The organism is Nitrosospira sp. TNL300, assembly GCF_055385915.1.
In genome coordinates this window covers 1,783,460-1,840,199 of the sequence record NZ_AP041005.1, presented here as the reverse complement: position 1 = coordinate 1,840,199, position 56,740 = coordinate 1,783,460, and the positions used below count along the sequence as shown (strand labels likewise).

Here is a 56,740-nt window from a genome sequence, read left to right as displayed (position 1 = left end):
GGCGCAGTGCTTGCGAAAATGCTCGAATCCGCGTTGTACCTTTTCCAAGGAACCAGATGGTGGAACCATATTCGGAAACGGTTCGTTCATCTTGAGTTCGATAGTCTTGATCTGGTAAGGCATATCGGATGCGCCTGCTTCAAGCAGTTCCTTCGAATCGATATTATTCCAAACGAGATAGAGCGGACCGAGGGGCACGACCTCGTTATTCTGCAATCTATTGGTCAATGTGAACGGCGCTGCACCTTCGTTGGCGAAGGCGAAATAGGCGTCATGGTCGAGGAATTTTTTCACCGGAATGCTCGGCTGATATCCATCGATCGACGTGAACACCACCTCCTGCGCTTTTTCCCAATCCTTGCCGAACACCTTGTCGAATACCGCTCTTGCCGAGAGTACACGATAAACCCGATTCCGCCGCTCATGCGGCTCGAATACCTTGAGCGAGCGCTCGCGGGCGACAGTGCGAAGATCATCCAAGGAGATAGTCTTGACAGCTTTGCCCTCTTTTTTGAACTCCACCTTGGTGGAATTTTCCGAAAATGAGGTAGCGGGAAATGCAAGGGCGAGAAAGCCTGCGAACAGGAAGAGATATACCCCAATCCTTGGGGTATACATGAGCAAGAAGGCGACAGGTGTCATATTGGATTGATTCAACCTGTAGGATTGGAAAGTAATTGTACCCTCTTCTTGTAACAATTGAATTCATATCACCTTTGAAGCCTCTCGGTTTGCGTAAAGTCACCAGGACACCTTTATTGTTCTTCTCAAGGAATCATATTGATGGCCGGAATAGAATTATTGACAACTTAGAGAATTGATTGAACCGGTGACGGGAGTTCCTCAGCGTCTACGGTGACAAATCCCGGATGATATAGTCCCTGGAAAGACTGAAAGTAAGTCGTCTAATACTGTTCTGATATTTATACTTTTTGCGGATATTAGAGCAATTTTGGTGCAAACATAAACAGATCCTTTCGCCTCGCAAGCGAGGGGAGGCATTAGCGAGAAAGCAAGTGTAAACACTTGATACGAAAATGCTCTAATATGAGCAAGGCAAAAATCGCCATAACTTTGGAGGAAGAGACTCTGGAGAAAGTTGATCGCTTGATCAAGCTGCACGTTTTTCCAAACCGTAGTCGTGCAATCCAAGAAGCAATGGAAGAAAAAATAGAGCGCCTGGAGAAAAACCGGTTGGAGATAGAATGCGCGAAGTTGGACCAGTTTTTTGAGCGTGCACTGGCTGAGGAAGGCCTATCCGAGGATCTGGCAGCATGGCCAGAATATTAAGAGGGAGATATGCTGGGCCGATTTGAATCCTGTACAAGGCCGAGAACAGGCAGGACAAAGACTTGTGCTCATTCTCAGCCATGATATCTTCAATGAACGCTCGGGTACCGTTATCGCCGTGGCATTAACTACCCAGGCTCAGCGGGCCAACTATTTCCGTTTTCGTTCCAGCTCCAGCCTTGTGATGTAACGCTGGATCAGGGACAGCACATTTTCCCCTGTATCGACAAACTCGCAACTGACGCGCTGGGATTGGAGATCGTGTACGAGCCCGGTGTCAGCTGGTTCTACCCGGATTATCCGCATGGATACCTTAACCGTACCGATATCCGGTAATACAATGCGGCAATTTTCATAAACGCTTCCTTCCCCAAAATTGCCTCTACCATTCGAATCGATGGCAGCCATGCCACCGCAGCTAAGGTCCTGCAGGATAACTTCCACCGTGGAAGGCGACTTTTCCTCGAGTATGGGAACTGCACATTTCACGGGAGCAATCGTCGGTGTGGCAACGCGATAATATTCCCGCTTTTGCATACGCAACAGACTTTTGGGGATCTGTGCAAGGAAGGCGTTTCGCCCCTCAAACTCTGTTTTCCCGATTTGTTGGCAGGAAAATTGAACCTTCACCTGGTTGGGAAATGCAACAACATTCCATTTTCCAGCTTGCAATGCCTGCTGATTGATCTCCTCATCCGGACCATAATCGAGCACCATTTCCCCGTGCTGGCTGTCAAGATTCAAAAGGGCAGTCGGGAAAAAGCTACCGGCATCACCAAAATAACAAGTGCTTTGCGAATTATTCCTTATCATCACTCGCAGCGTGGAGAGAATACCGCTTTTCGACGAAATGCGATATTTCTTGTTGTTATCAGGAAGGTCAGGTTTGCTGTCTGCCATGATGTCTGTCCAGGTTCTGCTCATTCATATTGGATTTCGCGATGTTGCTCCAATCATCAGACTGGAGCGCAACGCGCGAATGATCGTTCCTCGCCAAGATGCTGTCACTGTAGGTCCTGTCACTGTAGCATCGACTCCGCACCCCGGAATTTTCCCTACCATGTACGGATAGCGCGATGAAGGATCAAAGGCATGCGCGCGACAGGCCCAAGGGGTGACGACTATCTCGTTATAACGGCCGCAAAACGGAGTACCGTAGCAAAACAGCTTTTTGTTAGCAAAAAATTCCAGGTATTGGAGTATTGAAAGCACGTGGACTTGCATTCGCTCAGGATAAGCGGAAGAAAGGGAGGAGACTCAGAATCGAACCCAAAGCCAGGAGGATTTTATAAAACAAGGATCACATTTTGCTTGACATTTCTAAATAATCCACATTTTTCACCTGAATCACATACGCAATTCCAGTACTAAATGTCAAAAAATCCCGGGTCTTGATTTTTATTCAAGTATTTGATAATAAATATGTTTAAAAAAAGTTCAAAAAATAGCCGGCTAAGAAAAGATGTTACGGAAAGATGACTTACTCATCATTTGCATAGCTTATCAACAAACTTATCCACAGCAATTGTGGACAATCAAAAAGTCGGTGACCAATAGTCGATTTTTCGGGAATCTTCCTGCAAAGGATGTATCTTCGGCTCCCGGATAGTGAAATCATCGAGAATCATCCAGCCTGCTTGCATAGTCACGGCTCCTGAGCGCTGAGCTATCGCATCTCCCGCTATTCATCTCCCTCCATTCCTTTTACATATGGAGAGGTTTCGATAAGTTATCTATTCCCGAATGCCAAAATCCTATCCCTCGGTAAAATTCATCATTATTGCCGTATGTGCCCTGTATTTCTCGCCTGTAGAAGCAAAAACGTTTGGAGGAAAGGTCGTCGGCATAGCCGATGGCAATACTTTGACAGTTGTCACCAGATCAAAACGGCAACAAAGATTCGCTTAGCCGGGATCGATGCTCCGGAGAAGCAACAACCGTTTGGAGAGCGCTCCAAACAATTCCTTTCCGATCTATGCTTCGGCAAACAGGCGGCGGTGACATCCGGCGTAGTAGATCGCTACAAGCGTGTCGTGGCAAACGTCAAATGCGATGGCGTGAATGTCAATGCGGAGCAGGTCAGCCGGGGAATGGCCTGGACATACCGTAGATACGTCGACAGGAACTATCATCTCTATCTTCTGGAATTCAGTGCCAGGCTGGCGAAATGCGGCCTCTGGGCTGATCCCAACCCTGTTGCACCCTGGCAATGGCGAAATCACAGGAAGCGAGGTGTGTGGGTGTTTTGAATATGAAAGACCAGTTTTCTACTCGGTGCTTGAGTACTTACCCGCGCATATCCAATCCTCATTTCACTTCCCATTATTCTCCTGAGACTCATCTTTATCCCGACTTATCGGAGGGTATGTTTTCAAGACGCAGTTTTGTGAGGTTAAAAACTAGGGAAACTGCCGATTTTTTCGGTTCAATTCTTTTCTTCTGAAAAGACCGTTTTTGCGAGCATGATTCGAATTTTTATTTACGGTTTTTTATCAAATACAAAAGATTGGTTGATACCTCGATACCACATAGCTTATCAAAATCAGCACCGCACATTTTAAAACGAAATTGACCAGGTACATCATGCTCATCTCGGAACCAATATTCGTGCTTTTTATTATTATGGACCCACTTCCCATCCGGACTTTCAATCGATGCTACTGGCATCAATCTTTCATAATTATCAGGATTATCAAATCCATAGTTAATCATACGAACTCGGCCATGATCAGATTTCACTTTCTTGATGAATTTAAGGATATCTTCGTCGCTTACTTCAGCCGGCGTCACTAATTCCCTAAAGGGACCAATTTTTTCGGCGGCGATTGCTTCAGCAAATCTCCCATAAAACATTTGATGGCACCCTACTTGATAGCAGAAAGAGTTTTGTAGCTGCACCATCCAGCCCTGTTTACTCGGCAAGAGAAAGGAAATAATAAGAGAGAGTAGAAAAAATCCAAGAACTGCCCCCAATAACGCCACCAGCAACTTAAGCATAAACTGTTCCTATAATTATTTAATTTCCCATTTTACAGTTTTAAATTCTGCATCATATTTCGACCAAAACCCACTTCCTGTTCCATTTTTTCACCGTTTAAAAGAACCAAGTCGCAGCAGGGCCCCGGCCGGGCTCCTCCTGCTTAAGTCCTAAATACCCACACTGATTCTCTGGTGTACGTCGGTACAGTGGTAAATACTGCTGAGTTAGATAAAATCGCGTGGCCGTTGCTTCTGGGTCTGTACGATTTTCATATTACTTCAAAAATTTCGCTCGTATGCGAATTACTCGAGCATGGCCTACCTTCAAATCGAGAGCGAGCCATGACAATACATTAACTAGGCTCAGGACTCATTAATTGAGATAGAAGATGACGGTAGGGGCGATACAGATGGCGGAGAAGAAGGTGTGGGCGCAACGGTCATAACGCATGGCGATGCGTCGCCAGTCCTTGAGCCTGGCGAACATATTTTCTACCTTGTGGCGTTGCTTGTAGAGTTCCCTGTCGTATTCGATCTGGGTTTTACGGTTCTTCTTCGGGGGAATGCAGGGCGTAATACCCTTTTCTCTGAGGGCTGCCCTGAACCAGTCAGCATCATAGCCGCGATCCCCCAGCAACTCTTTTGCCTTGGGTAGAACAGGCAACAACAGGGCCGCACCCTTGTAATCGCTCATCTGCCCTTCGGAGAGCAGCAGGGCAACAGGCTTGCCCCTTCTGTCGCACACGGCATGGAGTTTTGAATTCAAGCCGCCCTTGGTGCGACCGATACGGCGGGGAACATCCCCTTTTTTAAAAGGCTGGCTGCCGTACGGTGCGCCTTCAGATGTGTGGCGTCAATCATTAGCCGATCCGGCGTTTCCTCTTTGCCAGCCAGTTCCGCAAAAATGCGGTTGAATATACCCATCCTGCTCCAGCGCATGAAGCGATTGTAGAGCGTCTTGTGCGGGCCGTAGCTTTTGGGAGCGTCCTTCCATTGCAGGCCGTTCTTTATCACGTAAATAATCCCGCTGATCACCCGCAAATCATCCACACGCGCCACCCCATGGGACAAGGGAAAATAAGGCTTTATGCGGTTGAATTGTTTCTCTGACAGCATAAAAAGATCACTCATGGCAACTCCTCCTGACATAAGTGAATCACATCCGCTCACTTCCGTGAATCCCAAAATCAATAGGTCCTGAGCCTAGAGTTGGCGTTGCCCAATGGAGGGCGTGAAATTGATGTTATCTTAGTAATTGAAGACAGGATTCTGGCAGTAGACCTTAAGGATTGGCGCGGCCGAATCGAAAGCGCGGGAGGGTCATGGCGTCTACATGGCAAAACCATGGAAGGAGGTTCACCGGTTGAGAAAATACTGCGCAATCGCCGCGACTTACACATCCTGCTCGATAGGTATCTGAAGCAACAGGGCGCATTCCAAAGGCATTTTGCCGAATTCGACCTTCCACGACGAGGTGGGGGGTTCGAGAAGCAGCAGTATCTGTATTCGGTGGACAGCGTGAGCCCAGAGGAGAAATTCCTGGCGGTGATACCTGTCACTATCAACGCACAGGGCGGGCGCTCGGCAACGGCAGAGTTCGAGTTGACGGAGTGGCGCTCTGGCCATGAACTGGAAGACCGGGAACGAATTGCCGATGCGGTGGCTGCTTACATGAAAAAGCTCAAGAAGCCACGACAAACGCATGACGCATGGGCGTATGAACAGTTGATTAAGCTGGCACCGGAATTCTTGGCTGATTTCATCCGTCGAGATGGATTGGCGGTTGAACGGTTCCACAAGTCAGCGATTGCACGTGCTGGAGAGCTGCGAACCGATCGTCCGACCATCCCGCTCCTGGGCTCTCTGTTCACCTCGCCCAATACCGAGAAGCTTCTTAACGCGATCAAATACGCAATAAAGCGCCATGAGCCGAACCGCCGCAAGTGGATCACCTCTGCTGGCTGGTGCCGTCGCTGCATTGGGGCTCCACGCGGGTACTCCCAAAGACGCTCGACGCGATACGCAAGACAATTTTGAAGGAAGGCAGAGCCCAGACCAAACCGCAGGAGTTCCGCTTCATAGCCGTTCGCCCAGACCACGAAAAGATTTCTCGGCACAGACTTTTGGAAGCTGCTTTTGACGAGAAAATGTATCTTGATGAAAGATCTGTACAAAGCTCTAACCTAGAGATCCTATGGATTCCTGGAATAGTGGTAGCAGCCTTAGTGCATGCCCCAATCAAGGTAGCACACGCGTTTCCCACTCCGCTTGGCATTCTCAGCTTCGATCCGATTGTAGTGGAGCGAAGCGAAATTTTCTTTACGTCGATGCACAATTAATGCCGGCCTGAAGGAGCGGGCTGTTCACACCCGTTCGTACGTAGCAATTGAGATCCTTGACGCCGAGTTCATGAGCCGCCCCGAGATTTGAGTTTTTCGAGCAAACTTGACCTTAAAAGAGGGCTGTTGCCTGAAGAATAAACAGTTTTCAGTAGAACAGATCGTGGCGGTATTGAAGCAAGCGGAGCTGGGAATGCCGGTGGCCGATCTGATCCGACAGGTGGGATTTCAGAACGGACGTTTTACCGTTGGAAGAAGTATTATTAGCTATATTGGACGTATTTGGATTTTGCTGGACATCTTTTGGTGGGCGGTACTGGGATCGAACCAGTGGCTTCCACCGTGTGAAGGTGGCACTCTACCGCTGAGTTAACCGCCCGTTACTTGACGTTATCCTGAGTTGATAACGGTTGAGGGTGGCGCAATTAGAGCATAAATCGAGGATTTCGGTCAATTCAGCAATTCGGCGCGAGTGTTTCAGGCTCCTATTCTGGCGGGAACGACAACAGTAAGCTTTTCGGCAATCTGGGTTGAGTAGCTTGGGGAAGGCATTTGCTTCGGCCGAAAATACTTCTGGGTTCCCGCTTTCGTGGGAACGATGAGACTCCAAGTCAAATGGTCGGCGAACGTGACGCCGGAATGTAATGCCGAGATGCTATAGCGCGGCAATAGTCCAAATCTCGCGTAAAATAGCGTCTTTTCGCAACTGCGACAGCTTTTCTGTCAGCATTCTTACCCATGATCCGCACCCGTTTTGCTCCCAGTCCCACAGGTTATCTTCACATTGGCGGTGCTCGCACAGCGCTGTTTTCCTGGGCTTATGCCCGCAAGCATGGTGGTAAATTCGTCCTTCGGATCGAGGATACTGATCTGGAACGCTCCACAGCCCAGTCCACCCAGGCGATTCTGGACGGCATGGCGTGGCTGGGGCTGGATTATGACGAGGGGCCGTTTTACCAGATGCAGCGCCTGGCGCGCTACCATGAAGTGGCGGAGCAGTTGCTGCGCACGGGCCGTGCCTATTACTGCTATTGCAGCAGGGAAGAACTGGATGCAATGCGCGAGCAGCAGCGCGCAGCGGGGTTGAAGCCCCGCTATGATGGTCGCTGGCGCGATTCCAGAGAAACGCCTCCCGCCGGCGTGAAGCCCGTGGTGCGGCTGAAAAACCCGCTGGATGGGGAGCTAACATTTAAGGATCTCATAAAGGGTGAGATCACCGTTTCCAACAGCGAGCTGGATGATCTCGTGCTGCTGCGCGGGGATGGGGTGCCGACTTATAACTTCGGCGTGGTGATCGACGATCTCGATATGAACATCACGCATGTGATTCGGGGTGACGATCATGTGAACAATACGCCGCGCCAGATCAATATACTGAAAGCGCTGGGTGCGCCTCTGCCGCAATACGCGCATGTTCCGATGATTCTCGGTGCGGATGGCGAGCGTTTATCGAAGCGGCATGGGGCGGTTTCGGTGATGCAGTACCGGGAGGACGGTTATCTGCCGGAGGCATTGGTGAATTATCTGGCCCGGCTGGGTTGGTCGCATGGTGATGAGGAAATATTCAGCCGGGAGCAATTGGTTGAGTGGTTCGATTTATCCAATATCAATCGTTCACCGGGTAAGTTCAATCCCGAGAAGTTGCAATGGCTCAACCAGCAATACCTGAAAACCGCGGATAACGAGCGGCTGGCGGAATTGGCAAAACCTTTTCTTGCGGTGGATGGCTGTGACGTTACTGGCGGAGGTGTTCCCGATTTGCGCAAGGTCGTGAATCTGCTCAAGGAGCGCGTCAATACCGTTGCGGAACTGGCGGATGCGGCTGTTTACTTCTTTCGCCCGCTGGAGCCTGCGGAGGAACTGAGGGCGCAGTATTTCACCGCTGAGGCTAAAGTTCCGATTCTCGATTTGCAGACAAAACTTGCAACGGTCGAATGGGAAGGCCATGCCATTAACGACGTAATCAAGGCCAGCGCTACGGCACACGGCATGAAGATGCCGAAGGTGGCAATGCCGTTGCGTGTCATGGTTACAGGAGAGGCCCAGACCCCGGCGATCAATGTGGTGCTGGAATTGCTGGGCAGGGAGGAAACGCTGCGGAGGATGGACAAGCAGCTTGAGTATTTCCCCAACTGATATATTGAGATTCAGGCGAGCGGGAGGGGGAGCGGCTAGAACAAGCAAGGTGAAAGGATCAATTGTTCGCGCAGTGGCCTGTCAGGGGATGATGAGGATGATATACTTCAACCTGTACATTGACGGGAAAAATAGCGGTCAGTATAATTCGCCTTCTTTTGCCGGGGGTATAGCTCAGCTGGGAGAGCGCTTGCATGGCATGCAAGAGGTCAGCGGTTCGATCCCGCTTACCTCCACCAGTTTATGGCAATATCACAAACTGACGGCAAACGGCTTTTAAGCATTTCAAAGTCCTCTGGTCCCCATCGTCTAGAGGCCTAGGACATCACCCTTTCACGGTGAGTACGGGGGTTCGAATCCCCCTGGGGACGCCACTAATTCCCCCAAATTCAGCTTGATTTTGTAATGAATACAATAAGCTAGGATTTGGTGATCGAGTGTAATGCGGTCAACTATGCCGCGCAGCAAATCCTTGAGGGAATCGCGGTCAAGGTCTGGCAGATTTTCTGCCACCATTGAGAGCATGGATTGCACATCCAACTCTTTTATTTCCCGCAGCGCCTTCGATTGCTTGCGAGTCATTTCCAGTTTGGAAAGCTGATCTTCGAGCGAGGCTCGTTGATTCGCGAATTCCTCTATCTTTTGAAGCAGCCTTCCGATTGCGGTTGTCTCTGACAGAAGATCAGATAGCCGGTTTATTTTTGCATCCAGCTTTTTGATTTCAGCCCGCAGGTCTGCCCCCTCTGCGTCGTCATCTGTCAACCCATGGGCAGTACTCTTTGTCAAAAGCATCCAAGGCTGATTGATCTAGGCTCAGGACTCATTAATTGAGATAGAAGATGACGGTAGCGGCGATACAGATGGCGGAGAAGAAGGTGTGGGCGCAACGGTCATAACGCATGGCGATGCGTCGCCAGTCCTTGAGCCTGGCGAACATATTTTCTACCTTGTGGCGTTGCTTGTAGAGTTCCCTGTCGTATTCGATCTGGGTTTTACGGTTCTTCTTCGGGGGAATGCAGGGCGTAATACCCTTTTCTCTGAGGGCTGCCCTGAACCAGTCAGCATCATAGCCGCGATCCCCCAGCAACTCTTTTGCCTTGGGTAGAACAGGCAACAACAGGGCCGCACCCTTGTAATCGCTCATCTGCCCTTCGGAGAGCAGCAGGACAACAGGCTTGCCCATGCTGTCGCACACGGCATGGAGTTTTGAATTCAAGCCGCCCTTGGTGCGACCGATACGGCGGGGAACATCCCCTTTTTTAAAAGGCTGGCTGCCGTACGGTGCGCCTTCAGATGTGTGGCGTCAATCATTAGCCGATCGGGCGTTTCCTCTTTGCCAGCCAGTTCCGCAAAAATGCGGTTGAATATACCCATCCTGCTCCAGCGCATGAAGCGATTGTAGAGCGTCTTGTGCGGGCCGTAGCTTTTGGGAGCGTCCTTCCATTGCAGGCCGTTCTTTATCACGTAAATAATCCCGCTGAGCACCCGCAAATCATCCACACGCGCCACCCCATGGGACAAGGGAAAATAAGGCTTTATGCGGTTGAATTGTTTCTCTGACAGCATAAAAAGATCACTCATGGCAACTCCTCCTGACATAAGTGAATCACATCCGCTCACTTCCGTGAATCCCAAAATTAATAGGTCCTGAGCCTAGATGTTCCACATTTTATAAAGCCCCATATTTCCCTCTTGTTTGTTAGTTGATTGACAGCGGCGCAAGGCTACCCACCATCTTTCAAACGCAGGGGAATGAAGGTATTGTACTGACGTACACCTGAGGTTGAGTGTGGGTACTCCAATAGGCATAAAAAGCCCGGCATAAGCCGGGCGGGGATACTGCATTCGCTTCCCTGTTTAGAAGAAGGAAACGAGTGGATAGATTAACGATATGAGGATAGGTTTACCGTTAAATACTTAACGTATGGAAATAAAAAGGCCTCATAAGAGGGCAACTTCCTGAATGGGCAGGGGAACATCAGTCGCTGTCATTCAAATTACAGCGATTTAAACTGTTGCTCCCCTGCAATATTGAGATGGTAAAAAAGAGCAATAGTTCAAGGCTGGACAGACGCTTGGAGGAGCGTTGGAGACGAGTAAAAAAAGTTCAATCTTCAGGGGACCTCACGCTCACTGACTCTCAAGAACTTGGAGGACTTCTTGTCGAGAAGCCTGATCTAGGCTTCTTATCAAATCAATCAAAGCCCGTTGTGATTCTTCTAGCTCGTCATTCCATAGCTTCAAGGCGTCATTAATCAGTTGATTATTTTTCACTTGGCATTCGCACTTCATTTCAAGATTGGGAAGTAAAAAACCGGGTCCCCATAAACGAGGAGTGACTTCGGAGCCCGGGGCGGTAGATTGGAGGTAACTACAACCGCATGACTATCTTAGCTCTGCGACAGAGCATCAATCAGTCGATAAGAACAGGTTTTTTCTGCTTATTGAGGAGAGAGCGGGGTGCAACAAAAAACCCGCCGAAGCGGGTTTGAAAAGGGAGTGTAAGGATGCAGGGAGCTGTCTACCCTGCCGTTTCATATAGCAGACAACAAAAACCTGTACAAGGAAGACTGCAGGAGCAACTGCAGGCCTAGAATCTGCCAGGAGGCGGCATTCCATAGGGCATTCCATACGGCATTCCATGGTTGTAATTACCCTGTTGCCGCATGTTGCCGAATTGCTGTTGCTGATACATGCGATCCATCTGCAACATGAGATCCATCTGCAACTGTCTGTTTTGCTCCTGCATCGTGTGATCCTGGTGCATCAATTGCTGCTGCTGCTGCTGCATTTCCAACTGTTGCTGCATCATGTCTTGCGAGTTCTGCTGAATGCTTGGGTTAAATCCGTAGTATTGCGCCCCAGCTGTTAACGGAAGCATTAGCGCAAATCCCGCTGTTACGATACGTTTCATAGCTGATCTCCCTCTTGTTGCGTTTTTGGTTAAATCATGCAAAAACGCGCAATATCTTTTGCGGTAACGTCAATGGAATAACCTCATCTTCTCTGTTTCTCTCACGTACGACATCGTTATAAGCCACGTCTCGCAAAAGCTCTATTTCTGGTGCAACTTCGACCCTTGTTTCTTCAAGGCTTTCAGCTAATTCGGCATCGCTAAGCTTATCGGCTCTCGCCATTAAAAACTGGAATCGCTTTACATCAACTTCATTCTGGCTTGCTTTATCGCCAAGCCTGACTGACAGCAACATCGCAGCAAAAACGGTAGCTATGAACGTCCCTCAGACCAGGACAGCTTTCGGAAAGACACTGGAAATGCCTGACGTCATCCCCGAAAACCGGACGGTTTAAAACTACAGGCGGACCGCTTCGTTGGTTTGATCTGACCTCTTTTTGACGAACTCGCTCGGGGTCAGGTGGCCGAGTGAGCCATGGGGACGGTGGTGATTGTAATCGTCCTGCCAAGCCTTCAGTTTCTCACGGGCATCGTGCAATGTAACGAATTCGTGGACATTGAGGAACTCATCGCGCAATCGGCCGTTGAAGGATTCGATCAGCCCATTATCCGTGGGTTTGCCCGGCCGCGTGTAATCGAGTTTGATCCCCCGGCGATATGCCCACTCGTCCAGGGCCTTGGACGTGAACTCCGTGCCGTTGTCCACGGTGATTGCTTTGGGCCATCCACGCTGTGCTGCAAGCCGGTCCAGGGCTTGACCCACGCATCGCCCGGACAGCCTGAAGTTGGCCTCCAGGCACACACTCTCGCGACTCCACTGATCAATGACGGTGAGGATGCGAAATGCCCGGCCATCGAGCATCTGGTCGTGGACGAAATCCATGCTCCAATGCTGATTCGGGCCGGTGGGTGCCTGAGGCCTGCCGCGCAGCAGCGCAATGCGCTTGCGGCGCTTGACCTTCATGCGCAGTTGCAGGCCTTGCTGGCGATAGAGCCGATATACACGCTTCTTCCCCACTTGCCAGCCTTCGCGCTTGAGCATCACCAGCACCCGCAGGTAGCCGAACCTGGGACGGCTCATGGCGATATCGCGAATGCGCTGGCATAGCGCACTTTGATCACGCGCCCTGCTCCTGGCATACCAAACCGAACGCGCTAGCTGCGCCAGGCGGCATGATCTCTGCACACTGATTTTGAAGCGCTCCTGCATCCAGGCTGCCAGCTCGCGCCGCTTGGCAGCCTTCAGAGCTTTTTTCGCACCACCTCCTGCAGAATCTGCTTGTCCAGCGTCAGGTCCGCCACGATACGTCGCAGCCGAACATTCTCATCCTCGATCTGCTTGAGCCTGCGCAGCTCGCTCACACCCAAATCCGCGTACTTCTTCTTCCACGTGTAGAACGTGGCCTCAGACACACCGATCTGCCGGCACACATCGACCACCGCTGTGCCGCTATCGGCCAGTCGCAGCGCATAAATGATTTGCTCCTCTGTGAATCTCGACTTCTTCATCGCTTCTCCTTTGCCTCTCATGAGGCCTTGGAAGCAATCCTACCTCCAGTTTTAACCTGTACCGATTTTCAGGGGAAACGTCATGCCGGCCAAAGCAGTGCCGCCTCCAACTATTATGCAGAAAGAGCCGAAAGTTTGAACTCTCCGGTACAACCTTGCAGTGCGCTCAGCTAATCGTATCGCGTACCTGATTTCCCCTATCAGCTCGTCTCGGGTCTTTTCCATTTATCCCCTTACTTCTTGGGAGGCGGTGATGGTGGCGCAGGCGGCGATATCCGTCTTGGCGGCACGTGCAATTTCCATTCATCAGAATTCATAATAGTTATTTTGAGTGTTTGTTTTGGCTATGGTTCGCCTGGTGCAGCATTCCATTAATTTTGCCGTCGCCCCCGTCACCGGGATACCCGTTTGCATCAAGCAGCTCAGGAACCATGATTTTCAGTTTCGCAACGAGCGCATCGATCGTTTCGGCTTCCGTAGCTAAGCCGCGCACATCATCACTGGTTGCCACCCAGACCTTCGCTTCATCGTCCCAAAAGGCGTTAACTGTAAGTTGGCACAACGGCTTACCTACGCATATCATAGACTTCGTCCCCCACAATCATCTTAACATCATAAAATGATTTCCCTTTAGAAGTGATTTTCCTGGTAAGAATTACGGCTGTCGGTCTATAGACATATTGATACCCATATTCCGCATAAGTAAGGGATGGAGTTGACTCACTTTCGTGGACAGCTATGGACTTGGTTTTCAAGCGATGGTGGTTTGCTCTGACGTCATCCCCGAAAACCGGACGGTTTAAAACTACAGGCGGACCGCTTCGTTGGTTTGATCTGACCTCTTTTTGACGAACTCGCTCGGGGTCAGGTGGCCGAGTGAGCCATGGGGACGGTGGTGATTGTAATCGTCCTGCCAAGCCTTCAGTTTCTCACGGGCATCGTGCAATGTAACGAATTCGTGGACATTGAGGAACTCATCGCGCAATCGGCCGTTGAAGGATTCGATCAGCCCATTATCCGTGGGTTTGCCCGGCCGCGTGTAATCGAGTTTGATCCCCCGGCGATATGCCCACTCGTCCAGGGCCTTGGACGTGAACTCCGTGCCGTTGTCCACGGTGATTGCTTTGGGCCATCCACGCTGTGCTGCAAGCCGGTCCAGGGCTTGACCCACGCATCGCCCGGACAGCCTGAAGTTGGCCTCCAGGCACACACTCTCGCGACTCCACTGATCAATGACGGTGAGGATGCGAAATGCCCGGCCATCGAGCATCTGGTCGTGGACGAAATCCATGCTCCAATGCTGATTCGGGCCGGTGGGTGCCTGAGGCCTGCCGCGCAGCAGCGCAATGCGCTTGCGGCGCTTGACCTTCATGCGCAGTTGCAGGCCTTGCTGGCGATAGAGCCGATATACACGCTTCTTCCCCACTTGCCAGCCTTCGCGCTTGAGCATCACCAGCACCCGCAGGTAGCCGAACCTGGGACGGCTCATGGCGATATCGCGAATGCGCTGGCATAGCGCACTTTGATCACGCGCCCTGCTCCTGGCATACCAAACCGAACGCGCTAGCTGCGCCAGGCGGCATGATCTCTGCACACTGATTTTGAAGCGCTCCTGCATCCAGGCTGCCAGCTCGCGCCGCTTGGCAGCCTTCAGAGCTTTTTTCGCACCACCTCCTGCAGAATCTGCTTGTCCAGCGTCAGGTCCGCCACGATACGTCGCAGCCGAACATTCTCATCCTCGATCTGCTTGAGCCTGCGCAGCTCGCTCACACCCAAATCCGCGTACTTCTTCTTCCACGTGTAGAACGTGGCCTCAGACACACCGATCTGCCGGCACACATCGACCACCGCTGTGCCGCTATCGGCCAGTCGCAGCGCATAAATGATTTGCTCCTCTGTGAATCTCGACTTCTTCATCGCTTCTCCTTTGCCTCTCATGAGGCCTTGGAAGCAATCCTACCTCCAGTTTTAACCTGTACCGATTTTCAGGGGAAACGTCAGCTCAGGCTGTTACGCTGGATATTCGCTTCAGACGAGGAATCTGCACGTATCGCCGCTTTGAAACAGTGGGATTTCACCGAATCCCCCTGGGGAGGCCGCTAATTCTCAAGGTGAAATGCCGGATTGTGTGATAAATACAACAGTCCGGGATTTGCCAGTTGAATCCGAATCAGCCTTGTTTCGGCTCTTTCTGACATACGGGCTTCTTTCCTGAAGTCGTGGCAAGAAATCCGGAAACCGGAAAATAATAAATCAAGTGGCTGATTAATAGCATGTTTTATTTCATTTTCATGGTAATGAGGTGACAAGGGAGATTTCGGATAATCGTGATTGCGTTGAAACAAGGGTGAAAATTTTTTCCCCGAGCCAGGAGTTGATGAGAAAGTGGCTCTTGACATTCGGCGTCATCCCATACAAAGTATTGGTTCCAGAAATGCCATTTAATTAAAACCAACTAAACTTTGAAAGGAAACTAATGATGAAAATAAACAAGGCAATGTTTGCAGGTCTGGCTTTTGGCATGCTGTTGACGGGAGCGGTGCATGCAGCAGAACAAAAATTCACGGTCGTTATCAATGCCTATGACACGACGATTCCTGAGCTCAACGTTGAAGGTGTTACGGTCAAGAACATCCGGGCTTTCAATGTTCTCAACGAGCCTGAGGCACTGGTTGTCAAGAAAAACACGACAGTGAAGATTACGATCGAGAACAAGTCCCCCATCAGCGAAGGATTTTCTATTGACGCATTTAAAGTCTCGGAAGTAATCAAGGCAGGGGAAACCAAGACCATCAGCTTCAAAGCGGACAAGTCCGGCGCCTTCACCATCTGGTGTCAGCTTCATCCCAAGAACATCCACCTGCCCGGTTCTCTGAACGTCATCGATTAATTCGATTGATCTGACGCCGCTGATGGAGCAGCATTGGCGGTGAAAGATAGCCAGTTGCAGTTAAATTAAAAACCCGCCATTTGGCGGGTTTTTAATTTATGCCTTTAGCACAAAGTGAAGTGTTTTTAACGGTGGGTGCAAGTCGTAAGACACATAGGGAAACGGAAATGAAGGCCGAGTATTTTCAGCGTATTACGTTTTTCCAAATGTCTTTCATTACTTGGCTACACACATTCCTTTGCAGTCAAGCCCATCCCTGGTAGGATCGCAGTTATCCGATGGGTCGTCGATGCAAATCATGCCGCCTACGCATTTGATTCTGCTGGGGCCAGCGCAAGGTTGCTTGACTTTTGTTTCTTTTCCCCCGCCCGCTGCGCACTTGCCCGGACAGTTCAAACCGTCTTTGGTGGGATCGCATTTGTCAGACGGATCATCTACACAGGACATACCCCCGGGGCATTTAATTACGCTAGGCCCGCCACAAGGCAGTTCTTTTTTATCCATATGGTGGGATTTCGAATCGGATTTATGGCCTTCATGCATCCCATCCTGTGCCTGAACATTTCCTCCCAAACCTATGGCCAAGCCCAGAGTCAACGCAAGCAATGTTGTGAATCTGGCAGCCACGCTAAAAACAGAATAAGTTTTCATGTCAACTCCCCTTGAAATGAAGAAAAAAAGCAAATGACCGAGAACTCCCTCTTGCTGACACTATTGTTTATTAGTGATGATCAGGTTTTTATAAAAGAAATGAAGCGCAAGAAATCACAACAATTTTAGGAATGGAAAGCCCTCCGTTCTGTACGGTGACGCACCTATTACAGAGGTTGAATTTGCACAGGTGTGAGTGCCGCGTCATAATCCTGGCTATGGCTCGTTAATTTGGCAGAAAAGCATGGATGACATTTCCTGGAGTGATGAAGAACTGAAGGCTTCCGTTGAAGCTTACGTTGAGATGCAGTGCAATGAGCGTATGGGACAGTTCATTGTAAAGAAGCAGTATTACAAAAAGTTGGTGGAAATGTTTGGCCGCAGCGAACAGGCTTTTGAATCTCGCATGGAGAACATTTCCTATGTCCTTTCGCTGATGGGACGCGGATGGATGACCGAGCTGAAGCCGGCAAAAAATATCGAGCCTCTTGTTGCTGCACGGATCGAACAATTACTGGAGCAGACGAGTGGGCAAAAGGTGGCTCCAGTAGCCGCCTTTGAAATTGCAGTGCGCCAGGCAACAGAACAGAAAGACCTTCCCAAGCCCAGCGGTAATGCCCACCCTAAACGTAGACGCATATCTGTGGCGCAATTGCAGCGTGATCCCAGCGTGAAGGCATGGGTATTGCAGCAGGCAGCAGGAACATGCGAATCATGCGAAAAACCCGCTCCATTTCAGAGGCTGGATGGATTACCTTATCTCGAATTGCATTATGTTCAGGGCCTGGCTGATGGCGGAGCCGATGCTGTTTCCAATGCAGTGGCGCTATGCCCCAATTGTCATCGCGAGATACATCACGGCGCCAATGCTCATGCGGTGGAAGCGTGGCTGTATGACACCGTCCAGAGACTGGAGCGGGATTAAATAAAGATAAAGGTCGGGTCGAAATCATGAATTCGGGGGATAGCTGATGCTCTGGCAGGCTATGACCGCAGCGCGCGATCTCGGACGCCTGCACGAGATTGCCTCGATCCTCATACGGCATGGTTTCGGGGATGTGGTGCGCCGGCTCGGGTTTGCCCATGTGCTGGAGCGTGCTGGACGCGCGTTGCACTGGAGCGAGGCCACCGAACTGGCGCAGCTTGAGCCTCAAGCGAGTGTGCGGCGCGCGATGGAGGAGATGGGGCCCACCTTCGTCAAGCTCGGGCAGATTCTGGCAACACGCGTCGATCTTTTCGATCCCGAATGGATCGCTGAATTCAGCAAGCTGCAGGACAGTACACCCGCTTCCCCCTATCCTGAAGTTCATCAGCAGCTCACTGAAGATCTGGGCGCTCCCCCGGAGGAAATATTTGCCGCCTTCGAGCCGCAGCCGTTTGCCGCCGGGTCTATTGCTCAGGTGCATCTTGCGCGCCTGGAAGATGGCACCGAAGTTGTGGTCAAGGTGCGGCGACCCGGCATTCGAGTGGGGGTTGAAGCCGATTTGCGCTGGCTCTCAAGGCTTGCCGAACTCATCGAAACCAGCAACTCGGAACTGCGCCACTTCCACTGGCAGGAAGTGGTTGTGCAATTTACCCAATCGCTCCGGCGTGAGCTCGATTTTGGCGCCGAGTGCCGCCATGCGGAACGTGTGGCGTCGAACTTCGCCGGCTACTCCGACGAGGCCTCACCCGTTTTGCCCCTGGCACATCCTCCTGCCGGCGAGGATGAATCTTCTTCGTTACTTCCACTCATTGTCATTCCCAAGGTCTATTGGCAATGGACTGGTGAACGCGTGTGTGTGCAGGAGTATATTCGAGGCATCCCCGGTCGCGATGTTGCGGCGGTCGATCGGGCTGGCCTCGACCGCAAGGTTCTCGCCCGCCGTGGGGTGGGGGCGGTGATAAAAATGATCCTGGTGGATGGATTGTTCCACGCGGACCCGCATCCCGGCAACCTGTTTTATCTTCCGGGCAACCGAATTGCCTTCATCGATTTTGGCATGATCGGCCTGCTGGGGGAAGCACGGCGCGGAGAACTGATCCATCTTTTACTCGGGTTGGTTCAGTATGATTCCGCCGCGGTGGCCGATGTGTTGCTCGACTGGACCGGGGAGGGTGATGTCAACGAAGAAGCGCTTAAGACTGAAATCCAGCTGTTTGTCGATCAATATCTGGGTGTCCCTCTAAAGCAGCTCAAGCTTGGCTCCATGCTTGCAGACCTTGTTGCCATCCTGCGCGGACATCGGCTGCATCTGCCACCTGATCTTGCGCTCTTTTTCAAGGCATTCATTACGCTTGAGGGCACGGGAAGAGAGCTCGATCCGGAGTTGGATATTGCAGGCGAGGCACTGCCCCTGTTGCGGGATGCAATGGCAATCCGTTACGCGCCAGCCGCAATGGCAAAGCGCGGATGGCGCACAGCTATCGAGCTGGCAAGTCTGCTAAGCAATCTGCCTCGCGATCTCTCGCGATTGTTGCGTTCTGCCCGTCGGGGCAAAGTGGATATTCATATCGAGGTAGCGCATCTCAAGCACGTGGGTGATCAACTGGACGGCGCGGTCAACCGGCTGGTCGTGGGTATCGTGGTTGCCGCTGTCATCGTGGGTTCCTCAGTGGTGATGGCAGTCTCCACTGGGCCCACTCTATGGGGCGTCCCTTTCTTCAGTCTGCTGGGTTTTGCCTGTGCAACGATTGGCGCAATATGGCTGCTTTCGGCGATTTCCCGCGCCAATAAGGCCGATCGCGAGAGGAAGCCACGAGGCGATTGATCGCAGGATTGCGCTTGTTTGCTTGTGCTTGTATTCATCCGCTGTCTATTTTATTCTTCCTTCCAGTTGCAGAAGCAGGATAGAACAATGAGAAAAATCAATCTCTTACAAACCCTCGCTTTGACAGCAGCCATCGTACTGGTGGCGGGTTGCTCGACTACGCAGCGCAATACTCAGTCATCAAGAACAGCTGTCGAACAGCTCCTCCTGAGTGAAGCAGTAAAAAGAAGCTTTCCCAGTGATCCAGGTGAATTTCTGCCCATTCCCCGCGGAGCGAGCGTGGCGATCAACACGGTAGGGATGACGGCCGATCAGGCTTTTCTGCAGCAGGTTTTAGCCGGATGGCTGGGACAGCAAGGCTATCTGGTGCAGAAAGACGGCAAGGATGCCACCCACCGGCTCGACGTGGTCGTGGAGGCACTGGGAACAGAATTGTCCGGCGCATTCATGGGAATGCCCCCGGTCCAGAGTCAGTTCATTCCATTTTCGCTGCCGGAATTGGCACTCTTTAAATCCCAGTATCAGACCGGATATGCGAAATTTCACCTGAATGTCTTTGGTTTGCCAGCGGGGAATTTTCTTGGATCGACCTCTTTCGTGGCGGATGCCTACTACAATGACTACACGGTTCTCTTCGCGTTGTCGCATACCTTCACAGATCTTCCATCCGTTCCGGAACTGGGTTCCTTCAACCGCAAACCCGCCGGTCCCCGGGTGGAGAACAAGGCAGAGTAAGCAGGAGCATTGCGCGCAGTTCTTGTACAATATCGTGCAGCGCATTGCGAAAGTCGATGTCCAGCAGGTGGCGAATTTTCAACGCCACGATAAGCTCATGCCCGTTTCGCGTTCGGCTCCAATTTTCCATCCGCAGGCTTTTTTCGATGGCTTCCGCGCGTCTGGCGTCGGATAGATAGAAAAAATCGCAGCAGCACTTCCGTTCCGAGCCCGGAGCGGGAGGTGTCCGGCAGGAAGCGCAGGCGTTGAATAGCGCCGGTGGGGGTGTCGGGAGAGATTCGAAGCCAAGCCGTTCGGTATTGGCGGCAGAATGTTCATTGGCCGGCTTTACTCCGGTGATCAACGCCGCAAAGCTTTTTGTGGCGGTGTCGTTTCCGCTTTTATCCGGAACCTGACCGAGTGTCGCAGCGCAAATTCTGATTTGCAAAAGGAGGGTCTGCAATCCGTAGCCTCTCCATTCCTTCTTTACGTAACACATCCCCAGTTCTTTTTCGGCCGAATCCCGTAGGTCGAACACGCCAGCGCCTGCCATGAAACTACCCACGGCATTCTCTATGACAAAAAACAGACCGTTCTCGACTGCGGTCTTGAATTCATCATAAGGGCGCCACAGAAGGTTTGCGGATTCTTCCAGTGGCAGTTCTGCGACAGCTTGTCGATATTCCGCCAATATGTGCTCAACATCCCCAAGGCCTGCTGCCCGGATGGTTGCATGAGTAATGCCTGACATCTCGCTCTCCTGTCGCGCTTGTCGAATTCCGATGGAAAAAAAGGAAAAAAGGAGGAGTTACGGTAGGCACCAGCACACCGGAACACACCTCTTGGAATAGCGGCTGTTAGATGGGATCTATTCCCCAGAATTCAACCCGATAGCCAAATCCAGGGACATCAGCCAATTTTTGAACAAGCCATTGCATAGCTGGGGATAATGGTTTGACACAAAAAAGAAAAGAATATATAAATAATTGCATGGTACACGGTGAGTGCTTTGGATTTTTGGCAATGGGGTACGGAAAGTAATGGTTACGGTAGAGCAGTATCGGCAGCTTTGCGCGGAATGGAGGGGGGATGCGGCCGAATTTTCCTGGCTGGTTCAGCATGGCGATATTGCGGGAGTCTCGCAACGTGCCATTGCAGTCGAGTTCGAATTTGCTCCATCCACGGTTTCGCGATGGGCAGCAGGTGAGGCGCTTCCTCACAGGCGTGTCCAGAAGTTGGTAGTGGGTGCGCTGGAAAAAAAGGCGCGGCGGCTCGAACAGGCTTGCGCCAGCGCGTTTCTTCCAGTTAAAAAAGAAGTAGACGCCGCGCAATCCCGGCCGCGGGCTTAGGATTCTTCGGACGATAAAGGGCGATAAAGGGCGTCCCGACACTCCATTTGCAAAGCGATGAACGCTTACGAAGTCAATTTTGACGGATTGGTAGGCCCCACGCACAATTATGGTGGACTGGCGGTAGGAAATATCGCCTCTGCGGAGAGTGCCCTGACAGTTTCCAACCCCCGCGAAGCCGCATTGCAGGGACTGGAAAAAATGAAACGGCTTTCTGATCTCGGCATCAGGCAGGGCGTTCTGCCGCCGCAGGACCGTCCAGCTGTCTCAGTGCTCCGAAAGCTGGGATTTGTCGGGGAGGACGCAGCCGTCATCCGGTGCGCGGCAACGGTTGCCCCTGGACTTCTGCGCGCGTGCTCGTCGGCCTCCAGCATGTGGGTGGCCAATGCCGCCACTGTTTCACCGAGCGCCGATACCGAGGATGGCAAGATACACCTTACGGCTGCCAATCTGCCCTCGCAACTCCATCGAAGCATCGAGGCGTCTGTTACCAGTGCTGTTTTGAAGCGGGTGTTCAGCGATGAGCGCTATTTCGTGCACCACGATCCCTTGCCGTCCAATCTTTATTTTGGCGATGAGGGCGCCGCCAATCATATGCGCTTCTGCCCGAATCACGGTGAAGCCGGAGTGGAGGTTTTTGTCTTTGGCCGCTCTGCCAGCAGCGATATTCCCAAGCCTCTGCGATTTCCTGCACGCCAGTCGCTGGAGGCCAGCGAAGCGATTGCGAGGCTGCATCGAATCAAGCGTGGAAAGGAACTGGTCGTGCAGCAAAATCCTGCGGCCATCGATGCAGGGGCGTTTCATAACGACGTGCTGGCGGTGACAAACTGCAATGTCCTGTTTTATCACCATGCGGCATACCCGGAGTGGGAGGAGACCGAAGCTAAAATTACAAAGGCATGCGGCTGGCCGATTCACTTCATCAGGGCTGGGGAAGAAGATATTACGCTTGCGGAGGCGGTCAGGACTTATCTCTTTAACAGCCAACTCCTTACTCTTCGTGGTAACGAGATGATGATTCTCGCGCCTGCGGAATGTCAGGAATCTAACTCCGCCAGAACCTTTCTCGAACGAGTTGTGCAGGATGCGGCTAATCCCATTGCGCATGTCGAGTACGTAAATTTGCGCCAAAGCATGAAAAACGGGGGAGGACCTGCCTGCCTGCGACTTCGTGTCGTGCTAACCGAACCGGAACTCGATGCTGTGCAAAAAAACAGCCGTGTGGTTCTTGACGAGTGCCTCTACAATGAACTCAAGGCATGGATCGAAAAGCATTACCGCGAGCGCCTTTCGCCAACTGATCTAGGGGATCCCGCTCTCCTGCAGGAAAGCCGCGCTGCACTGGATGAACTGACGACTATACTAGCATTAGGTCCGTTGTACGATTTCCAGAGGTCTTAAACTTTGTCAGCATTTTTAGCAGCAATCGACAGTGGAGTCCGGAAGCGCTGACGAATCTGAACAAACAACCTCTGCCAACCATTCCCGGAGGAATTCATGGCTATCACGCTCAATCACACCATCGTACCGGCGCGCGACAAGGAGGAATCCGCGCAGTTCTATTCGAGAATATTCGGTTTCCGGTATGTCGGCCCGTTTTCCCGCTTCATCGTGGTAAAAGTGAACGACACACTTTCTCTGGATTTCGATAGCCGGGAAAAATTCGATTCGAACCATTATGCATTCAAGGTAACGGAGCGGGAGTTCGATGAAATCTTCGCCAGGTTGAAAGCAGAGAATATCAAGTATGGCAGCGGTCCCTTCGATCCCGAAAACATGAGCATCAATCACAACGATGGCGGGCGCGGCGTCTATTTCCGCGATCCCGGAGGCCACCTGCTGGAAATGCTGACGGCTGATTACAAGATGCATTGATGGCAATTGGGAGTGATACCGATTCAGGGCATAGGAAGTGTGAGGGTTTTTCAGTGCTTTTTCCGGCGAAAAATTGACTTTGGGCATAAAAAGTGCACAAATAGTGCATTTCTATATCTCTCCAACATTTATAGAGCAGTTTTCGACCAGGAGACTCCTATGAACGTTAACATTTCTTCGGATATACCGGATACAAGTCATCCGTTTATTGAGCAGAGGTGGTCGCCAGAGGAACTGGCGAGCTTACGCGCCGAACTGGACGACCTGATCTACCGCGTTCCTGATTTATCTGACGCTGATTTAGAGGAGGCCAAAGAAAAGCTTTTTGAAAAGATTACCAAAGGTGGGACCCGAAAAGAGACAGGTGGTTTCGGCCTACTCGATCCAGCTACTGAATCTGGAAAAGAGAGTGTATCGCCGCCCCAGATCGATGTAACCACATCCGATCTTTCCGTAGTGCTTCATAGTGCAGACTTTGAGGGCTTCCTGCGCTATCTCCGTTTACCTCAGGGTGGTCCCTCGACACTATCTCCAAAAAGGTTTAGTGAAGCATTGAGCATGGATATTCAAACCCTGGCAGGGCAGGCTCACGTACATCGCAATACGATTAGTCGAGCGCCTGAATCCGAAAGTGTCCAGGGTTTTTTACGGGAGGTGCTACGCGTACTTCGCGCCGCCACTGATATATCCGGCAACATCGATCACGCTATCTTTTGGTATCGCAACGATCCCTTGCGCGTTTTCCGTTATAAAACTGCCGAGCAATTAGTAGCGGAGGGACGCACGGAGGACGTGCTCCGGTATGTCGAGTCGCTTGAAGCCGGGGCAGTGGGGTGATTCGTGTACAACTGTCAGACCTTACCGCTTACAGAGTGCTTGATCCGAGATGGTCATCGTCATCACTCAGCGGGGCAGGAGCTGCAAAGCACGGGGGACGAGTAAATCGGCCAGGCATAGAAACGCTCTATCTGGCGCTCGATCACAATATTGCTATCCTTGAATATAAGCAGTTATCCACATTGCTTCGACCAGGCACACTTGTGAGCTATCAAGTGAGCGTTGCTCACGTCATCGATTTTAGAGAAGGCTATATTCCCTCCTCTTGGGAGCCTATGTGGCAGGACTTCTATTGCGACTGGCGCGAATTATGGTTTAACCAGCATATCGAACCGCCGAGTTGGGCTATAGGTGACGCAGTTATAGCAAGTGACGCCAAGGGTATCCTGTTTAAATCGCAGTATGCTGGAGGAGATACAAATTTGGCGCTTTATCCCGACGCGTTTAAAAATCTGGATTCGATGGCGGTCTATGATCCGGATCGATTATTGGAAAAGAAGGATCCCTTGTGGGGTTCCTGGTAGCTATGAAGTTTCAGCAAGCTTCACCGCACAAGGATTGGATTCTATTCATGGAATTAGAGGAAAAGGCATATAGAGACGTACCACTTTTGTACGCACTCTTTGAGATTTAAGGAATCGTGTAATTGTTATGCCAAGACAAAAACAAATCCATGCAGGTGGAGAGGTCCATGCAAAAATTCGCCCGGTTCACGATTACCCTTCTGACCATCGGATTGGTCGGATGCAGCAGCGTACCGGAAAAGGGTACAAAAGTTACTCATGCACCTGGAGTTACTCATGCACCCGGAGCCAAGGTAAACCTGGAAAATACCTCGCTAGTCAGGAAAATGCTGTATGACCAATACAATCAGTGGAAACATACCCGATATCGGATTGGCGGCATGAGCAGGAGTGGCGTCGATTGCTCCGGTTTTATTCAATTGACATTCAAGACCAAGCTGGGTGTGATATTGCCACGCTCGACCGAGTTCCAGGCGCAACTGGGAGAGAGTGTCAGTAAAAGCGAACTGAGGGCGGGAGATCTTGTTTTTTTCAAGACCCGCTGGAGTGGCCGGCATGTAGGTGTCTATATTGAAGATGGCAGATTTCTCCATGCTTCGAGCACCTACGGCGTGACCATTTCAAAATTGAACGAGAGCTACTGGAAATCTGCTTACTGGAAAGCGAAGCGGCTGGATATGTAAGGAACTCTTCCTGTTGTTTCCGCTGCTATATTACTGCTTCATTATTGCCCCTGGAGAATCCAGCCGCGAGATACAGGCAGGTGAGGGTCCGCCTTATCTTTAATATTGTTTCGGCCAGAAAATACTATGAATCTCGTCATTCCGGGCCTGACCCGGAATCCAGCAAACCGGAATCCAGTCCAAACCAATAATGGCGTACTTTGAACGTCACTGGATACCGGCTTCTGGTATGACGTTTGTACTCTCTGCTCGCCGAATTAATAACAAATCGTCAAAGATTCTATCCGATGGTATTATTCAAGCAGGCAGTCTGATACGTGCCTGAGTTCTATCTGTACTTGAGCATTTTCTTAATAGTTCTCTCCCTGGGCATGAGGGTGTTGCCTATGCCCGATCCATCCGCATCTCACCTTGAGAGCTTTCCGGCCAAGTCCTTACAGGGTGTGCGGCCAGAGGTTTCTGGCTGGTCGCGCTCTTGTATCTTTCTTCGGAAAATTCCGATCGGCACGGGTGGCGCTTGTTCGCAGTAAATCATATCGATAATTCATGTCGTTGATCTGGATAGTTATCCTGCCCTTCATCGGTAGCCTCTGTGCCGCATTTCTGCCATCCCACGCACGCAACGTCGCCGCCTGGCTTGCGGGTACCGTTGCGGTGGCCTGTGTCATTCTCACTGTTCAGTTGTATCCACAGGTCATCGAAGGAGAGGTGATACGGGAAGCGGTGCACTGGATTCCTCAATTGGGTCTCGACTTCACGTTTCGCCTGGATGGCTTTGCCTGGCTGTTCGCAATGCTGGTTACAGTGATGGGAGCCTTGGTTGTATTGTATGCGCGCTATTACATGGCAGCGCAAGACCCGGTTCCCCGTTTTTTCTCGTTCTTTCTCGCTTTCATGGGCGCGATGCTGGGTGTCGTGCTGTCCGGCAACCTGATTCAACTGGTGGTGTTCTGGGAACTGACCAGTCTGACGTCTTTCATGTTGATAGCATACTGGTATCACCGGCCGGATGCCCGCCATGGCGCGCGCATGGCATTGACCGTAACGGCGGTCGGTGGTCTTTGCCTGCTTGCCGGAGTCCTGATGCTCGGATGGGTGGCGGGGAGCTACGATCTGGATCGTGTGCTTGCCTCGGGCGATCTGATCCGCGCACATTCCTGGTATGTGCCCATGCTGATCCTGATCGGATTGGGAGCGTTGACTAAAAGCGCACAATTTCCATTTCATTTCTGGTTGCCCCACGCCATGACGGCGCCTACACCCGTATCTGTCTATCTCCATTCGGCAACGATGGTCAAAGCTGGGGTTTTCCTGCTTGTCCGGCTCTGGCCTGTGCTTGCAGGTACCGACGAATGGTTCTGGATGATCGGCACGGCAGGTCTTCTTTCGCTCGTGCTGGGTGCATACGCAGCGGTGTTTCAACGGGATATGAAGGGTGTGCTGGCCTATTCCACCATCAGTCATCTTGGTCTAATTACGCTGCTGCTTGGGTTGAACAGTCCCCTCGCGTTGATAGCCGCAATTTTTCATATCATGAACCACGCTACATTCAAGGCATCGCTTTTCATGGCGGCAGGCATGGTCGACCACGAAACCGGCACGCGCGATTTATCGCGCTTGAGCGGTTTGTGGCGTGCCATGCCCATCACCGCTACGCTGGCCGCGGTGGGTGCTGCGTCGATGGCAGGCGTGCCGTTGTTCAATGGTTTTCTTTCAAAAGAGATGTTTTTTGCCGAGACTGTGTTTGTCAGTGGGCACCCGATCACACGTATTGGCCTGCCGACAATGGCTGTGATTTGGGGAATACTCAGCGTTGCCTATTCGCTGCGTTTTATTCTGCAAGTGTTTTTCGGGCCTCCGGCGGAAGACCTGCCGAAAAAGCCCCATGAGCCGCCACGCTGGATGCTGTTTCCCAGCGCGCTGCTTGTCACGGCCTGCCTGGTAGTTGGAATGTTTCCCGCCAAGACCGTTGGGTCGTACCTGAACATGGCCGCACGGTCCGTACTTGGAGAAAACACGCCGTTCCATAGTCTCGCAGTATGGCATGGCTTCAATCTCCCTCTCATGATGAGTCTGGCTGCGATGGTAGGCGGAATCCTCCTGTATCGGGCGCTGGGAGAATATCAGCAGGGTACGACAGTAGTACCGCTGATCGAGCGTTTCGACGGCAAGCGTATTTTCGAATTCATGCTCGAAAAGCTCGACAGGCTGGCGATGCGCCTTTTGCGATGGTTATCCACCGAGCATCTGCAGGTCCAGATGCTGCTGCTTATCATCGCCGTGTTTGCCAGCGCGCTGATCCCGCTCTCCAGCGGTGGCTTGCCCGAGGGCGATAAAACGCCGCTTCCGGTTGAACCGGCTTTTGCTGTGCTGTGGCTGATCGGGGCGGGCTGTGCAATCGCGGCCGCTGCACAGGCAAAGTATCATCGGCTTGCTGCATTGAGCCTGTCAGGCGTGGCGGGGTTGGCAACCTGCATGACCTTCGTCTGGTTTTCCGCGCCTGATCTGGCGCTGACGCAGCTTATCGTAGAGGTCGTCACACTTGTCCTGCTTCTGCTGGGTCTGCGCTGGCTGCCGCCGCGCGATAAATCGCTGGACCATGAAACGGTGCCGCTTCCAGTGCGTATGCGCGCCGAAGGTCGCCGGTCGCGGGATCTGGTGATCGCGATTTGTGCGGGTATCGGTATCACCGGATTGAGCTACGCAATTCTGACCCGGTCTGCCGGGGAAGGCATCTCGCCTTTTTTTATCGAGAATTCACTGCCTCTGGCAGGTGGATCGAACGTCATCAATGTGATCCTGGTTGATTTCCGGGGTTTCGATACGATGGGTGAGATTACCGTGCTGGGCATCGTGGCATTGACTGTGTTCGCGCTGTTGCGGAGGTTCCGCCCGGCTGCTGAGGCCATGACGGTGCCCGTAAAACAGCAGGAGCAGGATGCACAGAGCGGAGCATTGCCGCCAGATCCGCATGCCTTATTGCCTGCTGGGCCAATGATGGTGCCGGCGGTGTTCGTGCAGTTGCTGCTGCCGGTTTCGGGCATGGTGGCGATTTATTTTTTATTGCGCGGGCACAACGAACCGGGCGGTGGCTTCGTGGCGGGGCTGATCGTTACGACAGCGGTCATTCTGCAATACCTCGTGGGAGGCACTGCCTGGGCGGAATCCCGTACCCGTATTTTCCCCCAATATTGGCTTGCAGCGGGGTTATTGTGTGCTGCCGGCGCAGGTATGTCAGCGTGGCTGGCGGCGCGTCCATTTCTTTCCGCATTGGCGTGGCATGGCACTTTGCCAATAATCGGCGAGATGCACCTTTCAACGGTGTTGCTGTTCGATCTGGGAGTCTTTTTTCTGGTGATTGGCGCAGCGGTGTTGATCCTGGTGGCGCTTGCCCACCAGTCACGGCGCGCGCACCGCAAGCAGGAGGTTGCAGAGGTCGGGACGCCGGTGGAGGTGCCGGATTCGCCGGCAGGGCAAGGCGCCATCGCTCATGCATCCGCCTCGCTATCTGCCCCCGTCGTTCCAATGGCTCCAACTGACTATCCGCCTATGGAAGCCGAAAGGCAAAAGCTTCCCCATGTTTTGCCCCCGAAGGAAAGGGAGGATTGATGGAGGCAATCTATGCGCTTGCTATTGGTGTTCTGACGGCTTCGGGTGTCTGGTTGGTGCTGCGCCCCCGCACCTTCCAGGTCATCATGGGACTTTCTCTGCTGTCGTACGCGGTCAATCTGTTCATCTTCGGAATGGGGCGGCTGATGATAGGAGGCGCGCCAATCATCGAAACCGTGGCACAGGCAGATCCTTCCTTGTATGACGACCCCGTGCCACAGGCGCTTGTGCTCACCGCAATCGTCATTGGTTTTGCCATGACTGCGCTCTTTCTGGTTGTGTTGCTGGCTTCACGTGGTTTGACGGGCAATGATCACGTTGATGGGGATCCGGAAGCATGAATGGCTGGGTGAATCATCTTCCGATATTTCCGATAGTGATCCCATTGGTTGCGGGAGCAGTCATGCTGCTGTTCGTCGAAGCACGGCGTGCTCCACGCACCATTATCGCCCTTGTCGCCACTCTGGCGAATTTACTCGTGGCACTCGCGCTCGCCTATATCGCAAGCGATGCTGTTCCGAGCATCTGGCCGGATGGAATCGCGGTATATCTGCTCGGTGGCTGGCAGGCGCCTTTCGGCATCGTACTGGTGCTGGATCGATTGTCTGCTCTGATGCTGGTTCTCAATGCGGTGCTGGCATTGACTTCCCTGATCTACGCCCTGGCGCGCTGGCGCAAGGCTGGTCCTCATTTCCAGTCGCTGTTCCAGTTCCTGATCATGGGGGTAAACGGCGCTTTTCTGACCGGCGATCTCTTCAACCTGTTTGTGTTTGTGGAGGTGCTGCTGGCGGCGTCATACGGTCTCCTGCTGCACGGTCTGGGCGAACCTCGGGTCAAGGCTGGTCTGCACTACATCGCGATCAATCTTGCAGGTTCGTCTGTCTTTCTGATTGGTGTTTCGCTCATCTATGGAGTAACCGGAACGCTCAATATGGCGGACGTGGCTGCGCGCGCCTCACTGCTCACCGAGGACGAGCGCATACTTTTCGAAACCGGTATCGCCATTCTCGGCAGCGCATTTCTGCTCAAGGCGGGCGCATGGCCTCTGAATTTCTGGCTGCCGTCTGCTTATGGTACGGCTGCGCCGCCAGTGGCAGCGATTTTTTCGATTATGACCAAGGTGGGGATTTACGCGCTGCTGCGGCTGGGGTCGCTGCTGTCCGGCGCTTCGGGGGCGAGTGTCCCGGCGCCATTCAATGACGGCTGGCTGTTTGGCATTGGCATCGTTACACTCGTGCTGGGGACAGCGGGCATACTCACCGCCAGCCAGCCACAGCGGCTGGTTGCCTATTGTGTCATTGCCTCCGCCGGTACATTGCTTGCGGCGCTCGGGTTTGGCGGTACGGCAATGAAAGGTGCGGCCCTGTATTACTTGACAAGTTCAGTGTTGGCGACAGGTGCTTTCTTCATGCTTTGCGAGATGATCGAACGCACACGGCAAACCGGCGAGGACATCTCACTGGAGATGATGGAGTCCGTCGGGCAGGAGCCGGTTGATGCCGATTTTACAGATGAAGTGGTAGGTATCGTCATTCCCGCGGCGATGGCATTTCTGGGCATGGGCTTTCTCGCATGCGCGCTGCTCGTGGCGGGATTGCCGCCACTATCGGGTTTTATCGCCAAATTCCTGATCCTCTCCGCCACACTGACTGATACTGCGCCGGGGCCAGTGCCGGTTACGGTATGGGTGCTGTGGGCGGGGATGCTGGGTTCGAGTCTGATTGCAATCATTGCTCTTTGCCGGATGGGGATACTTTTATTCTGGACTTCCGAGGAGATCATGGTCCCAAGGTTACACCTTGGGGAAGCGGCTCCAGTTGCGGTGCTGCTACTGCTCAGCGTTGCACTCACGGTAGAGACGGGGCCCGCGATGGATTACCTGAGCCTTGCGGGTAATTCGCTATCTTCACCCCAGATTTATATCGATGCAGTATTGTCGGGCAGTCGGCCACCCGGGCCTTCGCCGGTGCCTTCAATCCCAATGGAGGGAATCAGGCAGTGAAACGCTGGCCGTCGCTGACTTTGTTTACTGTCATTCTGTTCGCCTTGTGGCTTCTGCTGAATGATTCCCTGGCGCCTGGTCAGCTTTTGCTGGGTCTGATACTCACAGTGGTTATTACTGCATCGACTGCGGCAATACGCCCGCTGCATGCGCACCCGCACCATCTGCTCACCGCATTGGGGCTGTTTTTTGTAGTCCTGATCGATATTATCCGCTCCAACATCGCCGTGGCCGGGATCATTCTTGGTCCGGCGAAGAGACGTTTCAGTTCAGGTTTCATGAAAATTCCGCTGGACCTGCGTGACCCATATGGCCTTGCCGCGCTCGCCTGTATAATCACGGCCACGCCCGGTACCATCTGGGCCGGCCTTTCGCCTGATGGAGGCACGCTCACGATTCACGTCCTGGATCTGCAGGATGAGGAGGCCTGGGTTCGCACCATCAAGCAGCGTTATGAGCGGCGACTGATGGAGATATTCGAATGAATGGAATGCTGCCGTGGGCGATATCCTTTGCCCTGATTGCTGTCGCACTTGCCATGATCTTTGCGGTGATCCGTCTTCTGCGCGGGCCTGCCGCGGAAGACCGCGTACTGGCGTTGGATACCCTGTATGTAAACAGCATGATCATGGTGCTCACGCTGGGAATTCAGTTCGGATCCCGGTTTTATTTCGACATCGCTCTGTTGATTGCGCTATTCGGGTTTGTCGGTTCAGCCGCAATGGCTAAATTCCTTTTGCGTGGCGAGGTGATCGAGCCATGACAATGGATGAGATTCCCTTTTGGGCTGATCTGCTCGGCTCGCTTCTGCTGATCTCAGGCGGCCTGCTGACGCTGATCGGATCCCTCGGCTTGCTTCGGCTGCCCAATCTGTTTGCGCGCATGCATGGCGTTACATTGGGAAATACACTCGGCCTTGGGTGTGTGCTGCTGGCGTCAATACTGATTGCTTCGATACACGCTGAGCGATTCGTGTTTCAGGAAGTGTTGATCACACTGTTCATGATATCGACCTCACCCGTTACCACGATTCTGCTCATGCGCTCCGGGATATACCGCAAGCGCGCGGATACCGGAAAAAAAACGGTGTCTGGCCAGGATACGAACTGAGCCTAATCTGCTCTCCCATCTGTTTTACCACTTTGCCACTTCCCCTTTTTCCATTGCAACTGAATAGGTGCCCGTCAATTATGCTTCCATCCATTGAACAACGTCTTTCCCTTGAACTCGGCGCGAAGCCTGCACAGGTTAACGCTGCCATTGCCTTGCTGGATGAAGGTGCCACCGTGCCCTTTATCGCGCGTTACCGCAAGGAGGTGACGGGCGGGCTGGACGATATCCAGTTGCGCCTGCTGGAAGAACGGCTGCGTTATCTGCGTGAACTGGAAGACAGGCGTGCCGCGATCATCGCATCGATAGAAGAGCAGGGGAAAATGACGCCCGCGCTGCTTGCTTCCATCCTGCAGGCCGAGGACAAGACACGGCTGGAAGATCTGTATCTCCCCTTCAAGAAAAAGCGGCGCACCAAGGCGCAGATCGCGCTGGAAGCGGGGCTGGAGCCACTGGCAGATGCGCTGCTTGCTGACCCGATGCTGCAACCCGAGGAAGAGGCCATCAAGTACTTGAAGCCGGCCTTCACCACCGAGCAGGGAGATAATCCCGGGGTGCCGGATGTGAAAGCTGCGCTCGAGGGAGCACGCCAGATACTGATGGAACGTTTCGCGGAAGATGCCGAGTTGCTTCAGTGGCTGCGCGAGTATCTGCTGGACCATGGGGTGGTGGAGTCGAAAGTCGCGAGCGACAGGAATGATGGTAAGGGTAAGGAAGAGGAGGGCGCGAAGTATTCCGATTATTTCGATTATTCCGAACCGCTCAGCGCTATTCCTTCGCACCGGGCGCTGGCGCTCTTTCGGGGGCGACGTGAAGAAATTTTACGCGTTGCCCTGCGTCTGGATTCGGAGGCGGAGAAACCGAAATGGGATGCACCGCACAACCCGTGCGAGGCGCGCATTGCTGTCCGGTTCGGCATTGTGGACAAAGAGCGGCCTGCTGATGCGTGGCTGATGGATACGGTGCGCTGGACCTGGCGCGTAAAGAGTTTTCCGCATCTGGAAATTGATCTTATGGGTACGTTGCGCACGCGTGCCGAGACTGAAGCGATCCAAGTCTTTGCCCGCAACCTGAAAGCCCTGCTCATGGCCGCTCCCGCCGGACCTCGTGTGACGATAGGTCTCGACCCCGGCCTGCGTACCGGTGTAAAGGTCGCAGTAGTGGATGTGACTGGCAGAGTCATGGAAACGACCACCATTTATCCACATCAGCCAAGAAATGATTGGGACGGATCGCTTCATGTTCTCGGCGCGCTTGCGGAAAAATACCGGGTGTCGCTGATAGCGATAGGCAATGGCACCGCTTCGCGCGAGACCGACAAGCTGGCAAAAGACCTGATCAAGCGTCGCTCCGACCTCAAGCTCACCTCTATCGTGGTTTCGGAAGCGGGTGCTTCGGTTTACTCCGCCTCCGATCTGGCATCCAGAGAGTTCCCCGATATGGATGTGTCGCTGAGAGGCGCCGTTTCCATTGCGCGCCGTCTGCAAGACCCGCTGGCGGAACTGGTCAAAGTCGATCCGAAATCGATTGGCGTAGGTCAATACCAGCATGATGTCGGGCAAACTCAGCTTGCGCGCTCGCTCGATGCCGTAGTCGAAGACTGTGTGAACGCGGTAGGCGTGGATGTCAATACGGCCTCTGCGCCGCTGCTCGAACGCGTTTCGGGGCTTAACGCGGCTGTCGCACAAAGCATTGTTGTCTATCGTGAGGCAAACGGAACGTTCACCTCACGCGAAGCTTTACACCAGGTGCCGCGCCTGGGTGAGAAAACCTTCGAGCAGGCGGCAGGTTTCCTGCGCGTGATAAATGGCGAGAACCCGCTCGATGCCTCGGCAGTGCATCCCGAGTCGTATCCTATAGTGCAAAGAATACTTTCCGACTTGAAGCAGGAAATCAGATCGATCATCGGCAATAACAAATTATTGAAGTCGCTCAATCCAGCAAGGTATGCGGATGAGCGATTCGGCGTGCCGACCGTAACCGACATCGTGAGGGAGCTGGAAAAGCCGGGCCGTGATCCCCGCCCGGAATTCATCACTGCCGCATTCAAGGAAGGCGTGAACCAGATTTCCGATCTGGAGCCGGGAATGCTGCTCGAAGGCGTGGTAACTAATGTCGCCGCCTTCGGTGCGTTCGTCGATATCGGAGTGCATCAGGATGGACTGGTGCACATCTCCGCGCTCGCTGACAAATTCGTGAAAGACCCGCACTCGGTGGTCAAGGTGGGGCAGGTGGTCAAGGTTAAAGTGCTGGAAGTCGATGAAAAGCGCAAGCGTATTGCCCTTACGATGAGACTGACAGATGCGCCAACACAACAAACACAGGAGGCGCGGGGGACCAGCAAGTGTGAGCAGCCAGGGGATCGAAAAAACCGCTCAGCCAGGCCCCAGCAGAAACAGGAAGCCAAGCCTGATACAGCGATGGCGGCGGCGTTTGCGAGGTTGAGGAGCTGAATGACGTTTTGACCTCGATGCGCGGCAAGCTTCGTCCTTCAGGACGGAGAAGGATAGCGCGGACGGCGTAGCCGTCCTACAACATTGTTTATAAGCAGAGCCATTAAACCTTGAAACGCCTCCAGGCCTTCAAATATGAGTTGATGCCAATCGGCGGTCAGCAGCGCCACCCTTCAGGCAAGGAAAACTCTTGCCCGGAAAGGCAGCATGCAGCCCAACCCCCTTCCATAGTAGCCGCCGTGACAGTGGAAGGGGAGTCAGAAGAGGGTTTTCGCATGAAGAGGAGATCAGTCTCATTTCTTGCAACGAGTAATGGAGCCTGCCAAAAGACCAAGTCCTAGAAGAGCCAGTGTCCCTGGTTCGGGAATTTCCTGGCGAATCTCCTGGCTTGAAGTTCCGACGTTAACCAAGGCTACGTTATCGAATTCAAAGGAATATTGCGAGCTTGAGGCTATCACCCTGTTAAACTTCACATCCGAAGTAATGTTTACATAAAAAGTGCCATTTGCTCCCCGATCGCCATTTGCCAGATGGGTGACATCCAGGCCGGTGAAGTCGAAAAGGAGTGTATTGCCGTCGTAGAAAGACAAAGTGTTGTAGCTATCCACTGATCCCCACAGAAGGCCGAAGTATTGATGATATGCGTTTAGGTCGAGCGTAACCGAACCGATACCGGTGACCAGATATTGTGTAAGATTTGGTCCGTCTTCCTGAGGAATATCATTAAACAGATGATCGCTAGCACTGATCACGTAAGGGGCGGCGTATTTTCCAGAAACATCTGGAAGGGCTGCCGTACCCGAGTCTGTTCCACTGAACGTAACGTAAATACCCTTACTGGAAAGTCCTCCTGAGGAGGAGAGGTTGTTGAAATTTTCATAAACTGCATCACTGATGGGAGTTCCCCCGACGGAAGCGCTGATAAGAGCCGCAACGCTGGTGGAAGAGGTCAGGCTCATGGCAGTGAAAAAAACCCCTGTCGTTACATGGATCATGGTTTTTTTTGTTGGCATTTTTTGCTTCCTCTTGTATGTTCATTACGAATATAAATGAGCTGCTTGATATGCCTCACAGCTCTATATATGAGGAGCAAAAATCATGCCTATTTTTAAAAGGCTATGTTTTCAACTGCTTGGCAGATGAGCTTCTTTCTTCATTCGATCATCTGAAAAGTCTTTCGACATCGAGGGGAAAACAACAATCTCCTTCAGAAACGACATCGCCGCATTGGCTGACAAGTTTTTGAAAGGCCCACACACGGTCGTCAAGGTGGGGCAGGTGGTCAAGGTCAAAGTGCTGGAAGTCGATGAAAAGCGTAGCGCATTGCCCTTACGATGAGACTGGCGGATAACGCATCCCAAGATGTACCGGTGGCAGCAAGCCCGAACAAGTCAGAGACTGGAAGAGGCTTTTATCTGAGGCTCAACAGAAACGAAAACAAGAACAAGAACTGAAAGCTGATACTGCAACGGCTGGTTTTTGCGAGGCGGAGGAGGTAAGCTGAGGATCAACCAAATAGACTATCTTATTTTAAGAACGCTATGCCCGTTTCCTTTAATAATATACGTGTCGGCGCTTTAGAGCGTGTTCAATAATCTCTTACTGGAGATTCGGAAACCGCAGTCTGACTATTGATTCGGAAATGTGCCCGTGCTGGAGAAAATAAGGCAAAAACCTCCCAAGGAATCCGAAACCTTTATTTTTCGTTTGCTCGTGGATCAGGCTCACGGCCGGCCCATTATATTACTGAACCACTTGAACCGCGCTACCTGCCGCTCCGGTTCGTCATCCGGGGTAAGTCGATCCATTGCGATACGAAGTCCGGCAAGATTATCCCGGGTTATCCGTGTGGTAGGGTGATCGGTGCCAAGCGACTTTTCACAGATTGCCAGTGCCCGTTTGTAAAGCGGTTCTGCCTGTGCGTATTGCCCCTGCTTGTGATGGATGAACGCAAGGTTATTCAGGATAGTGGCAACATCAAGGTGGTGCTTTCCGGCAACTTTTTCAAAGATTGCCAGTGAACGTTCATAAAGGGGTTGAGCCAGTGCATAGCGGCCTTGCGTGCGATAAAGTTCCGCAAGAATGCTCAAATCCTGCGCCACGTCGGGATGATTCCGGCCCAGGGCCTTCTCGCGGATCGCCAGCACGCGCTTGTAGAGCGGTTCGGCCTGGGTATGTCGGCCTTCGTTCTCGTGGATCAATGCAAGATTGTGCAGACCTGCTGCCAGACCAGGATGGTCGGAACCGAGCGCTTTTTCCCGTATCGGAAGCAAGCGCCCGTAAAGCGCTTTAGCCGACGCGTACCGTTCCTGGACGCAATACAGTTCCGCAAGATTGTTCAGGGTCTGCGTGATGTCCGGATGGTCTGGCCTATGGGATTTTTCCCGGATGGCCAGTGCCCGCTTGTAAAGCGGCTCGGCGTCCCCGAAACGGTTCTGGGCGCGGTAGAGTTCAGCCTGCCCATTCAGGGTTCTTGCAACCAGGGAATGATTTGGTCCAAAGTGCTTTTCCCGGATTGCCGCAGCACGCTTATAGAGCGGCTCCGCCTGGGTAAACTTTTTGTGGTCGCGGTACAACTCCGCAAGGTTGTTCAGGCTGGTGGCAGTATCAGGATGATCAGGACCATATTCTTTTTCCGCAACCGCGAGCGATTTCTTGACGGCGGCTACCGCTTTGTCATATTCGCCCTTCTTGTAAAGTGATATTGCCTCTTCACTGAATGTCCGCCACTTTGTCTGCTGTGCGTAAGCAACGTGTGTCATACTGAACAAGAGAGATAAAAAGAAAGCGGTCGAGAGCGTTTTCATCCGGTTTCCTCTCATATTTAGCGGCAGGCATCAGGTTAAGGGTTAATAGATGGGAAAGAGCAAATGTTAAACCGATATCGTCTTTAAGATTCAAACATTTTTTCACGACTTTTAAACGATCTGAGGGGAGACTGTTTCGCCATCCCTTGGCATATACCGCCATCCCTTGGCATATACCATCTGACACCAGCATCCGGCATATTAAGGATAAGCACCGTAAGACTAGCTCAATCTCGCCGGGCAGAGCTTCTGCTGTTAAATATAGCCCTCATTTCGAAAACTACAAGAAAAATACGGGGAAACAGAATCAATAGGAGAGTCGATTGATCAAATGGAGTCTTCGATAAACTGGCTCTTTTCTAACGATCAATCGACGCTGACCCTACTGATTTGCAACCGGTAATACTTCTTCAATCAGTAGACGGTTGAACCTTGCCGGTTCCTCGAAGGGTGGGTTATGCGCAGAGTTCTCAAACCACATCATGTGCTTGCAGGGCGCTTTGATCTTTTCAAAATATCGCTCCGCCAGGAGCGCAGGAACATGCATGTCATAACGCCCAAGCAGGAAGAATATGGGTACCTTGAATGAGCGGTAGTGTTCGCTCAGATTGAGCCTGGATATTTCATTCTCCAGTTGCACGAGAGAAAAGCGATTGCCCTGACCAAACCTGATAAGGTCAACCAGGTTCGCCTCATCGGTATTGAGTGCCGTCCATATCAGCTTACCTGTCGACAGATTGGTATGGAATATGCCGCCGAACCGCTCCACCCATCTGGCAGTTGTCAACCTTTCATCGACAGAGGCGTAGGGCGGCGGCCCGATGGCTTCCAGTTCCGAAACCGCCTTGGCATTTCCCCTATTTTTCGCTTCGGACAGGGCGAAATCGTAGGATAAGCGGCGACCTTCCGGCACATCGGCCACTGGGGCAATACCCACATAAGCGGAGACTTTTTCGGGATGCTGCGAAGCATAGATTATCCCCGGCACCGTACCCCACGAGTGGCCGACCAATATCACCTTTTCTTTGTTGAATCTGTGTCTTACCTGTTCTACGACCTCGTCCAGATCGAGCACGAACTGTGCAATGGACATGGATTCAGGAGGTATATTGGAATGGAATGATCGACCCGTTCCTCGCTGCTCCCAATACACGACAGTGAAATGCTGTTCAAGCGGGGAATTATAGTGGCGAAAGAGCGCTGACTCGCTGGCGCCCGGCCCGCCGTGTAGGAGAATCAGGGGAGGATTGGAAATGGATATTCCGCGAAACCAGATGCTTTGAGGAATGCCGCCAATGGTAATCGTTTCCATGCTGGCGATACTGCCGGGAATGATATTTCCGGCTGCGTCCCGGAATGGCACGGTATGAACGCAGCCGCTGCATAGGAGGAGCAACACTGCGGTAGCAGTATGACGAAGAAAAGCGGAGCCCAACACCGATGTTTCTGCTCAGCACATTGTTCTGTCGATATGATGTGATATATGTTAGCTTAAAAACGACCGGTATTCGGCCGCGGTGAAATCTGCCCGAAAAAGCGGGTGACAAATCCGCCAGAGTCGGGCTGAAAAAACAAGAGAGAGGATAATCATGCCAAAAGTATACAACTCCATTGTCGTCGATGCTCCAATTGAGCAGGTCTGGTCCAGGATACGGAACTTCCACGACTTCTCCTGGGCACCTTCGCTGGTCAAGTCGTGCGAAAAGGTGGGCGAGGGCGATGGATATTCGGTGGGGGCAAGGAGGCTGTTAAACGGGGAATTCCTGGATACGTTGATCGCCTACAGCGAGATCGAGCGTCGGATGATGTATTCCATGAACGAAGGGCCTTCCCCGGTTTCATCAGGAGAGATTCAAGATTACGTGGGCAACCTGCATCTGCTCCCGGTGACGACGGATGACAGGACCTTCGTGGAATGGTCCGGCTCATGGGAATCCGTGAACACAGAAGCAGTGGAATATATGAACGAGGTTTACCGTTTGCTTCTCACCGACCTGGCGGCGGAGTTTTGCGAGCGACTTCAGCCCCGATAGAACGAGCAGGCCAAGGTGGGTGGAGTCACACTTTTCTCACGGGTCAGGAGGCGCACAATTCGAAGGACCTCGCGACGGATGTGGCTCACCGTGGGGTCAAATCACGCATACCAGCGCAAGAATGCGGCGGCGGACAGCGCCGTTACACCCAGGAGGCTGAGCAGCCCCCAGGCACTACGGCGCCGTTTAGGCGTCCATGTGGCCGACTGACGCAAATACTTCACTGCAATGACCACTCCCCCTGCGGCACAGAGAATCTTGATCAGTAATGCAGTAAAGGCGACGCCGTGCAGCTCGGGGAATGTCTGGTAATAGTAGTAACTCACTGCACCAAACCCTGCACCGCTCATCGCCTGAACTGCCCAGCTCAACCCGACTATCCAGGCAAACTTACGTAGCACAGGGCTGGCCTGCCCCGAGATGTACCACCCAAGGACTGGAAAACCCACCACGGCAGCGGCGCCGAAATTATGCACCAACTGCACTATGGCATAGTTGAGGTTTTCAAACACCTATGCTTCTACATTGACGTTGACGCACTTTTGCGGGCCGATGGGCGTATGCGCCTTGTTTACCACCTTGACGCATATTTCGTGTTTCCCCGCTGCAAGTGTTCCCAGGGATTGGCTTCCCTTCAGATTACGCAGCGTCAGGATTTCCTTCTCATCGATATAGAGATGAGTGTGGTCGCCCTTGTCTCCCAGCGAGATGTCATAGACCAGCTCGATGTCCGTCTTCGGGTTGAATTTGGCGCCTTCCGCAGGTGAAGAAATTGCAACGGTTCCTTCGGCGGCAAGTGCCAGCGGAATGGAGCAGGTGAAAGCGAGCGAAGCTGCAAGGGCCTGGAATTTACGCATTAATCGTTCTCCTTGATATTTGTTGGTATCAATGTTCTTTAATAAAACATAAGGGAATGGAAGATTCAGCGTTACTGAACCTGAGTTCGTAAAATCACAAAGAGGCAGTCTTCTGGACTTTACCGCTCAATTATATCTCAACCTTGCTTCTTAGGACGCGCCAGCATATTGTAGCTCTCTCTCACCCTGGATGAACTACAATGTCCAGGAAATGGCTCTTTTATTCTGATTGGTTGTAGCTCCCTCTCTCACCCCGGATGAACTACAATTCGGGTTCAGTGTGTCATCCCCCCAAGTATGTTGTAGCTCCCTCTCTCACCCCGGATGAACTACAATGGAAACTGGCTGTGCTGTTTCCAGATCAAGGTTGTAGCTCCCTCTCTCACCCCGGATGAACTACAATACACTAGCGAGGTGGGGAACCTTGGTCACCGTTGTAGCTCCCTCTCTCACCCCGGATGAACTACAATCTGCCAAGGCTTGGTATCTCTCGTCCGATTGTTGTAGCTCCCTCTCTCACCCCGGATGAACTACAATGCCAGACCCGTGCAGACTCCCATCCATAGGGTTGTAGCTCCCTCTCTCACCCCGGATGAACTACAATATACCTGGAAATAGGATTTGCATGTATCAGGTTGTAGCTCCCTCTCTCACCCCGGATGAACTACAATGGTTGCCAGCGGCGTGGCAACGGCAAATGTGTTGTAGCTCCCTCTCTCACCCCGGATGAACTACAATGTTTAGGGTGGCTGAACCTCAGCATGATGGGTTGTAGCTCCCTCTCTCACCCCGGATGAACTACAATTCTTGCTGCGGCGATAGCGGGTTCTGCGGCGTTGTAGCTCCCTCTCTCACCCCGGATGAACTACAATATGCTCAAACGCAGTTTCTTCGCAGAGCGTGTTGTAGCTCCCTCTCTCACCCCGGATGAACTACAATGGTATTTGGAGGAGGGAAGCAAGTGAAAGAGTTGTAGCTCCCTCTCTCACCCCGGATGAACTACAATTATTTACTGGCAGCACGGATACACGCCAGTGTTGTAGCTCCCTCTCTCACCCCGGATGAACTACAATAATGAGTTCTATGCGTATCTTTTCCCATCTGTTGTAGCTCCCTCTCTCACCCCGGATGAACTACAATCCATAAGCCAACTCTATCGGAGCAGTTTTGGTTGTAGCTCCCTCTCTCACCCCGGATGAACTACAATCCTCCCGCTAGCCATAAAACAGCATCCTGCGTTGTAGCTCCCTCTCTCACCCCGGATGAACTACAATTTGAGCAATGGGGGAGCGTTGATGAAGCGGGTTGTAGCTCCCTCTCTCACCCCGGATGAACTACAATGAACGAAGCAGTGCTTCGCAATCTGGTTATGTTGTAGCTCCCTCTCTCACCCCGGATGAACTACAATCCAGCGCTGAAACCGGCACGTTGCCCTTCGGTTGTAGCTCCCTCTCTCACCCCGGATGAACTACAATAGCTGGTGCTAACGCAATCAGAATCGAAACGTTGTAGCTCCCTCTCTCACCCCGGATGAACTACAATTCAGCGCGTTCGTGGAGAAAGCTTCAATGGGTTGTAGCTCCCTCTCTCACCCCGGATGAACTACAATGGCAGGCCGGTTCTCTATCGCTGTCCCTGGGTTGTAGCTCCCTCTCTCACCCCGGATGAACTACAATAGCCTTCGAGCACACCCTTGTCCAGCATGGATTTGGCGAGGATTGTGCTTGAAAAATATTTATCAGAACAGCAGCATTTGGTTAGCTTTAATCGTTTTTTCCTGGAAAAGCGGCAGACCGACGAGGAGCTTCATGCTTGCAAACTGTTTTTCTGTCACACTCAGGCATCGCACAGAGCCTTCCGGCGGCAAGTTATCGATCAGCCGCTTGAAGTGCTTCTCCAAAGCATCACTTCCATTGAGGATCCGGCCGTATACCGAAAATTGGATCATATCGTAGCCGTCGTTAATGAGAAAACGGCGGAACAGCGTATAAGCCCGACGTTCGGCTTTAGTTACAACCGGCAGATCGAAGAATACGAGCAAGCGCATATACCTTCGTGTCTCTGCACTCATGGTTCAGCACTCTAAGCGGTGCTGATCTGTCCCGATGAGGCTGGGTAGTTCGAGCAAAGTTTCATTACCGCCGTCATAAACTCGGGCAATACTCTTCACCGTTTGCTCAATCGCTGATATTACGGACATTTTTCCGCGCGGCATTTGTACATCTATATTCAATATTCCGACCAGAGCTGCTTTTTCTTGGGTGTGCAATTCTCCATCCAACGGTGTGGCGAGCCTGCTCACAAACAGATCAACCACCGGGCGAAACGGCTCAATTACGTCATCGGCGAGGTTGAAGGCATTCTGTTCGCTCGCATGGAATAAGCCTAGCGATGGCATAAAGCCGTGCGCTACTAATCCGCGCGCAATAGTTCCACGTAACACCGCGTAACCATAATCCAAAGCTGAATTTGTGAAGGAGGCTTGACTGCGATAAAAGTCTTTGCCGAAAAGATTCGAAAAATAGAAGGCGGCCGCTTGTCCCTCTAAATTATTGCTATCGCCGGAACGTACTCTTCTCGCATAAGAATCCAATCTGTCTGCACCTTCGCATCCGGCAAGCCTCAAGCAGGCTGCTTGATTGGCAATTTTTTTCCGCACAATTGTTGCCCATGACTGCTTTGCAACGGGTCTTTGTAAGCCCAGCTGCAGGCGCAGCCATCGAGTTGCACGAGAATGAGGCAAAAAGGACAGAAACACGCCGCTCGGTTGATGTGTGGCGCCAGTTGCAAACAAACTGATGCCATATTCGCCACAAGCCGAGAGCACGGGATGCGTGAGCGTGATCTCGCGATGATTAAGTACGATTACTGCGATGTCCTCTAAGGGAACAAACGCAGCGTTCTCCTGTTCGACTACCAGCGAGTAATGTTCTCGCCTGAGTTTTGCGGGTCGCGAGATCACTACGCTACGCCAGGTCATGAGGCTTCTCAGGCGAGGCAGGGTAAATGCAACCTAGAATATCGACGTGAAACTTTGTGATCGATTTTGCGCTAGTAATCGATTTTCGAAAAAAATACTTCTCAAGCTGAGGTTGGTCGTGCATCCGTAATCTCATGCGACCATCGCTTTCATACAGAACGAAATAACCCCGAACAGTTTCGCCGCCAATGTTGATTTCGACAAAGTCATTTTTTGTGAGGCTAAAACAAAAGGTGTATCCGGTGCGATTTTCTGAAACTCCACGTATCTTGTCGACGCTTGCTTGATACCGGGGTACTACTGAATATCCCTGTGTTTCATGTCGAAAGATATCCACCCACATCATGTTGCCGAGGTCGGCAATTCCCCCCCGAAGCATTAGCCCGGAATTTTGTGTCACTTCCACCCGAATCGAACGAATTTCCGGAGCCTTATCTCCAACCTTGCTGGGTTTTACCAGTTTTGGTTGTTGCGGTCCGAACGCTTTATCCGGATCGTTGCCGAAGCTATTCAGCCGGTCTTTCAAGACTTCATACAATGCCTTATTCCGTGGATCATGCTTGCCTACCATCCTTTCCAGTTTGGCTAAAGTAAGAGAGCGCAGCGGAACTCTTTCGAGTGCTTTGGTAGGATCATTATTTTTTACTGAGAATATCTGCGCCTTATGGATTTCTCCACCTGTCCGCCGATTAACAGCACGTGAGACGAACAATGGACGCAATGCGTCGATTGTGTCCCGCGGGTATGTGCCAAGCGGTTCTATTTTTTTACGCAGCAATTCCGGATCATTTATCTGCAAGCGCGCGAGCAGTTCGTCCCGAAAGTGAGGCCACGGTTCTGGGAAATGCTCGCGTAATTGTTTGAGTAATGCAGGGTTAACCGCTTCTCCTGTTGCAGGATCCACAAAGTCTTTGCTCACTCGAGATAGTTCTTTTCGTCGCGAATAATCCGACAAGTGTCTGACCATGTCATGGCTACATGCGGCTACAACCGCGGCATCCAATGCATGGTGGCGATCGCTTTCTACTCGTGATTTGGAGAATCCCCATCGGGTGCGCAGGAAAGACGTCAGTTGGCCGCTGAGTACCACGCATCGTTTTTCTTCACTATCTGTAGCCAACTGCAAATACTGCTCGACGTAATTTTTGAAAAAACGGCAGATATAGCGCGTATCGTTGAGATTTCGATCTCGAAACTCCTTGGCTTCTTTTTCTCCGAAATTCTTCCGCAGCAAACGGCTGCGCTTGGCAAGGCGATAAGATTTGTTAGATTCGACAAAGGCGACGTATTGGCGCCAACGATCACTATTTTCTGCGCCACCCAGATATTCATAAGGGGTACGATTACCTTTGTTTTGATTTTCCTTGGCAAATACCAGAACCTTGTTATTCTTGCTGTAATCAAAGCTCCGGGAGCGGGGCAGGGCATGGTCTATTTCGACATACCCCTGCTCAAACAGACGGTGAATATCAAGCGGCTCAATGGAATAAGTGCACTTGCCTTGCTGTTCGCGATAGAGTTGCCATTTTTCGAAGTTTTTACCGTTCAACGCAGTGATAGAATTGAACTCCGCTGCGAAGAGAGCTTTATCCTTCTTGTTGCGATCCCGGAACTCCTCCTGTGTTTTTTGGATTTTTTTGCGTTCATCCAAAGGACGCGATAAATCGCGTGCCATTTCAATGCGCACTCCGTGAGGAGAACCGTATTTTCGGATGAGAGCATTCACCACCTTGCGCGCCTGGTTAAGCGCGCGTAACACAACCGGATTTCGGGGGATACTCATATCCTCCGTGAACTTCATACCGCCGACCTTATCGCGGCCCGAATAGAACGGTGGCAAATATATATGCTTGTTTTGGCCTGCTTGATGTAATTGGCTGTGGTGGTACCGCGGCTCGCAGGCTTCATCGTAACGCAAGCCTGTTTCCATGCGCGGGACAATGTGACGCAGTGCCTTTATTGAGAGCGAGTGAAATTTATCAAAACGAATATCCAGCAGAGCTTTGGACATCTTCTCAACACTCGGAAGAGCTAGTTTGCACAACTCCTCACTTACTTCGTCGTCTTCTTTGAATACACTCAATACCCAAGCTATTTCATCGAGCAGTTTCGGCTGCCCTTCGAGTGCAGTTGCAGCTATACCTTCCCACTCCGTTTTCAAGCCTGCTTTTTGCACCGTTGCACGAAGTTGTTGCCACCCTGGAAGCTTAACTAAGACGGCAGTTTCAGAGTCCTTTGCTTTTTCTCCAGTATTCGTTTTTTCGAGACCGATAAAACGAAACGAGTCGGACAAGTAACCGGATTTCACTAGCGCAGTTCGCAACTGTTTGTAGGTTAGTTCGCCGACTTGCTGGTAAGGAAGGGGTAGCGCAATTTTCCGCTCCTGCTCATTGAGCCCCCGAACAATGCCTTTGTCGATAACTCTTAAATTGTTGAGCCGCGTTAGCCAGACATGACGTTCAGCAGTAAAGCTCGCTTTGGGCGCGCGATATTCGGTCTTTTCGAATGTGCAATTCCCCAGCATTTTTAATAAATCTTTTCCCGAAAGAGCGGGTTTCTGTTCCCAGAACAAGCCAGTTTTCTTGTCACCGTTGCCGAGAATTTTCTCTTCTATTGCCTTAGAAGCGAATACATTGTCCAACTCACGCTGATGCTGGAACAGCAACGCCAACTCCTTTGCGAGCAATATCCGGGAGAGTGCCTTGCTGTAGTCTCCTTGTTTGTTCCTTTGAGCCTTGGGAAACTCCGCTAATACCATTTCGGCAACCGTACGATAGTTTTTTTCTCGCATTAGTTTTTCTGTTCCAGCAAGGCCATCCTTGACCTTGCCGCCTTCGCCTTTGCTATCACTTTCGGCAGCTTTTTCCTCCGCGCGACTAGTCCAATGGAAGCCGCGATGTTTGCAAAGATGGTATATAACTCTTGCCCACTCCTCGGTATCGAGCTTACGTTCTAATCCTTCCACTCGCAGTTGCCACAACGATTTATGAAAGGGCTTTTGTTCTTTGAATATGCGGGCGTTGTTAATCAAGCCTTCATGCTTAAGTAATTCGGCAAGTTTAATGAGTCGCGATGCGCGGCGACGCAGACGGCGTCGTGTCAGCCGAGCTGTTCGTCTTGCGAGGTTCAGCGGTTTGCCGTCTGTCGTTTCAGCCCTGTCGAAAGCGCGCACTCCCAAATCTATGATCCGCTCGGGCGAAAGTACTGCCCATCCAACGGAAGCAATCCCTATATCCAGCCCGAAAGTTAGCGGCTCTGCATTCTTCTGTTTTTTCGACTTGCTCGGCAAAATTTTATCCCTCATAATGTCATGGTTGTAGCTCATCCGGGGTGAGAGCCGTTGCTACAATAAGTAAAGGTCAAATGACCTGAACGTACCCGCCCGGCGGTTTAACCGCCGGGCTTTTACCTTCCTACTTATTGCTATTGCCTTTTCAAAAATCGATTCTTTATCCTGATTAGAGTACAGTTAGTACAGTTTGAACTGTACTATCATCCGTCAAGCTCTACCTCATCCCTAGTTTGCTAATATCTTTAAGGATTCTGCCCGCTTTTTCCATTGGACTAAAGTACACTCGTTCTTGCCATCGCATTCCAATAGCTGTCCCGCAATTCCTCTTGATAGAACAAGTTTCCATTCTGGAGGTATCCAAGATCGTACAAGTCGCAATACGGATAAGGTGCGCGAGTGTAATTCGATTGATTTTTTATCTGTTGTTTCCCTGCTTGTATTCTCTTACTTTTTGATCGCATGCTTTATCAATAACTAGTCCCATATCCATCGCGGGCAATACATCCATTACCTCTGCAGAACTGATATGATATTGGGTCAACTAGATTGGAAGGAATCATCTGAATGGAGCTTAATCGGAGAAGAGGGAATCGCTTGAGAGCGCATTTAGTCCCCATTGCATTGGTGTTGAGCGTCGCTGCGTGCGGTAATGGAAGCGGACCGGCAACAGGCGGCAGCAGCAGCAACGGTGGGGGAAAAACCGGAACAGGCCCGACTACCGGCAAGCTGCTGGACACCGCGGTAAGCGGTGTAGGTTATGCCGCGTCTTCGGGTGCTGCCGCCAATACGGATGAAAACGGAATCTTCAAATACAGTCATGGTGATACGGTGGAGTTCAAGCTGGGTGGTCTGGCTCTGGGGAAAGTGAAGGGAGCAGGTATCATAACTCCCATGGAACTCGCGGGAGAAAGCGCGAATAAACTGCAAAACCTGCTTATTCTGCTGCAATCGCTCGATATCGATGGCAATCCCGATAATGGTATCTCCATTCCTCCCAATGCCGCGGCCGCAGTCACAGCTTCCATCAATCTGGATAGCGCTCCGGCTGCGTTTGCAGCTTCTGCTGAATTGCAGAAGGCCAGGGAGGCGGGGGTCGTGAGTGGTGCTGTGAAGACGGCGGATCAGGCCAGGGCACATTTCCTTTCACAAGGCATTCCCATGCTGAGTTCCAACATCTGGGTCAAGCATGATGGGACATCCGCCTCTGTAATTCGTATCTCCACCAGCGGAGGGGGTGAGTACCTGAACGGTGAAGCCACGCCGGATGATTCCTGCGATGCCAACCGCGTTTGTGGCGGTAAGCTGGTCAGCAAGGCGGGTGTGGAGTACGGTGTGGCAGGTGTATCAGAATTTGATACCAGGGGATTCAAATTCGTGAGCAAACCGGCGATCGATACCAACCTTCAGGCTGGTTTGTCCAATCCCCGGCCGACAGTGCGGGTACGCACGGACGGTTCCGACCTGATTAATTCGGATATCGTGACGGTTCAAAGAGAGAAGAAACAAGCGAGTCTGTTTGGGGAGCTTTTCCACATCGCGGGAACCCTGGAGATCAGTTCGGACAAAGAGCCGATCAAGACGGAGATCAAGGAGAGCCGCTATTCAGCCATGGAAAATGAACCGAAGGGCATCGTGGGGACGTGGGCGGCGGACCGGGCGAATATCAAGACCCAGACTTACTTTTTCTTTTCCAACGGAAAGTTCATGATGGTTGATCCGATCGGCAACCCGGAGCACGCTGAAAATTGCGGGCCTGGTGTCGAGTTCGCCTCGTACACGTACGATGCCGGGAGCAAGGCTTTAAGCATCAAAGGGTTTACCTATGACACCAACGGGTGTGCCGGCTTTTCGGAAACCGGTGCGAGCTCCTTTAACCTGAATGCCGATGGCAACACGGCTACCTTGGAAAAACAGGATAAAAGCAAGATTTCCCTATACCGCGTATCGAAATAGCGAGGTTCGATAGGGGAGATAGGAAACCGATTTCCCGGATGATGGTTGAGTTCCGCAACCAGGAGATCGATGGCCGGACAGAGGAACGTCTGGCCGGTTACGCCTTGGCTATTGGACGGGCTTTGCTTCCCACCCGCAGGTAAAAAAATGAGTCATGGTGAACTGCGTTCTCAAACCGCTTTGATGCCATGCCGCGCCGCATCGCGCAGATGACGGACGCGATCATGATTTCTTTTAACACCTTCGTATTGCCTGTCAAGCAGCGCGCGCAGATCGAACGGCATTTCTTCTCTGAGCGCGTTGTCATAGGCCATCACGGCAGCGGCTTCGCCCCGCTCGCATTCTTCAAGCACTGCCAGGTTATCGTTGCTGGTGATTGCCGTCTTCAAGTCAACCCACATGCGATGCAATGTGCCGGTAGCGGTACCGCTTTTATCGGGATCTCCGCCGTAACGCCTGACTTCTACACTTAAATCACGCACCGCCTCCTCACAGCTCTGTGCCCGATTTCGAAGATACATCTTCAACTCGGGATCGTTGATATCATCCGCGCAGGTTTTGAAGCCTTCTGCACCATCACGCGAAATATCGATGAGACCGTTCAACATGCTTATGATTCGCTCGTTATCCATCTTTATCTCCTGATGAAAACCTGAATATTGCCTTTAAAAACAGGATAGAGAAATCCTTCCTGCCGTTCTGTACGCTGAGGCACATTCGATCATTTACAGGTGGCTCAGATGAAGTGAAACGAAGACTTGCAGCGCTTCGATAGTTATTGATCCGGTCAGAAAATACTATGAATCCCGTCATTCCGGGCTTGATCCGGAATCCAGCGCAGGGATTCGGGGGATTGTGAGGAGATGGTCGGTGTTCACAGTTGCAGCCAGTAAATCACACTGTCGAAATTGACCGGGGCGAAGCGTGCCGCTTCCGTATTCGTTGCTTCCAGCACTTTTCTATAATCCTCGAAGTAGCTGTTGCGAATGAGGTTCGACCCTTTGTCGTAGGTTGAAACGGAGGCAGCGGCATCGACATTTTTGGCAAACGCTTGCAACGTCTTCAGTTCTTCAGAGTATGCATCGGAGCACCGGTAATTGAGTTGCTGCTCGAGCCAGTTGATGCGGGTGAATAAATCTTTCGAGCTAATTATATTAATCGTATTGCTGACCGGTTTTGGGTCCATGAATTATTCCTTTGTTCACTAGAAAAAACGGGCTCGGCATTTAGTAATCGTAAGAAAACCGGAATTTCTGCGGTGAAGAAACTCTGTCTACAATATGGTGTTAATGGTTATTTTGTCCGGAATCAAGTATATATACTAAACATTCTTTTGGACTCAACCAACGCACGTTTCGAATGAGAGGCAAGCGATGACCAACAAGGTAATCTATGTGCAACCGGGCGGTGGATTTGATCGTGTAACGCTGGGCACATGCGAATCAATGGCGCCAAAAGCAGGCGAGATTACCGTCAGGATTCGGGCAAGCTCATTGAACTACCATGATTACGCAGTGGTAAGCGGGATGTGGCCACCCACAGTGCCGCGTATTCCAATGTCCGACGGAGCGGGAGAGGTTGTTGCCGTGGGGGAAGGCGTTAACGAATTTGCAATAGGTGACCATGTTGTCAGTACCTTCTTTCCAGGTTGGCAGGAAGGACAAGCCGAGATTGATGACATGAGCACCGTTCCGGGGGATGGCGTCGATGGTTTTGCATGCCAGCAAGTGACAATGGCCGCTATCGGTTTCACTCACGCCCCGAAAGGTTATAGCCATGCGGAGGCAGCTACTCTTACGTGCGCGGGTTTAACAGCGTGGCGGGCACTAATGGTAGACGGTCCATTGAAGCCAGGCGAAACGGTACTGATTCAGGGAACCGGTGGAGTTTCAGTATTTGCCTTGCAATTCGCGAAGGTGGCAGGAGCAACGGTAATAGCCACCTCTTCCAGTGACGAGAAACTTGCCCGCCTGGAAACGCTTGGCGCAGACCATCTCATCAATTACCGGAAACATGAAAACTGGGGTGATCTGGTACGTGAATTGACAGCGGGACGCGGGGTCGACCATGTGATTGAAGTGGGAGGACCTGCCACGCTGGCTCAGTCGATGGTGGCGGCGCGCATCGGCGGACACATCGCCGTAGTCGGCATTCTCTCGGGTATGACCGGAACGCTGCCGTTGCTCTCTGCGTTGACACGGCAACTGCGCCTTCAGGGGCTGGTCGTTGGCAGCCGCCGTCACCAAATCGAGATGATCCGGGCAATCGAAGCTACCGGACTGCGGCCGATAATCGATCGTCATTTCCCGCTGGAAGAACTCGTGGAGGCTTTTCGCTATCAGGAAACCAACCGGCACTTTGGCAAGATATGTCTCGATATCTGAATGCAACCATCATTCCCGGCAAGGAATGAAAAGGAAACTGTCATAATCAGGCAGCATGCCTTTTCACCCAATCGACATAGCGGTTCATCCAGTTCTGCAGGAATTTCCTGCTGTCTTCATTGCCGATGTTCCCATCCTTGTCAAACAACCCTTCTTTTACATGTATGAACGCTTCTGGCTGGCCCAGAGTGGGAACGTCCAGGTAAGCAAGGGAGTTGCGCAAGTGCTGCTGCGCTATGGCTGTGCCGATAGAGCCAATGGAAGCGCCGATCACTCCCCCTGGTTTGCCTGCCCATGCATTCTGCCCATACGGACGGGAAGCATGATCGAGTGCGTTCTTGAGCACGCCCGGCATGGACCGGTTGTATTCGGGTGTGACGAATAGCAGGCCTTGGGCTCCGGCAATTTCAGCCTTCAACCGTTTGACCGACTCGGCCTGATTTTCATCGTCATCCTGGTTGTATAGCGGTAGGTCGCCGATGTTCAGGTATTTGAATGTAAATTCCGGCGGGGCCAGCTTTATCAAGGCGTCAGCCAGTTTGCGGTTGAATGAGTCGCGGCGAAGACTGCCCACCACTACAGCAATTTGATACTGGCCCATGTCATATCTCCTTATAAAAGCTCGTAATGTGACTGGTTTGGTCACTCGTATAGCCGTGCAGGCTGAAAGTCATGACGTTTGATTGAGTGCCGCCGGTTCCGGGCTGATGGCTAAAAGACGGGCAAGACATGAAAATATCGTCTATATCGATAATATAGCAGGAAAAGTCCATACGCCGGAGATAAGGAGCTTGAAGAGTTCAGGCGACCGCCAGTATTATCAGGAGGGAAAACATGCTCGGTGACGGAAAACGGATAGTCCTTTCTTTTGACGATGGGCCGGGGCCTGTGAGTGCGCTGGAAAGCATTCTGGAAACGCTGCGCGAAAATGATATCAAGGCGGAGTTTTACGTTCTTGGCGATGAAGTCAGGCAATTTCCGGAGGCAACAAGGATGATTGCTGATCAAGGACACGATATCCAGAATCACTCCTGGAGCCATCCCAATCTCGCGCAGGAGACGGAGGAGGAAGTGCGCCAGGAACTTGAACGAACGCAGGATATTATCGAAGAAATCAGCGGGGTCCGGCCCACCAAAATCCGGCCGCCTTATGGTGCGGGCGGTTTTCGTGGTCACCTCGATCCGGAGCTTGTCCGAGTTGCCGAGAAGTTGTCACTCACTATCGTTACCTGGGATATCGATACGGAGGACTGGAAAGCTCCCCAGGGATTGGGTGAGGAAAAGATAGCCTACATCGAGGAGCAGTTTACCCAGATGCCCCGCAAGGTTTCATTCAATATCCTCATGCATGTACTTGCCGGAACCGCGAGAGACCTGCCATCTTTTATCTCCCAGTTGCGGGAGTGGGGATTCACCATTGCAGAGCCGTGATTGCTGCTCTCATTCCTGCGCCAGGCATCTTGCACCGTTTGCGTACCCGACGCTGCTGGTATCGTTGCTGTTCTCTCCGGGAATTTTAGCCCAGCAAAAGGGAGAGTTCGATTGCAGGGCGAGTGTCAAGTATGAATGTACCGCGGATCAGTGCGAGCGGGTGACGGAGGATTTTCAGCACGAGGAGTCGTTTCTTTATAACGCAAAAACCAATGAGTTGTCTGCCTGCCTCTGGACCAACTGCTACTCGGCCAAAACCAAAGCTTTTACCGTGAAAGCGGGGGGCGCGATTACTGCTATCGGCAGGCTGGTCCCGGTCATTCATCCGAAAAACAAACCGCTTGTCGTCTCCCTGACCATCAAAACCAGCGAAATGGAGGGTGACGCAGATGAAAAGAAAGCACCCTTTACCGCCATCTGGAATTATGGAGGTGACAGGCTCACTTTCGATATGGGGGAATGCGTACTCAAACCTCCCGTCAAGGGAGCAGGGGATAGATCGGGATAAACCGGGGAAAGGAGGATTGTCATGACTATGGGAGCCAGGACCAATTGTGAGATCAAGAGCAGCGGCCAGCAGAGATTCATCCCTTCATCCGTTGTCCGAACGGGTGCACCAGCATTTTACTTGCCCTTGCAACGCCAGTATTTTCGGATAGGCTCAGGCTCAGGATCAGGGCGAAACGGTCGACGGGCTTGCGGTTCCTCTTTCCGCTAATGAGAGGGGAACAAGATTCCGATAGCATACTGCTATAGGGGATATACACGCCGATTTTTCCAAATGTCATACATATGCCAGACACTTGAAGGATTAGCTTTGCCCCTCTCCTGATACCCCCATATGCATGATATCAAAAACCCTGCCTACACTCCTTGCAGTTTCTTTTCCTGTTGCCTGTAGCCCGGAACGGCTCCTGCAATTTACTTTCGGAGCCCTAACCCGGAATTGTACTACCAGCGGCTTGATCTAAAAAAATCCCCTTTTAAAACAAAGGATGTTGATCCGTTTATGAATAACGAGAAACAATTTGCATTTGGTCAAAAATTAAATATACTGCCATTCGCAACAAACCTCCTTAACAAATAATAACGCGAGGTGTTGAATGGTATCGGCTCAAAACCAGAATATCTTTTCTGGTCTTCTATTCGTTTTTTCCATAAGTAGCACGGTCGCCTGGGCAGATCCGAGTCTGGAGGAAATCCAGAGACGGTTTAATGCAGAAACTGCTTCCAGACCTTTCAGCGTTCCAGATGATGCTTCCTTGACAGCATCCCTTGAAGCGGCAACACAAAGAGGAAAACCCACCAAGTCGCCGGGGTATGCCCCCGGCTGTTTCGGTCTCGGTTGTAATCTGGGCTATGGCTACGGCAGTTATTTCGGCGGCTATATCCGCCCATACTATGGGGGATATTACGGAGGAGGTTATTCCCCCTACTATTACGGCTGGTGAATATGAAGTTTGCATCACACGTTTTTCATGACATATGATTTTAAAGAAGTAAGAATAGCGCCCTTGATTGCTTGATCCCCCTAACCAGCTTCAATAATTAATAAAAAGGAAAAAAAGAATGGATGATTTGCAAAAACGAAATATGGCGCTAACGGCAGTCCTTGCGCTTACAATGGCTTTAAGCGGATGCGCGGCGGTTCACACATCAATTGCCAAAAAAGACCTGGATGTTCAGACCAAAATGAGCGATACCATTTTTCTGGACCCTGTTGAACCTGATCAAAGAACAATTTATCTCAATATCCGGAATACATCCGACAAGTCGAACTTCGATATTGCAGGTCCTGTTGCGAGGGTGCTTCAAGGAAAAGGTTACACTATTTCCAATAATCCAAAAACTGCCCATTATTGGCTTCAGGTCAATGTCCTGAGCGTCGATAAGGCAAGTCCTACCGCAGCGGAGAATGCGTTGAGGGCAGGTTATGGTGGCGCTATTACCGGGGCGGCTATGGGAGCGGCAATAGGAGCAGCGATGGATGGCTGGAGCGGCGCCGGTATCGGAGGACTCGCAGGTGCCGCAGCTCTTGGCATCGCGGACACTGTTGCCAGTGCGGCAGTGAAGGATGTCATGTACATGGCTATCACCGATGTGGAAATCGCTGAGAAGGCTGAAGCGGGCGTTCTTATCCGGCAAGATAACCAGCAAGATGCCAAACAAGGAATAGGCGGTTCAAGAAGACAGACCTCCACCAAAGTCAGCAACATGAATAAATACCGCACTCGCGTCGTCAGCACTGCTAATAAGGTAAATTTGCAGTATGAGGAAGCGGCCAACGATTTGACAAATGGATTGACGCGCTCTATTTCCGGTCTTTTCTAGCATTGGCTGGATTGTCTTTCCCGGGAGCGGTTCCGGTTTCAATATCTCCCCCAAGTCTTCTCAGGGCCGCTCTTGTCATGGATTCTTCGGATTCCGGATACTCCGTTGTTGAGAATCCGCCGATCTGGTTCGAATTAAGTTGACACACTGCCTTCGTGAGCAACAAATAACTGATCTTCAATAATATGAATAAAAAACTGATAAGTGTGACGCTATTTTCAAGTCTTCTTTTGATTCCTGTTTCTGGCCAGGCTCAACAAAAGGATGCTGGTAAAGGGATTGAGCGCATAAGCAAAGAGCTTGGCCTTACTGAAGAACAAAGACCCAAGGTCGAAAGTATTTTTAATGCAGAGAAACAGAAAGTTGAAGCTATTTTCAACGAGGAGAGGCAAAAGCTGCAACTGATACAGGAAGAGACGCGATCAAGTTTACAGAGTGTGCTTACGCCAGAGCAAATGGATAAGCTGGATAAAAAAATGCGTGAGCAAGCTCGTAAAAATGGTGCGCCGAAAAAGTAGACATTTCCCATGCGGGCAACAGGAGCAGCTCAGATAGAGACCGATTTCTATTGCTGCCAAGCCCTGCCAGCAACCTTTGCCAGGAGGGGTATCGCTAAGGGAAGTGGCGCAAGAGGGCTGCCGGCGCAATGCAATATCGGAGATGAGGGCAGGCCCGGCGCAGGATTGTGACGGTGCGGCAAGACGGCTCCGTAACTGGAGCCGCAGCCGAAGGCCTCCGCGCTCGCTATTCTGTGATGTAGTGGCACTGGACCCCGCGGCGCTTGCCGTTGACCAGCAGGTGCGCGCACGACTTCCCGTAGTGCTTCAGTGTGCGGCTCGTATTGACCTCGCGTTTGGCGGAGAGGTCGCAGCTGTGGTGTGTCTTCCCTTTGTCGATCTTATACGTCTTGCCGTTCGTGTCCGCATAGTGAAAGTCGATGCGCCAGTTGCAGAGACTGAATTGGGGAACGGCACACCCGAGATACGCTATCTGGTGGGTAATCTGGTAATCTTCTTGCCACTCCCGTGAATTTCATGATTGAGTTGACACTCAGGGACACGGACGGTGACGCCGGCGGGGGTCTCCATTTCAAATCCCCCCACTGGTTCGGCGCCGATGGCCGTGGCGGACGCGGTGGAGGTCACCAGGGCTCCCCCAAGTGCAATGACGCTGTACAGCACAGCCGCTTGCCAGAATCGCTGCATCGTTATCTCCTTACCTCCATCATGGGGGACTCCTAAGCTCATGTACTAGTTATTGACAATGGTGTCGGCCCCCTGGACCTTACGGCCCACCTCGCGTAAACAGGACGCAAAGTTGCGCTTCTTGCTTTTGCCCATCCCGCTCGAGCCCCTGAGATGAGCATCTCACGTGCCTGCGACACACCGCTTTGGGCTAAACAAAGGCGATGCTGTCGCACAGCCTTAGCTCATTTATACCTCAATGCTCCCTGCTTCGCTGTGCATCACCGCACAGAAAACTACAAAGAAGGGAAGAAGGGATGAATAGAGGACTGAATAGGTAGATAGCTTCTGTAGGCCGACCGCCAAACTTCGATTCCCTGATCCTGTAAGCCTGAAATCCCTCCTGTTTCTTCGCTGTTGTTGGAAATGCCATGGAGTAAATGAAAAGCGGGAGGAAGGCCTCTCTTTCGCTCGCTTTGCACGTTCTGCCAGGGCTGTAGCATGCGGTCCTTCTTTTCCTCCGGTATGGGCGAGCCTGATGTCCGCATTGCTTCAAATACCGGCTGGAGCGTTTATTTGATTCGCCTCAGACAGCGGAGCAACAGGTACATCATCTATAGGGCATTATGAAAAAAAAACCAGGCTTCACGTTATTCGATTTGCAGCTCGTGATTTTAGGCTCTGCGCTATCAGCTGTTTCTCCACAACCATACGCGCAGACGCTACCGTGGGACCCAAATAGCAATCTCGTATTTAATGGTTCCCCCGGCAGTGGTGAGGTCGTCGAACTCACCAGTGTTACCGGCGATTTTACCGGCAGTCTCGGCACAGGCCCGGGACAAGTGCAATGGACCGGCAGTGGAGGGTTTCTTTC

General features: G+C 51.9%; 56 protein-coding genes, 3 tRNA genes, 1 pseudogene and 1 CRISPR repeat array (2 of these 61 cut by a window edge). Of the genes and pseudogenes, 37 read left to right on the top strand and 23 right to left on the bottom strand.

Going from position 1 to position 56,740, the window contains the following annotated elements:
* Positions 1–642 carry the 5' portion of a c-type cytochrome gene (locus ACZ5BW_RS08490; protein ID WP_464538902.1) on the bottom strand. It extends 264 nt beyond the left edge of the window, so only the first 642 of its 906 coding nucleotides appear in the window; it begins with the start codon at positions 640–642; its stop codon lies beyond the left edge, outside the window.
* A gap of 405 nt (positions 643–1,047) precedes the next feature.
* Between ACZ5BW_RS08490 and ACZ5BW_RS08485 the strand changes: the two genes are divergently transcribed.
* A complete protein-coding gene (locus ACZ5BW_RS08485; protein ID WP_464538900.1) occupies positions 1,048–1,290 on the top strand; it encodes a CopG family ribbon-helix-helix protein in 243 nt (80 codons plus the stop codon).
* On the top strand, positions 1,235–1,480 hold the full coding sequence (locus tag ACZ5BW_RS08480) for a type II toxin-antitoxin system PemK/MazF family toxin (RefSeq protein ID WP_464538898.1): 246 nt from the start codon (positions 1,235–1,237) through the stop codon (positions 1,478–1,480). The genes ACZ5BW_RS08485 and ACZ5BW_RS08480 overlap by 56 nt, the downstream gene beginning before the upstream one ends.
* Here the strand turns inward: ACZ5BW_RS08480 and ACZ5BW_RS08475 are convergent.
* On the bottom strand, positions 1,441–2,214 hold the full coding sequence (locus ACZ5BW_RS08475) for a flagellar brake protein (protein WP_464538896.1): 774 nt from the start codon (positions 2,212–2,214) through the stop codon (positions 1,441–1,443). The genes ACZ5BW_RS08480 and ACZ5BW_RS08475 overlap by 40 nt on opposite strands.
* 863 nt (positions 2,215–3,077) lie before the next feature.
* On the opposite strand from ACZ5BW_RS08475, the gene ACZ5BW_RS08470 reads away from it, so the two are divergent.
* A complete protein-coding gene (locus ACZ5BW_RS08470) occupies positions 3,078–3,539 on the top strand; it encodes a thermonuclease family protein (protein ID WP_464538895.1) in 462 nt (153 codons plus the stop codon).
* Positions 3,540–3,765: 226 nt separating this feature from the next.
* On the opposite strand, the gene ACZ5BW_RS08465 is transcribed toward ACZ5BW_RS08470, so the two are convergent.
* Both ACZ5BW_RS08465 and ACZ5BW_RS08460 read right to left on the bottom strand, forming a co-directional pair.
* Positions 3,766–4,287, bottom strand: coding sequence for a hypothetical protein (locus ACZ5BW_RS08465; protein ID WP_464538894.1), 522 nt, complete (start codon positions 4,285–4,287; stop codon positions 3,766–3,768).
* Positions 4,288–4,642: 355 nt separating this feature from the next.
* A protein-coding gene (locus ACZ5BW_RS08460; RefSeq protein WP_464538892.1) for an IS5 family transposase occupies positions 4,643–5,400 on the bottom strand; the annotation gives its coding sequence in 2 pieces (ribosomal slippage) (positions 4,643–5,067 and positions 5,067–5,400; 759 coding nt in all).
* A gap of 78 nt (positions 5,401–5,478) precedes the next feature.
* Between ACZ5BW_RS08460 and ACZ5BW_RS08455 the strand changes: the two genes are divergently transcribed.
* Positions 5,479–6,306 carry a nuclease-related domain-containing protein gene (locus ACZ5BW_RS08455; protein ID WP_464538890.1) on the top strand — a complete coding sequence of 276 codons (828 nt, stop codon included), beginning with the start codon at positions 5,479–5,481 and terminating at the stop codon, positions 6,304–6,306.
* Between the two features lie 432 nt (positions 6,307–6,738).
* Positions 6,739–6,872: pseudogene (locus tag ACZ5BW_RS08450) on the top strand (transposase); the annotation flags it as partial.
* Between the two features lie 40 nt (positions 6,873–6,912).
* Here the strand turns inward: ACZ5BW_RS08450 and ACZ5BW_RS08445 are convergent.
* Positions 6,913–6,987 (bottom strand) — tRNA-Val (locus tag ACZ5BW_RS08445).
* Positions 6,988–7,346: 359 nt separating this feature from the next.
* Here ACZ5BW_RS08445 and gltX point away from each other — a divergent pair.
* From gltX to ACZ5BW_RS08430, 3 genes are all read left to right on the top strand, one after another.
* The gene (gene gltX, locus ACZ5BW_RS08440; RefSeq protein ID WP_464538888.1) at positions 7,347–8,744 is read left to right on the top strand and encodes a glutamate--tRNA ligase; all 1,398 of its coding nucleotides are present in this window, start codon (positions 7,347–7,349) and stop codon (positions 8,742–8,744) included.
* 163 nt (positions 8,745–8,907) lie between these two features.
* Positions 8,908–8,983, top strand: a tRNA-Ala gene (locus tag ACZ5BW_RS08435).
* Positions 8,984–9,042: 59 nt separating this feature from the next.
* A tRNA-Glu gene (locus ACZ5BW_RS08430) sits at positions 9,043–9,118 on the top strand.
* Between the two features lie 449 nt (positions 9,119–9,567).
* On the opposite strand, the gene ACZ5BW_RS08425 is transcribed toward ACZ5BW_RS08430, so the two are convergent.
* The 6 genes from ACZ5BW_RS08425 to ACZ5BW_RS08400 form a co-directional block, all read right to left on the bottom strand.
* A protein-coding gene (locus ACZ5BW_RS08425) for an IS5 family transposase (RefSeq protein ID WP_464538886.1) occupies positions 9,568–10,325 on the bottom strand; the annotation gives its coding sequence in 2 pieces (ribosomal slippage) (positions 9,568–9,992 and positions 9,992–10,325; 759 coding nt in all).
* A gap of 1,009 nt (positions 10,326–11,334) precedes the next feature.
* Positions 11,335–11,658 (bottom strand): hypothetical protein, encoded by a 324-nt coding sequence (locus ACZ5BW_RS08420; RefSeq protein WP_464538884.1) that lies wholly within the window; start codon positions 11,656–11,658, stop codon positions 11,335–11,337.
* A gap of 34 nt (positions 11,659–11,692) precedes the next feature.
* Positions 11,693–11,953 carry a hypothetical protein gene (locus ACZ5BW_RS08415; protein ID WP_464538882.1) on the bottom strand — a complete coding sequence of 87 codons (261 nt, stop codon included), beginning with the start codon at positions 11,951–11,953 and terminating at the stop codon, positions 11,693–11,695.
* A 102-nt stretch (positions 11,954–12,055) separates the two neighbouring features.
* Positions 12,056–13,167 (bottom strand): IS3 family transposase gene (locus tag ACZ5BW_RS08410; RefSeq protein ID WP_464538878.1). Its coding sequence is split into 2 segments (ribosomal slippage): positions 12,056–12,912 and positions 12,912–13,167, totalling 1,113 coding nucleotides; the frame shifts between segments, so codons are not numbered across the junction.
* Positions 13,168–13,489: 322 nt separating this feature from the next.
* Positions 13,490–13,678, bottom strand: a complete 189-nt coding sequence (locus tag ACZ5BW_RS08405; protein ID WP_464538880.1) for a DUF1902 domain-containing protein — start codon at positions 13,676–13,678, stop codon at positions 13,490–13,492.
* A gap of 294 nt (positions 13,679–13,972) precedes the next feature.
* Positions 13,973–15,084 (bottom strand): IS3 family transposase gene (locus ACZ5BW_RS08400; protein WP_464538878.1). Its coding sequence is split into 2 segments (ribosomal slippage): positions 13,973–14,829 and positions 14,829–15,084, totalling 1,113 coding nucleotides; the frame shifts between segments, so codons are not numbered across the junction.
* 559 nt (positions 15,085–15,643) lie between these two features.
* On the opposite strand from ACZ5BW_RS08400, the gene ACZ5BW_RS08395 reads away from it, so the two are divergent.
* From ACZ5BW_RS08395 to ACZ5BW_RS08380, 4 genes are all read left to right on the top strand, one after another.
* Complete coding sequence (locus tag ACZ5BW_RS08395) at positions 15,644–16,057, top strand: nitrosocyanin (protein WP_464538876.1); 414 nt, start codon at positions 15,644–15,646, stop codon at positions 16,055–16,057.
* A gap of 895 nt (positions 16,058–16,952) precedes the next feature.
* The gene (locus tag ACZ5BW_RS08390) at positions 16,953–17,633 is read left to right on the top strand and encodes an HNH endonuclease (protein ID WP_464538874.1); all 681 of its coding nucleotides are present in this window, start codon (positions 16,953–16,955) and stop codon (positions 17,631–17,633) included.
* 46 nt (positions 17,634–17,679) lie between these two features.
* A complete protein-coding gene (locus ACZ5BW_RS08385; protein ID WP_464538872.1) occupies positions 17,680–19,458 on the top strand; it encodes an ABC1 kinase family protein in 1,779 nt (592 codons plus the stop codon).
* Between the two features lie 87 nt (positions 19,459–19,545).
* Positions 19,546–20,193 (top strand): hypothetical protein, encoded by a 648-nt coding sequence (locus tag ACZ5BW_RS08380; protein ID WP_464538870.1) that lies wholly within the window; start codon positions 19,546–19,548, stop codon positions 20,191–20,193.
* Here the strand turns inward: ACZ5BW_RS08380 and ACZ5BW_RS08375 are convergent.
* Positions 20,147–20,923, bottom strand: a complete 777-nt coding sequence (locus ACZ5BW_RS08375) for a GNAT family N-acetyltransferase (protein ID WP_464538868.1) — start codon at positions 20,921–20,923, stop codon at positions 20,147–20,149. The two genes, ACZ5BW_RS08380 and ACZ5BW_RS08375, sit on opposite strands and share 47 nt — an antisense overlap.
* A 289-nt stretch (positions 20,924–21,212) precedes the next feature.
* Here ACZ5BW_RS08375 and ACZ5BW_RS08370 point away from each other — a divergent pair, with 289 nt between their 5' ends.
* The 13 genes from ACZ5BW_RS08370 to ACZ5BW_RS08310 all read left to right on the top strand — a co-directional run bounded on the left by ACZ5BW_RS08370 (position 21,213) and on the right by ACZ5BW_RS08310 (position 34,614).
* Positions 21,213–21,521 carry a hypothetical protein gene (locus tag ACZ5BW_RS08370; RefSeq protein WP_464538863.1) on the top strand — a complete coding sequence of 103 codons (309 nt, stop codon included), beginning with the start codon at positions 21,213–21,215 and terminating at the stop codon, positions 21,519–21,521.
* Between the two features lie 57 nt (positions 21,522–21,578).
* Positions 21,579–22,922: an N-succinylarginine dihydrolase gene (gene astB, locus ACZ5BW_RS08365; RefSeq protein WP_464538861.1), complete on the top strand. Its 1,344-nt coding sequence runs from the start codon at positions 21,579–21,581 to the stop codon at positions 22,920–22,922.
* 96 nt (positions 22,923–23,018) lie between these two features.
* On the top strand, positions 23,019–23,396 hold the full coding sequence (locus ACZ5BW_RS08360; RefSeq protein WP_464538859.1) for a VOC family protein: 378 nt from the start codon (positions 23,019–23,021) through the stop codon (positions 23,394–23,396).
* 159 nt (positions 23,397–23,555) lie between these two features.
* On the top strand, positions 23,556–24,233 hold the full coding sequence (locus tag ACZ5BW_RS08355) for a hypothetical protein (protein WP_464538857.1): 678 nt from the start codon (positions 23,556–23,558) through the stop codon (positions 24,231–24,233).
* Positions 24,230–24,757, top strand: coding sequence for an RES family NAD+ phosphorylase (locus tag ACZ5BW_RS08350; RefSeq protein ID WP_464538855.1), 528 nt, complete (start codon positions 24,230–24,232; stop codon positions 24,755–24,757). The genes ACZ5BW_RS08355 and ACZ5BW_RS08350 overlap by 4 nt, the downstream gene beginning before the upstream one ends.
* A gap of 167 nt (positions 24,758–24,924) precedes the next feature.
* Positions 24,925–25,440: an NlpC/P60 family protein gene (locus tag ACZ5BW_RS08345; RefSeq protein ID WP_464538853.1), complete on the top strand. Its 516-nt coding sequence runs from the start codon at positions 24,925–24,927 to the stop codon at positions 25,438–25,440.
* Positions 25,441–25,986: 546 nt separating this feature from the next.
* Positions 25,987–29,049: a monovalent cation/H+ antiporter subunit A gene (locus tag ACZ5BW_RS08340; RefSeq protein ID WP_464538851.1), complete on the top strand. Its 3,063-nt coding sequence runs from the start codon at positions 25,987–25,989 to the stop codon at positions 29,047–29,049.
* Positions 29,049–29,390 (top strand): Na+/H+ antiporter subunit C, encoded by a 342-nt coding sequence (locus ACZ5BW_RS08335; RefSeq protein WP_464543676.1) that lies wholly within the window; start codon positions 29,049–29,051, stop codon positions 29,388–29,390. Before ACZ5BW_RS08340 ends, ACZ5BW_RS08335 begins: the two co-directional genes overlap by 1 nt.
* Complete coding sequence (locus ACZ5BW_RS08330) at positions 29,387–31,051, top strand: monovalent cation/H+ antiporter subunit D (RefSeq protein WP_464538849.1); 1,665 nt, start codon at positions 29,387–29,389, stop codon at positions 31,049–31,051. The genes ACZ5BW_RS08335 and ACZ5BW_RS08330 overlap by 4 nt, the downstream gene beginning before the upstream one ends.
* The gene (locus ACZ5BW_RS08325; RefSeq protein WP_464538847.1) at positions 31,048–31,536 is read left to right on the top strand and encodes a Na+/H+ antiporter subunit E; all 489 of its coding nucleotides are present in this window, start codon (positions 31,048–31,050) and stop codon (positions 31,534–31,536) included. The genes ACZ5BW_RS08330 and ACZ5BW_RS08325 overlap by 4 nt, the downstream gene beginning before the upstream one ends.
* A complete protein-coding gene (locus ACZ5BW_RS08320) occupies positions 31,533–31,814 on the top strand; it encodes a K+/H+ antiporter subunit F (RefSeq protein WP_464538845.1) in 282 nt (93 codons plus the stop codon). The genes ACZ5BW_RS08325 and ACZ5BW_RS08320 overlap by 4 nt, the downstream gene beginning before the upstream one ends.
* Positions 31,811–32,161 carry a monovalent cation/H(+) antiporter subunit G gene (mnhG, locus tag ACZ5BW_RS08315; protein ID WP_464538843.1) on the top strand — a complete coding sequence of 117 codons (351 nt, stop codon included), beginning with the start codon at positions 31,811–31,813 and terminating at the stop codon, positions 32,159–32,161. The genes ACZ5BW_RS08320 and mnhG overlap by 4 nt, the downstream gene beginning before the upstream one ends.
* Before the next feature lie 80 nt (positions 32,162–32,241).
* Complete coding sequence (locus ACZ5BW_RS08310) at positions 32,242–34,614, top strand: Tex family protein (RefSeq protein WP_464538841.1); 2,373 nt, start codon at positions 32,242–32,244, stop codon at positions 34,612–34,614.
* A gap of 293 nt (positions 34,615–34,907) precedes the next feature.
* On the opposite strand, the gene ACZ5BW_RS08305 is transcribed toward ACZ5BW_RS08310, so the two are convergent.
* Positions 34,908–35,627, bottom strand: coding sequence for an Npun_F0296 family exosortase-dependent surface protein (locus tag ACZ5BW_RS08305; RefSeq protein ID WP_464538839.1), 720 nt, complete (start codon positions 35,625–35,627; stop codon positions 34,908–34,910).
* 214 nt (positions 35,628–35,841) lie between these two features.
* On the opposite strand from ACZ5BW_RS08305, the gene ACZ5BW_RS08300 reads away from it, so the two are divergent.
* Positions 35,842–35,952 (top strand): S1 RNA-binding domain-containing protein, encoded by a 111-nt coding sequence (locus ACZ5BW_RS08300; protein WP_464574127.1) that lies wholly within the window; start codon positions 35,842–35,844, stop codon positions 35,950–35,952.
* Between the two features lie 386 nt (positions 35,953–36,338).
* Here the strand turns inward: ACZ5BW_RS08300 and ACZ5BW_RS08295 are convergent, their stop codons facing one another.
* Together ACZ5BW_RS08295 and ACZ5BW_RS08290 are read right to left on the bottom strand one after the other, a co-directional pair.
* Entirely contained in the window at positions 36,339–37,421 is a 1,083-nt protein-coding gene (locus ACZ5BW_RS08295; RefSeq protein ID WP_464538835.1) for a tetratricopeptide repeat protein, read from the bottom strand.
* A gap of 382 nt (positions 37,422–37,803) precedes the next feature.
* On the bottom strand, positions 37,804–38,859 hold the full coding sequence (locus ACZ5BW_RS08290) for an alpha/beta fold hydrolase (protein WP_464538833.1): 1,056 nt from the start codon (positions 38,857–38,859) through the stop codon (positions 37,804–37,806).
* A 151-nt stretch (positions 38,860–39,010) separates the two neighbouring features.
* Here ACZ5BW_RS08290 and ACZ5BW_RS08285 point away from each other — a divergent pair, with 151 nt between their 5' ends.
* The gene (locus ACZ5BW_RS08285; protein ID WP_464538831.1) at positions 39,011–39,454 is read left to right on the top strand and encodes an SRPBCC family protein; all 444 of its coding nucleotides are present in this window, start codon (positions 39,011–39,013) and stop codon (positions 39,452–39,454) included.
* A gap of 101 nt (positions 39,455–39,555) precedes the next feature.
* Here the strand turns inward: ACZ5BW_RS08285 and ACZ5BW_RS08280 are convergent, their stop codons facing one another.
* The 5 genes from ACZ5BW_RS08280 to cas9 all read right to left on the bottom strand — a co-directional run bounded on the left by ACZ5BW_RS08280 (position 39,556) and on the right by cas9 (position 46,616).
* Positions 39,556–39,966, bottom strand: coding sequence for a hypothetical protein (locus ACZ5BW_RS08280; RefSeq protein ID WP_464538829.1), 411 nt, complete (start codon positions 39,964–39,966; stop codon positions 39,556–39,558).
* Positions 39,967–40,311, bottom strand: a complete 345-nt coding sequence (locus ACZ5BW_RS08275) for a hypothetical protein (protein WP_464538827.1) — start codon at positions 40,309–40,311, stop codon at positions 39,967–39,969. It abuts the gene before it with no gap.
* A 232-nt stretch (positions 40,312–40,543) separates the two neighbouring features.
* Positions 40,544–41,987: a CRISPR direct-repeat array (repeat unit 37 nt; unit sequence GTTGTAGCTCCCTCTCTCACCCCGGATGAACTACAAT).
* A 62-nt stretch (positions 41,988–42,049) separates the two neighbouring features.
* A complete protein-coding gene (gene cas2, locus ACZ5BW_RS08270; protein WP_464538825.1) occupies positions 42,050–42,358 on the bottom strand; it encodes a CRISPR-associated endonuclease Cas2 in 309 nt (102 codons plus the stop codon).
* A 27-nt stretch (positions 42,359–42,385) separates the two neighbouring features.
* Complete coding sequence (gene cas1, locus ACZ5BW_RS08265) at positions 42,386–43,291, bottom strand: type II CRISPR-associated endonuclease Cas1 (protein ID WP_464538823.1); 906 nt, start codon at positions 43,289–43,291, stop codon at positions 42,386–42,388.
* Positions 43,278–46,616, bottom strand: coding sequence for a type II CRISPR RNA-guided endonuclease Cas9 (cas9, locus tag ACZ5BW_RS08260; RefSeq protein ID WP_464538821.1), 3,339 nt, complete (start codon positions 46,614–46,616; stop codon positions 43,278–43,280). Before cas9 ends, cas1 begins: the two co-directional genes overlap by 14 nt.
* 561 nt (positions 46,617–47,177) lie before the next feature.
* Here cas9 and ACZ5BW_RS08255 point away from each other — a divergent pair.
* Entirely contained in the window at positions 47,178–48,536 is a 1,359-nt protein-coding gene (locus ACZ5BW_RS08255; protein WP_464538819.1) for an adhesin, read from the top strand.
* 170 nt (positions 48,537–48,706) lie between these two features.
* Here the strand turns inward: ACZ5BW_RS08255 and ACZ5BW_RS08250 are convergent, their stop codons facing one another.
* Both ACZ5BW_RS08250 and ACZ5BW_RS08245 read right to left on the bottom strand, forming a co-directional pair.
* Positions 48,707–49,168: a ferritin-like domain-containing protein gene (locus ACZ5BW_RS08250; RefSeq protein ID WP_464538817.1), complete on the bottom strand. Its 462-nt coding sequence runs from the start codon at positions 49,166–49,168 to the stop codon at positions 48,707–48,709.
* 242 nt (positions 49,169–49,410) lie between these two features.
* Entirely contained in the window at positions 49,411–49,722 is a 312-nt protein-coding gene (locus ACZ5BW_RS08245; RefSeq protein WP_464538815.1) for a hypothetical protein, read from the bottom strand.
* 187 nt (positions 49,723–49,909) lie between these two features.
* On the opposite strand from ACZ5BW_RS08245, the gene ACZ5BW_RS08240 reads away from it, so the two are divergent.
* Positions 49,910–50,920, top strand: coding sequence for a zinc-dependent alcohol dehydrogenase family protein (locus ACZ5BW_RS08240; RefSeq protein ID WP_464538813.1), 1,011 nt, complete (start codon positions 49,910–49,912; stop codon positions 50,918–50,920).
* Between the two features lie 46 nt (positions 50,921–50,966).
* Here ACZ5BW_RS08240 and ACZ5BW_RS08235 read toward each other — a convergent pair whose 3' ends face one another.
* Positions 50,967–51,521, bottom strand: coding sequence for an NADPH-dependent FMN reductase (locus ACZ5BW_RS08235; RefSeq protein ID WP_464538811.1), 555 nt, complete (start codon positions 51,519–51,521; stop codon positions 50,967–50,969).
* 233 nt (positions 51,522–51,754) lie between these two features.
* Here ACZ5BW_RS08235 and ACZ5BW_RS08230 point away from each other — a divergent pair, with 233 nt between their 5' ends.
* The 8 genes from ACZ5BW_RS08230 to ACZ5BW_RS08195 form a co-directional block, all read left to right on the top strand.
* Positions 51,755–52,351: a polysaccharide deacetylase family protein gene (locus tag ACZ5BW_RS08230; RefSeq protein ID WP_464538809.1), complete on the top strand. Its 597-nt coding sequence runs from the start codon at positions 51,755–51,757 to the stop codon at positions 52,349–52,351.
* Positions 52,338–52,859, top strand: coding sequence for a hypothetical protein (locus ACZ5BW_RS08225; protein WP_464538807.1), 522 nt, complete (start codon positions 52,338–52,340; stop codon positions 52,857–52,859). Before ACZ5BW_RS08230 ends, ACZ5BW_RS08225 begins: the two co-directional genes overlap by 14 nt.
* A gap of 754 nt (positions 52,860–53,613) precedes the next feature.
* The gene (locus ACZ5BW_RS08220; protein ID WP_464538805.1) at positions 53,614–53,802 is read left to right on the top strand and encodes a hypothetical protein; all 189 of its coding nucleotides are present in this window, start codon (positions 53,614–53,616) and stop codon (positions 53,800–53,802) included.
* 118 nt (positions 53,803–53,920) lie between these two features.
* Entirely contained in the window at positions 53,921–54,682 is a 762-nt protein-coding gene (locus tag ACZ5BW_RS08215) for a complement resistance protein TraT (RefSeq protein ID WP_464538803.1), read from the top strand.
* Between the two features lie 185 nt (positions 54,683–54,867).
* Complete coding sequence (locus ACZ5BW_RS08210; protein WP_464538801.1) at positions 54,868–55,200, top strand: Spy/CpxP family protein refolding chaperone; 333 nt, start codon at positions 54,868–54,870, stop codon at positions 55,198–55,200.
* Positions 55,201–55,342: 142 nt separating this feature from the next.
* Positions 55,343–55,711 (top strand): hypothetical protein, encoded by a 369-nt coding sequence (locus tag ACZ5BW_RS08205; RefSeq protein WP_464538799.1) that lies wholly within the window; start codon positions 55,343–55,345, stop codon positions 55,709–55,711.
* A 5-nt stretch (positions 55,712–55,716) separates the two neighbouring features.
* The gene (locus tag ACZ5BW_RS08200) at positions 55,717–55,923 is read left to right on the top strand and encodes a hypothetical protein (protein WP_464538797.1); all 207 of its coding nucleotides are present in this window, start codon (positions 55,717–55,719) and stop codon (positions 55,921–55,923) included.
* Positions 55,924–56,492: 569 nt separating this feature from the next.
* Positions 56,493–56,740: the beginning of an autotransporter outer membrane beta-barrel domain-containing protein gene (locus tag ACZ5BW_RS08195; RefSeq protein ID WP_464538795.1), read on the top strand. It continues 2,947 nt past the right edge of the window; 248 of the gene's 3,195 nt are visible here — the first part of the coding sequence; it begins with the start codon at positions 56,493–56,495; its stop codon lies beyond the right edge, outside the window.

Bases quoted from the DNA above. Each gene is read 5' to 3' on its own strand.
- cas9 (WP_464538821.1), bottom strand. From the start codon at position 46,616: ATGAGCTACAACCATGACATTATGAGGGATAAAATTTTGCCGAGCAAG.
- ACZ5BW_RS08215 (WP_464538803.1), top strand. From the start codon at position 53,921: ATGGATGATTTGCAAAAACGAAATATGGCGCTAACGGCAGTCCTTGCG.
- ACZ5BW_RS08360 (WP_464538859.1), top strand. From the start codon at position 23,019: ATGGCTATCACGCTCAATCACACCATCGTACCGGCGCGCGACAAGGAG.
- ACZ5BW_RS08420 (WP_464538884.1), bottom strand. From the start codon at position 11,658: ATGAAACGTATCGTAACAGCGGGATTTGCGCTAATGCTTCCGTTAACA.
- gltX (WP_464538888.1), top strand. From the start codon at position 7,347: ATGATCCGCACCCGTTTTGCTCCCAGTCCCACAGGTTATCTTCACATT.
- ACZ5BW_RS08250 (WP_464538817.1), bottom strand. From the start codon at position 49,168: ATGGATAACGAGCGAATCATAAGCATGTTGAACGGTCTCATCGATATT.
- ACZ5BW_RS08330 (WP_464538849.1), top strand. From the start codon at position 29,387: ATGAATGGCTGGGTGAATCATCTTCCGATATTTCCGATAGTGATCCCA.
- ACZ5BW_RS08240 (WP_464538813.1), top strand. From the start codon at position 49,910: ATGACCAACAAGGTAATCTATGTGCAACCGGGCGGTGGATTTGATCGT.
- ACZ5BW_RS08210 (WP_464538801.1), top strand. From the start codon at position 54,868: ATGAATAAAAAACTGATAAGTGTGACGCTATTTTCAAGTCTTCTTTTG.
- ACZ5BW_RS08415 (WP_464538882.1), bottom strand. From the start codon at position 11,953: ATGTTGCTGTCAGTCAGGCTTGGCGATAAAGCAAGCCAGAATGAAGTT.
- ACZ5BW_RS08275 (WP_464538827.1), bottom strand. From the start codon at position 40,311: ATGCGTAAATTCCAGGCCCTTGCAGCTTCGCTCGCTTTCACCTGCTCC.
- ACZ5BW_RS08465 (WP_464538894.1), bottom strand. From the start codon at position 4,287: ATGCTTAAGTTGCTGGTGGCGTTATTGGGGGCAGTTCTTGGATTTTTT.
- ACZ5BW_RS08380 (WP_464538870.1), top strand. From the start codon at position 19,546: ATGAGAAAAATCAATCTCTTACAAACCCTCGCTTTGACAGCAGCCATC.
- ACZ5BW_RS08320 (WP_464538845.1), top strand. From the start codon at position 31,533: ATGAATGGAATGCTGCCGTGGGCGATATCCTTTGCCCTGATTGCTGTC.
- ACZ5BW_RS08475 (WP_464538896.1), bottom strand. From the start codon at position 2,214: ATGAGCAGAACCTGGACAGACATCATGGCAGACAGCAAACCTGACCTT.
- cas1 (WP_464538823.1), bottom strand. From the start codon at position 43,291: ATGACCTGGCGTAGCGTAGTGATCTCGCGACCCGCAAAACTCAGGCGA.
- ACZ5BW_RS08395 (WP_464538876.1), top strand. From the start codon at position 15,644: ATGATGAAAATAAACAAGGCAATGTTTGCAGGTCTGGCTTTTGGCATG.
- ACZ5BW_RS08485 (WP_464538900.1), top strand. From the start codon at position 1,048: ATGAGCAAGGCAAAAATCGCCATAACTTTGGAGGAAGAGACTCTGGAG.
- ACZ5BW_RS08310 (WP_464538841.1), top strand. From the start codon at position 32,242: ATGCTTCCATCCATTGAACAACGTCTTTCCCTTGAACTCGGCGCGAAG.
- ACZ5BW_RS08245 (WP_464538815.1), bottom strand. From the start codon at position 49,722: ATGGACCCAAAACCGGTCAGCAATACGATTAATATAATTAGCTCGAAA.
- ACZ5BW_RS08340 (WP_464538851.1), top strand. From the start codon at position 25,987: ATGTCGTTGATCTGGATAGTTATCCTGCCCTTCATCGGTAGCCTCTGT.
- ACZ5BW_RS08230 (WP_464538809.1), top strand. From the start codon at position 51,755: ATGCTCGGTGACGGAAAACGGATAGTCCTTTCTTTTGACGATGGGCCG.
- cas2 (WP_464538825.1), bottom strand. From the start codon at position 42,358: ATGCGCTTGCTCGTATTCTTCGATCTGCCGGTTGTAACTAAAGCCGAA.
- astB (WP_464538861.1), top strand. From the start codon at position 21,579: ATGAACGCTTACGAAGTCAATTTTGACGGATTGGTAGGCCCCACGCAC.
- ACZ5BW_RS08355 (WP_464538857.1), top strand. From the start codon at position 23,556: ATGAACGTTAACATTTCTTCGGATATACCGGATACAAGTCATCCGTTT.
- ACZ5BW_RS08200 (WP_464538797.1), top strand. From the start codon at position 55,717: ATGATTGAGTTGACACTCAGGGACACGGACGGTGACGCCGGCGGGGGT.
- ACZ5BW_RS08385 (WP_464538872.1), top strand. From the start codon at position 17,680: ATGCTCTGGCAGGCTATGACCGCAGCGCGCGATCTCGGACGCCTGCAC.
- ACZ5BW_RS08370 (WP_464538863.1), top strand. From the start codon at position 21,213: ATGGTTACGGTAGAGCAGTATCGGCAGCTTTGCGCGGAATGGAGGGGG.
- ACZ5BW_RS08375 (WP_464538868.1), bottom strand. From the start codon at position 20,923: ATGTCAGGCATTACTCATGCAACCATCCGGGCAGCAGGCCTTGGGGAT.
- ACZ5BW_RS08295 (WP_464538835.1), bottom strand. From the start codon at position 37,421: ATGAAAACGCTCTCGACCGCTTTCTTTTTATCTCTCTTGTTCAGTATG.
- ACZ5BW_RS08345 (WP_464538853.1), top strand. From the start codon at position 24,925: ATGCAAAAATTCGCCCGGTTCACGATTACCCTTCTGACCATCGGATTG.
- ACZ5BW_RS08205 (WP_464538799.1), top strand. From the start codon at position 55,343: ATGAGGGCAGGCCCGGCGCAGGATTGTGACGGTGCGGCAAGACGGCTC.
- ACZ5BW_RS08235 (WP_464538811.1), bottom strand. From the start codon at position 51,521: ATGGGCCAGTATCAAATTGCTGTAGTGGTGGGCAGTCTTCGCCGCGAC.
- ACZ5BW_RS08390 (WP_464538874.1), top strand. From the start codon at position 16,953: ATGGATGACATTTCCTGGAGTGATGAAGAACTGAAGGCTTCCGTTGAA.
- ACZ5BW_RS08470 (WP_464538895.1), top strand. From the start codon at position 3,078: ATGTGCCCTGTATTTCTCGCCTGTAGAAGCAAAAACGTTTGGAGGAAA.
- ACZ5BW_RS08335 (WP_464543676.1), top strand. From the start codon at position 29,049: ATGGAGGCAATCTATGCGCTTGCTATTGGTGTTCTGACGGCTTCGGGT.
- mnhG (WP_464538843.1), top strand. From the start codon at position 31,811: ATGACAATGGATGAGATTCCCTTTTGGGCTGATCTGCTCGGCTCGCTT.
- ACZ5BW_RS08285 (WP_464538831.1), top strand. From the start codon at position 39,011: ATGCCAAAAGTATACAACTCCATTGTCGTCGATGCTCCAATTGAGCAG.
- ACZ5BW_RS08305 (WP_464538839.1), bottom strand. From the start codon at position 35,627: ATGCCAACAAAAAAAACCATGATCCATGTAACGACAGGGGTTTTTTTC.